At 65.7% G+C, this 55,529-nt stretch carries 59 protein-coding genes and 1 tRNA gene (2 of these 60 running past the window's edge); 30 read left to right on the top strand and 30 right to left on the bottom strand.

From position 1 onward, the window contains the following. Positions 1–880 carry the 5' portion of a cytochrome P450 gene (locus ACZY08_RS24125; RefSeq protein ID WP_463747022.1) on the bottom strand. It extends 329 nt beyond the left edge of the window, so the window shows 880 of its 1,209 coding nt (coding positions 1–880); the start codon lies at positions 878–880; its stop codon lies off the left edge, out of view. Next, positions 877–2,295 carry an adenylosuccinate lyase gene (gene purB, locus ACZY08_RS24130; RefSeq protein WP_463747021.1) on the bottom strand — a complete coding sequence of 473 codons (1,419 nt, stop codon included), beginning with the start codon at positions 2,293–2,295 and terminating at the stop codon, positions 877–879. Before purB ends, ACZY08_RS24125 begins: the two co-directional genes overlap by 4 nt. 50 nt (positions 2,296–2,345) lie before the next feature. Here purB and relZ point away from each other — a divergent pair, with 50 nt between their 5' ends. Further along, positions 2,346–4,073, top strand: a complete 1,728-nt coding sequence (relZ, locus tag ACZY08_RS24135) for a bifunctional ribonuclease/(p)ppGpp synthase (protein ID WP_463747020.1) — start codon at positions 2,346–2,348, stop codon at positions 4,071–4,073. Here the strand turns inward: relZ and ACZY08_RS24140 are convergent. Beyond that, positions 4,070–5,509: an APC family permease gene (locus ACZY08_RS24140; RefSeq protein ID WP_463747019.1), complete on the bottom strand. Its 1,440-nt coding sequence runs from the start codon at positions 5,507–5,509 to the stop codon at positions 4,070–4,072. The genes relZ and ACZY08_RS24140 overlap by 4 nt on opposite strands. Positions 5,510–5,519: 10 nt before the next feature. After that, positions 5,520–6,158 (bottom strand): TetR/AcrR family transcriptional regulator, encoded by a 639-nt coding sequence (locus ACZY08_RS24145; RefSeq protein ID WP_463747018.1) that lies wholly within the window; start codon positions 6,156–6,158, stop codon positions 5,520–5,522. Between the two features lie 125 nt (positions 6,159–6,283). On the opposite strand from ACZY08_RS24145, the gene ACZY08_RS24150 reads away from it, so the two are divergent. Next, on the top strand, positions 6,284–7,117 hold the full coding sequence (locus tag ACZY08_RS24150) for an alpha/beta hydrolase (RefSeq protein WP_463747230.1): 834 nt from the start codon (positions 6,284–6,286) through the stop codon (positions 7,115–7,117). 14 nt (positions 7,118–7,131) lie between these two features. On the opposite strand, the gene purD is transcribed toward ACZY08_RS24150, so the two are convergent. Beyond that, the gene (gene purD / locus ACZY08_RS24155) at positions 7,132–8,400 is read right to left on the bottom strand and encodes a phosphoribosylamine--glycine ligase (protein ID WP_463747017.1); all 1,269 of its coding nucleotides are present in this window, start codon (positions 8,398–8,400) and stop codon (positions 7,132–7,134) included. 102 nt (positions 8,401–8,502) lie between these two features. Between purD and ACZY08_RS24160 the strand changes: the two genes are divergently transcribed. Together ACZY08_RS24160 and ACZY08_RS24165 are read left to right on the top strand one after the other, a co-directional pair. Further along, entirely contained in the window at positions 8,503–9,738 is a 1,236-nt protein-coding gene (locus ACZY08_RS24160; protein ID WP_463747016.1) for a cytochrome P450, read from the top strand. 38 nt (positions 9,739–9,776) lie between these two features. Beyond that, positions 9,777–10,406 (top strand): TetR/AcrR family transcriptional regulator, encoded by a 630-nt coding sequence (locus ACZY08_RS24165; protein ID WP_463747015.1) that lies wholly within the window; start codon positions 9,777–9,779, stop codon positions 10,404–10,406. 14 nt (positions 10,407–10,420) lie between these two features. On the opposite strand, the gene ACZY08_RS24170 is transcribed toward ACZY08_RS24165, so the two are convergent. Next, positions 10,421–11,122, bottom strand: a complete 702-nt coding sequence (locus ACZY08_RS24170) for a M15 family metallopeptidase (RefSeq protein ID WP_463747014.1) — start codon at positions 11,120–11,122, stop codon at positions 10,421–10,423. A 118-nt stretch (positions 11,123–11,240) separates the two neighbouring features. On the opposite strand from ACZY08_RS24170, the gene ACZY08_RS24175 reads away from it, so the two are divergent. The 3 genes from ACZY08_RS24175 to ACZY08_RS24185 all read left to right on the top strand — a co-directional run bounded on the left by ACZY08_RS24175 (position 11,241) and on the right by ACZY08_RS24185 (position 13,695). Further along, the gene (locus tag ACZY08_RS24175) at positions 11,241–12,458 is read left to right on the top strand and encodes a DUF6973 domain-containing protein (RefSeq protein ID WP_463747013.1); all 1,218 of its coding nucleotides are present in this window, start codon (positions 11,241–11,243) and stop codon (positions 12,456–12,458) included. A gap of 101 nt (positions 12,459–12,559) precedes the next feature. Beyond that, the gene (locus ACZY08_RS24180) at positions 12,560–12,919 is read left to right on the top strand and encodes a hypothetical protein (RefSeq protein WP_463747012.1); all 360 of its coding nucleotides are present in this window, start codon (positions 12,560–12,562) and stop codon (positions 12,917–12,919) included. Positions 12,920–13,071: 152 nt separating this feature from the next. After that, positions 13,072–13,695: a sensor domain-containing protein gene (locus ACZY08_RS24185; RefSeq protein WP_463747011.1), complete on the top strand. Its 624-nt coding sequence runs from the start codon at positions 13,072–13,074 to the stop codon at positions 13,693–13,695. Between the two features lie 165 nt (positions 13,696–13,860). Here ACZY08_RS24185 and ACZY08_RS24190 read toward each other — a convergent pair whose 3' ends face one another. Genes ACZY08_RS24190 through ACZY08_RS24210 form a run of 5 tightly spaced genes read right to left on the bottom strand, consistent with a single transcriptional unit; the run spans position 13,861 to position 18,638 of the window. Continuing rightward, positions 13,861–15,087, bottom strand: a complete 1,227-nt coding sequence (locus ACZY08_RS24190; RefSeq protein WP_463747010.1) for a hypothetical protein — start codon at positions 15,085–15,087, stop codon at positions 13,861–13,863. Further along, on the bottom strand, positions 15,077–15,520 hold the full coding sequence (locus tag ACZY08_RS24195; protein ID WP_463747009.1) for a carboxymuconolactone decarboxylase family protein: 444 nt from the start codon (positions 15,518–15,520) through the stop codon (positions 15,077–15,079). Before ACZY08_RS24195 ends, ACZY08_RS24190 begins: the two co-directional genes overlap by 11 nt. Before the next feature lie 13 nt (positions 15,521–15,533). Continuing rightward, on the bottom strand, positions 15,534–16,397 hold the full coding sequence (locus tag ACZY08_RS24200; RefSeq protein ID WP_463747008.1) for an NAD(P)-dependent oxidoreductase: 864 nt from the start codon (positions 16,395–16,397) through the stop codon (positions 15,534–15,536). Further along, positions 16,394–17,158 carry an SDR family oxidoreductase gene (locus tag ACZY08_RS24205; protein WP_463747007.1) on the bottom strand — a complete coding sequence of 255 codons (765 nt, stop codon included), beginning with the start codon at positions 17,156–17,158 and terminating at the stop codon, positions 16,394–16,396. The genes ACZY08_RS24200 and ACZY08_RS24205 overlap by 4 nt, the downstream gene beginning before the upstream one ends. 10 nt (positions 17,159–17,168) lie before the next feature. Then, the gene (locus tag ACZY08_RS24210; protein ID WP_463747006.1) at positions 17,169–18,638 is read right to left on the bottom strand and encodes an aldehyde dehydrogenase; all 1,470 of its coding nucleotides are present in this window, start codon (positions 18,636–18,638) and stop codon (positions 17,169–17,171) included. Between the two features lie 188 nt (positions 18,639–18,826). Here ACZY08_RS24210 and ACZY08_RS24215 point away from each other — a divergent pair, with 188 nt between their 5' ends. From ACZY08_RS24215 to ACZY08_RS24255, 9 genes are all read left to right on the top strand, one after another. Further along, positions 18,827–19,438: a TetR family transcriptional regulator gene (locus ACZY08_RS24215; protein WP_463747005.1), complete on the top strand. Its 612-nt coding sequence runs from the start codon at positions 18,827–18,829 to the stop codon at positions 19,436–19,438. Beyond that, on the top strand, positions 19,435–20,637 hold the full coding sequence (locus tag ACZY08_RS24220; protein ID WP_463747004.1) for a cytochrome P450: 1,203 nt from the start codon (positions 19,435–19,437) through the stop codon (positions 20,635–20,637). Before ACZY08_RS24215 ends, ACZY08_RS24220 begins: the two co-directional genes overlap by 4 nt. Before the next feature lie 53 nt (positions 20,638–20,690). Further along, complete coding sequence (locus ACZY08_RS24225; protein WP_463747003.1) at positions 20,691–21,500, top strand: SDR family oxidoreductase; 810 nt, start codon at positions 20,691–20,693, stop codon at positions 21,498–21,500. A gap of 8 nt (positions 21,501–21,508) precedes the next feature. Further along, on the top strand, positions 21,509–22,876 hold the full coding sequence (locus tag ACZY08_RS24230; RefSeq protein ID WP_463747002.1) for a cytochrome P450: 1,368 nt from the start codon (positions 21,509–21,511) through the stop codon (positions 22,874–22,876). A gap of 1 nt (position 22,877) precedes the next feature. Continuing rightward, a complete protein-coding gene (locus ACZY08_RS24235) occupies positions 22,878–23,090 on the top strand; it encodes a ferredoxin (protein ID WP_463747001.1) in 213 nt (70 codons plus the stop codon). Further along, complete coding sequence (locus ACZY08_RS24240; RefSeq protein WP_463747000.1) at positions 23,087–23,635, top strand: nuclear transport factor 2-like protein; 549 nt, start codon at positions 23,087–23,089, stop codon at positions 23,633–23,635. Before ACZY08_RS24235 ends, ACZY08_RS24240 begins: the two co-directional genes overlap by 4 nt. 92 nt (positions 23,636–23,727) lie before the next feature. After that, on the top strand, positions 23,728–24,861 hold the full coding sequence (locus tag ACZY08_RS24245) for an NDMA-dependent alcohol dehydrogenase (protein ID WP_463746999.1): 1,134 nt from the start codon (positions 23,728–23,730) through the stop codon (positions 24,859–24,861). 89 nt (positions 24,862–24,950) lie between these two features. Beyond that, positions 24,951–25,379: a nuclear transport factor 2 family protein gene (locus ACZY08_RS24250; protein ID WP_463781856.1), complete on the top strand. Its 429-nt coding sequence runs from the start codon at positions 24,951–24,953 to the stop codon at positions 25,377–25,379. Between the two features lie 29 nt (positions 25,380–25,408). Continuing rightward, positions 25,409–26,236, top strand: a complete 828-nt coding sequence (locus ACZY08_RS24255) for an SDR family NAD(P)-dependent oxidoreductase (RefSeq protein WP_463747229.1) — start codon at positions 25,409–25,411, stop codon at positions 26,234–26,236. A 21-nt stretch (positions 26,237–26,257) separates the two neighbouring features. On the opposite strand, the gene ACZY08_RS24260 is transcribed toward ACZY08_RS24255, so the two are convergent. Beyond that, positions 26,258–27,235: an acyl-ACP desaturase gene (locus tag ACZY08_RS24260; RefSeq protein WP_463746997.1), complete on the bottom strand. Its 978-nt coding sequence runs from the start codon at positions 27,233–27,235 to the stop codon at positions 26,258–26,260. Positions 27,236–27,389: 154 nt separating this feature from the next. Here ACZY08_RS24260 and ACZY08_RS24265 point away from each other — a divergent pair, with 154 nt between their 5' ends. Continuing rightward, positions 27,390–27,806: an HIT family protein gene (locus ACZY08_RS24265; protein WP_463746996.1), complete on the top strand. Its 417-nt coding sequence runs from the start codon at positions 27,390–27,392 to the stop codon at positions 27,804–27,806. Here ACZY08_RS24265 and ACZY08_RS24270 read toward each other — a convergent pair. Continuing rightward, the gene (locus tag ACZY08_RS24270) at positions 27,766–29,199 is read right to left on the bottom strand and encodes a sensor histidine kinase (RefSeq protein ID WP_463746995.1); all 1,434 of its coding nucleotides are present in this window, start codon (positions 29,197–29,199) and stop codon (positions 27,766–27,768) included. The genes ACZY08_RS24265 and ACZY08_RS24270 overlap by 41 nt on opposite strands. Before the next feature lie 30 nt (positions 29,200–29,229). Then, positions 29,230–29,949, bottom strand: coding sequence for a response regulator transcription factor (locus ACZY08_RS24275; protein ID WP_064884923.1), 720 nt, complete (start codon positions 29,947–29,949; stop codon positions 29,230–29,232). A gap of 96 nt (positions 29,950–30,045) precedes the next feature. Here ACZY08_RS24275 and ACZY08_RS24280 point away from each other — a divergent pair, with 96 nt between their 5' ends. The 3 genes from ACZY08_RS24280 (at position 30,046) to ACZY08_RS24290 (ending at position 31,410) form a co-directional block, all read left to right on the top strand. Further along, positions 30,046–30,861 carry a hypothetical protein gene (locus tag ACZY08_RS24280; protein ID WP_463746994.1) on the top strand — a complete coding sequence of 272 codons (816 nt, stop codon included), beginning with the start codon at positions 30,046–30,048 and terminating at the stop codon, positions 30,859–30,861. 27 nt (positions 30,862–30,888) lie between these two features. Then, positions 30,889–30,963: transfer RNA gene (locus ACZY08_RS24285), tRNA-Thr, on the top strand. A 42-nt stretch (positions 30,964–31,005) separates the two neighbouring features. Then, positions 31,006–31,410: an HNH endonuclease gene (locus ACZY08_RS24290; RefSeq protein ID WP_463746993.1), complete on the top strand. Its 405-nt coding sequence runs from the start codon at positions 31,006–31,008 to the stop codon at positions 31,408–31,410. A gap of 230 nt (positions 31,411–31,640) precedes the next feature. Here the strand turns inward: ACZY08_RS24290 and ACZY08_RS24295 are convergent, their stop codons facing one another. From ACZY08_RS24295 to ACZY08_RS24305, 3 genes are all read right to left on the bottom strand, one after another. After that, a complete protein-coding gene (locus ACZY08_RS24295; protein ID WP_463746992.1) occupies positions 31,641–32,786 on the bottom strand; it encodes a glycoside hydrolase 5 family protein in 1,146 nt (381 codons plus the stop codon). 77 nt (positions 32,787–32,863) lie between these two features. Further along, the gene (locus ACZY08_RS24300) at positions 32,864–33,574 is read right to left on the bottom strand and encodes a cutinase family protein (protein WP_463746991.1); all 711 of its coding nucleotides are present in this window, start codon (positions 33,572–33,574) and stop codon (positions 32,864–32,866) included. Between the two features lie 100 nt (positions 33,575–33,674). Further along, the gene (locus ACZY08_RS24305; RefSeq protein ID WP_463746990.1) at positions 33,675–34,328 is read right to left on the bottom strand and encodes a M15 family metallopeptidase; all 654 of its coding nucleotides are present in this window, start codon (positions 34,326–34,328) and stop codon (positions 33,675–33,677) included. Positions 34,329–34,430: 102 nt separating this feature from the next. Here ACZY08_RS24305 and ACZY08_RS24310 point away from each other — a divergent pair, with 102 nt between their 5' ends. The 4 genes from ACZY08_RS24310 to ACZY08_RS24325 are packed head-to-tail and all read left to right on the top strand — an operon-like array spanning position 34,431 to position 38,935. Beyond that, positions 34,431–36,827, top strand: a complete 2,397-nt coding sequence (locus ACZY08_RS24310) for a xanthine dehydrogenase family protein molybdopterin-binding subunit (protein WP_463746989.1) — start codon at positions 34,431–34,433, stop codon at positions 36,825–36,827. Positions 36,828–36,829: 2 nt separating this feature from the next. Continuing rightward, positions 36,830–37,552 carry an SRPBCC family protein gene (locus ACZY08_RS24315; protein ID WP_463746988.1) on the top strand — a complete coding sequence of 241 codons (723 nt, stop codon included), beginning with the start codon at positions 36,830–36,832 and terminating at the stop codon, positions 37,550–37,552. Then, positions 37,549–38,436, top strand: coding sequence for an FAD binding domain-containing protein (locus tag ACZY08_RS24320; RefSeq protein ID WP_463746987.1), 888 nt, complete (start codon positions 37,549–37,551; stop codon positions 38,434–38,436). The genes ACZY08_RS24315 and ACZY08_RS24320 overlap by 4 nt, the downstream gene beginning before the upstream one ends. Then, on the top strand, positions 38,429–38,935 hold the full coding sequence (locus ACZY08_RS24325) for a (2Fe-2S)-binding protein (protein ID WP_463746986.1): 507 nt from the start codon (positions 38,429–38,431) through the stop codon (positions 38,933–38,935). The genes ACZY08_RS24320 and ACZY08_RS24325 overlap by 8 nt, the downstream gene beginning before the upstream one ends. On the opposite strand, the gene ACZY08_RS24330 is transcribed toward ACZY08_RS24325, so the two are convergent. Next, positions 38,913–39,347 (bottom strand): YdeI/OmpD-associated family protein, encoded by a 435-nt coding sequence (locus tag ACZY08_RS24330; RefSeq protein ID WP_463746985.1) that lies wholly within the window; start codon positions 39,345–39,347, stop codon positions 38,913–38,915. The two genes, ACZY08_RS24325 and ACZY08_RS24330, sit on opposite strands and share 23 nt — an antisense overlap. 41 nt (positions 39,348–39,388) lie before the next feature. Here ACZY08_RS24330 and ACZY08_RS24335 point away from each other — a divergent pair, with 41 nt between their 5' ends. Continuing rightward, positions 39,389–40,276, top strand: coding sequence for an NAD(P)-dependent oxidoreductase (locus ACZY08_RS24335; protein WP_463746984.1), 888 nt, complete (start codon positions 39,389–39,391; stop codon positions 40,274–40,276). A gap of 69 nt (positions 40,277–40,345) precedes the next feature. Here the strand turns inward: ACZY08_RS24335 and ACZY08_RS24340 are convergent, their stop codons facing one another. Then, a complete protein-coding gene (locus ACZY08_RS24340; RefSeq protein WP_463746983.1) occupies positions 40,346–41,179 on the bottom strand; it encodes an SDR family oxidoreductase in 834 nt (277 codons plus the stop codon). Positions 41,180–41,190: 11 nt separating this feature from the next. Continuing rightward, positions 41,191–42,099: an enoyl-CoA hydratase gene (locus ACZY08_RS24345; protein WP_463746982.1), complete on the bottom strand. Its 909-nt coding sequence runs from the start codon at positions 42,097–42,099 to the stop codon at positions 41,191–41,193. 268 nt (positions 42,100–42,367) lie between these two features. Between ACZY08_RS24345 and ACZY08_RS24350 the strand changes: the two genes are divergently transcribed. The 5 genes from ACZY08_RS24350 (at position 42,368) to ACZY08_RS24370 (ending at position 45,300) form a co-directional block, all read left to right on the top strand. Next, positions 42,368–42,751, top strand: coding sequence for an intersectin-EH binding protein Ibp1 (locus ACZY08_RS24350; RefSeq protein WP_463746981.1), 384 nt, complete (start codon positions 42,368–42,370; stop codon positions 42,749–42,751). A 56-nt stretch (positions 42,752–42,807) separates the two neighbouring features. Beyond that, the gene (locus ACZY08_RS24355; protein ID WP_463746980.1) at positions 42,808–43,140 is read left to right on the top strand and encodes a hypothetical protein; all 333 of its coding nucleotides are present in this window, start codon (positions 42,808–42,810) and stop codon (positions 43,138–43,140) included. A gap of 108 nt (positions 43,141–43,248) precedes the next feature. Then, the gene (locus tag ACZY08_RS24360; RefSeq protein ID WP_463746979.1) at positions 43,249–43,638 is read left to right on the top strand and encodes an intersectin-EH binding protein Ibp1; all 390 of its coding nucleotides are present in this window, start codon (positions 43,249–43,251) and stop codon (positions 43,636–43,638) included. Positions 43,639–43,683: 45 nt separating this feature from the next. Beyond that, complete coding sequence (locus ACZY08_RS24365) at positions 43,684–43,848, top strand: hypothetical protein (protein WP_454792276.1); 165 nt, start codon at positions 43,684–43,686, stop codon at positions 43,846–43,848. Next, on the top strand, positions 43,849–45,300 hold the full coding sequence (locus ACZY08_RS24370) for an alpha,alpha-trehalose-phosphate synthase (UDP-forming) (protein ID WP_463746978.1): 1,452 nt from the start codon (positions 43,849–43,851) through the stop codon (positions 45,298–45,300). Between the two features lie 77 nt (positions 45,301–45,377). Here the strand turns inward: ACZY08_RS24370 and ACZY08_RS24375 are convergent, their stop codons facing one another. The 10 genes from ACZY08_RS24375 to ACZY08_RS24420 all read right to left on the bottom strand — a co-directional run. Beyond that, positions 45,378–45,863, bottom strand: coding sequence for a mammalian cell entry protein (locus ACZY08_RS24375; protein ID WP_463746977.1), 486 nt, complete (start codon positions 45,861–45,863; stop codon positions 45,378–45,380). Next, positions 45,863–46,561 carry a mammalian cell entry protein gene (locus tag ACZY08_RS24380; protein ID WP_463746976.1) on the bottom strand — a complete coding sequence of 233 codons (699 nt, stop codon included), beginning with the start codon at positions 46,559–46,561 and terminating at the stop codon, positions 45,863–45,865. The genes ACZY08_RS24375 and ACZY08_RS24380 overlap by 1 nt, the downstream gene beginning before the upstream one ends. Continuing rightward, positions 46,561–48,249: an MCE family protein gene (locus tag ACZY08_RS24385; RefSeq protein ID WP_463746975.1), complete on the bottom strand. Its 1,689-nt coding sequence runs from the start codon at positions 48,247–48,249 to the stop codon at positions 46,561–46,563. The genes ACZY08_RS24380 and ACZY08_RS24385 overlap by 1 nt, the downstream gene beginning before the upstream one ends. Then, the gene (locus ACZY08_RS24390; protein WP_463747228.1) at positions 48,250–49,371 is read right to left on the bottom strand and encodes an MCE family protein; all 1,122 of its coding nucleotides are present in this window, start codon (positions 49,369–49,371) and stop codon (positions 48,250–48,252) included. Positions 49,372–49,442: 71 nt separating this feature from the next. Beyond that, positions 49,443–50,858 carry an MCE family protein gene (locus ACZY08_RS24395; RefSeq protein WP_463746974.1) on the bottom strand — a complete coding sequence of 472 codons (1,416 nt, stop codon included), beginning with the start codon at positions 50,856–50,858 and terminating at the stop codon, positions 49,443–49,445. After that, positions 50,855–51,913 carry an MCE family protein gene (locus tag ACZY08_RS24400; RefSeq protein ID WP_463746973.1) on the bottom strand — a complete coding sequence of 353 codons (1,059 nt, stop codon included), beginning with the start codon at positions 51,911–51,913 and terminating at the stop codon, positions 50,855–50,857. The genes ACZY08_RS24395 and ACZY08_RS24400 overlap by 4 nt, the downstream gene beginning before the upstream one ends. Continuing rightward, the gene (locus ACZY08_RS24405) at positions 51,906–52,955 is read right to left on the bottom strand and encodes an MCE family protein (protein WP_463746972.1); all 1,050 of its coding nucleotides are present in this window, start codon (positions 52,953–52,955) and stop codon (positions 51,906–51,908) included. The genes ACZY08_RS24400 and ACZY08_RS24405 overlap by 8 nt, the downstream gene beginning before the upstream one ends. Beyond that, a complete protein-coding gene (locus ACZY08_RS24410) occupies positions 52,955–54,157 on the bottom strand; it encodes an MCE family protein (protein WP_463746971.1) in 1,203 nt (400 codons plus the stop codon). Before ACZY08_RS24410 ends, ACZY08_RS24405 begins: the two co-directional genes overlap by 1 nt. 6 nt (positions 54,158–54,163) lie before the next feature. After that, positions 54,164–55,006, bottom strand: a complete 843-nt coding sequence (locus ACZY08_RS24415) for an ABC transporter permease (protein ID WP_135452328.1) — start codon at positions 55,004–55,006, stop codon at positions 54,164–54,166. Positions 55,007–55,034: 28 nt separating this feature from the next. Then, on the bottom strand, positions 55,035–55,529 hold the 3' portion of the coding sequence (locus ACZY08_RS24420) for an MlaE family ABC transporter permease (protein ID WP_166906603.1). The gene runs 270 nt beyond the window's last position; the window shows 495 of its 765 coding nt (coding positions 271–765); the start codon falls outside the window, past its right edge; it ends in the stop codon at positions 55,035–55,037.

Consider the following 55,529-nt stretch of genomic DNA (forward strand, 5'->3'; position numbering starts at 1 on the left):
GCTTGGACGGTGACGGCGAGGTCCAGCGCACCATCTCCTCGATGGCGGTGGGCAGTTCGCCGAGGTCCTCACGCAACAATGCCAGCTGCGAAGGGTTTTCGATCAATGCCAGCAGTCCGCCGGCCACCGCGTTGCGGGTGGTCTCGGCTCCGGCGCTGAACAGCAGGCTGAAGAAGAGGTACAGCTCGAGATCGCTCAGCTCGGCATCCGACGCGTTTGCCACCACCGAGAGCATGTCGTCGGTGGGCTCGGCACGTTTGGCGGCGATGAGTTCCTGGCCGTAGGTGTACATCCGCGAGCCTGCCTCTTCGGCAGTCAGCTGCGCCATGGCCGCCGAGCGCGAACCACCGAAGTCGAACTGCGGCTCGATCGCGTGGAACAGCCAATGCCGTTCGGATTCAGGCACTCCCAGCAGTATGCAGATCATCTGCATGGGCAGCTCCGCGGCCACGTCGACCAGGAAGTCGAACGGCGCTCCGGCCACTACCCCGTCCAGCAGCCGGCGCGTCCGCACCCGCAGGTCGTCTTCGACCCGCCGGATCATCCGTGGGGTGAGCCCGGAGCTGACCAGCCGCCGGATCTCGGAGTGCCGCGGATCGTCCATCATGTTGAGCACCTGCCCGGCGATGGACAGGTCCTGCAGCAGCGTGCCACCGTACGGCCGGGTGCCGCCGGTCACCGACGAGTAGGTCTCCGCATCGCGCAGCACCGCAAGGGTTTCGGCGTGTGTGGCCACCGACCAGAAGCCCTCACCGTCCGGGGTGTGTTCCGTCGGCGAGTGCCAGTACACCGGCGCTTCACGGCGGTGCACCGCGAACAACTCGTGCGGGAAACCGGCCGCGAAATTGTCCAGATCGGTGAGGTCGGCCGCCAACGTCACAAGATGGCGCCCGAGGTGTACTTGGCGGCCTCCGGGTAGCGGCTGACCAGCTCGTCGACGGCTGCGACGACGCCGTCGACCTGGGCGCCCGCGGCTCCGGTGAACGCCTGCTTGTCGGCCAGCGCGGCCTCCAGCGCCGCCCGGTCCAGCGGCAGTCGCGGATCGGCGGCCAGGCGGTCCAGCAGGTCGGGCTCCAGCCCGCGCTCACGCATGTCGAGCGCGACGGCCACGGCGTGTTCCTTGATCACCTCATGGGCGGTTTCGCGGCCCACGCCGGCACGCACCGCGGCGATCAGGATGCGGGTGGTGGCGAGGAACGGCAGGTAGCGGTCCAGCTCGCGCTGGATCACCGCCGGGTAGGCGCCGAACTCGTCGAGCACCGTCAGCAAGGTCTCGGTCTGCCCGTCGATGGCGAAGAATCCGTCGGGCAGCGCGACGCGGCGCACCACCGAGCAGAACACGTCGCCCTCGTTCCACTGCGCACCGGCCAGTTCGGCGGCCATCGAGGCGTAGCCACGCAGTACCACCTGCAGGCCGTTGACCCGCTCGCAGGACCGGGTGTTCATCTTGTGCGGCATGGCCGAGGAGCCGACCTGTCCGGGCGCGAAGCCCTCGGTCACCAGCTCGTGGCCGGCCATGAGCCGGATGGTGTGCGCCAGCGAGGACGGCCCGGCACCCACCTGCACCAGCGCCGAGAGCACATCGTGGTCCAGCGAACGCGGGTACACCTGTCCGACGCTGGTGAAAACGTCGGTGAAGCCCAGGAATTGGGCGACCCGCCGTTCCAGTTCGGCCAGCTTGGACGTGTCGCCGTCGAACAGGTCGAGCATGTCCTGGGCGGTGCCCATCGGGCCCTTGATGCCGCGCAGCGGGTAGCGGTCGATCAGCTCACGTAGCCGGGTCAACGCCAGCAAGGACTCTTCGGCCGCCGAGGCGAACCGCTTGCCAAGGGTGGTGGCCTGGGCGGCCACATTGTGCGACCGGCCCGCCATCACCACGTCGCGGTAGACGACTGAGCGTTCGGCCAGCCGGGCCACCACCGCGACGCCGTGGGCGAAAACCAGCTCCAACGAGCGGCGGATCTGCAGCTGCTCGACGTTCTCGGTGAGGTCGCGGCTCGTCATGCCCTTGTGCACGTGCTCGTGGCCGGCCAGCGCGTTGAACTCCTCGATGCGCGCCTTGACGTCGTGGCGGGTGACGCGCTCGCGGGCCGCGATCGAGGCGAGGTCGACGTTCTCCAGGACGCGCTCGTAGTCGTCGACGACGCCGTCGGGCACCGGAACACCCAGCTCGGCCTGCGCACGCAGCACGGCGAGCCAGAGTCGGCGCTCGGCGACGATCTTGGCCTCCGGCGACCAGATCGCGACCATTTCGTCGCTCGCGTAGCGGTTGGCGAGAACATTCGGGATCGTCACGAACACACAGCTTACGGCCCGGGCCGGGGTACCAATGAGACAGTGGACGGATGTACTTCGTCGGGCTCGACCTTGCGTGGGGCGAGAAGAATCAGACGGGTGTCGCTGTCATCGACTCCGGTGGGCGGGTCCTTCACGTGGGCGTGGCGCAGGACGACGACGACATCGGGGCGGCTATCGAGCCCTATGTCAGTGGCGACTGCCTGGTGGCCATCGATGCGCCGCTCATCGTCAAGAACCCGACGGGCCACCGGCCGTGCGAACGGGATCTCAACCGGGACTTCCAGCGGTTCGACGCCGGGGCGCGCCCGGCGTTCACCGAGCGGCCCGAGTTCAAGCATCCGCGCGGCGCGCGTATCGCCGCGGCGCTGGGGCTGGACATGGATCCGTCGTCGCCGTCGAACCGGCGCGCGATCGAGGTGTATCCGCATCCGGCGAGCGTGGTTCTGTTCGGGCTCGACAAGACCTTGAAGTACAAGCGCGGCGCGTTCGGGGACCGGCAGCATGAACTGCTCAGGTTGATGACGTTCATCGAGGAGCTCGACACCGCGACGCCGAGGCTGCGGGCCAACCGCAATGTCAGCTGGGTCGAACTGCGCAAGCGGATCGAGGCGGCCACCCGGCCGGGCCAGCTCGACCGTGACGAGGACCCGGTCGACGCCATGCTCTGCGCCTATATCGCGCTGTACTGGTACAGCCGGCCAGAGGACGTCACGATCTACGGCGACTTCGCCTCCGGCTACATCCTCACCCCGTCACTCCCCGCCGAAAGGCTGCCCCGTCAACGGCCGGCACCGGCACGCGAGGCGCCACCGTCAAGCGCAGTGGCCGAATATGCCGCCCGGCGACCGGATCTGGTGGCTGCCACCGAGCAGTACCTCAAGCTGGTCACCGGACTACTCGATGAGGCGGGCATCAACTATCTGAGCATCACGGCCCGCACCAAGAGTGTCGATTCGTTCGCCGCGAAGGCCAATCGTCGTGCGGCCGACGGCACGCGGATGTACACGGACCCTCTGGTCGAGATCACCGACCAGGTGGGGCTGCGCGTCATCACCTATCTGCGTGAGGACGTCGACGCCGTGGCCAACCTGCTGGCCGAGGAGATGCGGCTGCTCGACGACCAGGACATGGGTCTGCAGACCGCCCGCCAGGGCCGGTGGGGCTATGCGAGCCGGCATCTACTCTTCGGTGTCGAAGGCGAACAGTATCCGGCGTCCATCCAGGTGCGTACCGTGCTGCAGCACGCGTGGGCCGAGTTCGAGCATGACGTGCGGTACAAGGGTTCGATCCCGGCTGAGCACGTCAGCGAGCTGGACCGTCGATTCACATTGGCAGCCGGGCTTCTGGAACTGGCCGACCGCGAGTTCACCGAGATTCGGGAACGGCTGCGGCTGACCATGACGGAAGGGGAGGGGGAGGACGAGTCCCCGGAGTTCTCCAGGGATTCACGCATCGCCACCCCGGTGCTGGCCACCTATCTGGGCAACCGTTTCGCCGACGCCGGCTGGTCGCGAACCGACCACTACGCGTGGATCTCGGGGTTGCTGCTCGAACTCGGCATCACGTCATTGGAAGCGCTTACCGGCGTGCTGGATGCGGTGGACACGGACGAGATCAACCGGCTCATGGACTACCGATACCCACCCGGCGCAGTGCGTCGCCTCGATGACGCGTTGTTGGCCGTGTTCGATGACCGCTACCTCGGACTGGATGGCAATGCGCACCGGATCGCATTGCTGCAGAACCGTATTGCGAAGTTGCGCGCCGAGACCTAGGGAGCGTCACCGAAGTGGGTGGGGTCGGTGATGCCGGCCCCGCGAATGCCGAGTTGCCGGTTGATCACCATGGTGATGCCGAACAGTACGACTCCGGTGGCGACGAGTGCCAGGGCCAGGATGTACTGCTCCAACGGCCGTCCCGAGGTGGGCAGCACCAGATACAGCGAGGCCACAAAGCCGACGACGGGCAGTGCGGTCGGAGTCTTGAAGTGCCCGCCCTCTTTTCGGACATCTCGGCGCAGCACCAGCACCGCCACGTTGACCACCGAGAAGACCGCGAGCAGTAGCAGCGAGGTGGTGCCGCCGAGGATCGCGACGGTGTCCCCACTCGCGAACGCCGACACGTAGAAGATGAGTCCGAACGCGATGAGCGTGGTGAACATGATTGCCACCCAGGGCGTGTGGCGCTTCGGATGCACCACCCCGAGCATCGGCGGCAACACATGTTGACGGGCCATGCCGTAGAGCAACCGACTGGCCATCAGCATGTTGATCAACGCGGTGTTGGACACCGCGAACATCGAGATGATCGGCAGGATGTTTGCGAACGGAAGCCCAGGCGCGGCGGCTTCCATCACCTTCACCAGCGGGGACGAGTCCGCCTCGGCAAGGGTTCCGACCGGCACCAGTGCGACCGCAATGATGGCCACGACGATGTAGACCAGGCCGGCGATACCCAGACCGGTCAACAACACCTTCGGGAAGATCCGCACCGGGTCCTTGGTCTCCTCGGCCATGTTGACCGAGTCCTCGAAGCCGACCATCGCGAAGAACGCCAGCGACGTCGCAGCGGTAACCGCGATAAAGGCGTTCTTCTCACCGGAAGTGTCGAAGGCTACGACGCGGGAGAAGTCGACATCCACCCCGCTGACGATGGCCCACAGTCCGACCACGACCACGATCACCAGGCCGGTGATCTCGACGAACGTGAGGAAGACGTTGAGCTTGACGCTTTCACTGACGCCTCGGAGATTCACCGCGGCGATCAACGCCATGAACAGCAGCGCCAGCGCGACAGTTCCCAGTCGCTGCCAGCTGAAGATGTGGTCGAAGTTCACCTCGATCGCGTCGAAGAAGCTGATCGCGAAAAACCTCGAAGCTGTTGAGGCCGAGGTGATTCCGGAACACATGACGATGAAGGCCACCAGGAACGTGACGAACTGGAGCCCAAATGCCTTGTGCGCGTAAAGCGCTGCACCGGCCGCCTGCGGATATTTGGTGACCAGCTCGAGATAGCTGAATGCGGTGATGGTGGCGATCAGGAAGGCCGCGAGGAAGGGAACCCAGGCGGCACCGCCGACTTCCTTGGCGACCTGCCCGGTCAGCGCGTACACACCGGTGCCGAGGATGTCTCCGACGACGAACAGCAGTAGCAGCCCGGGACCCATCACCCGCTTGAGCTGTGGCTCCTCCGCGGTTGCGGGTTGCGACATTCCCCCTCCTTCAGCCGGTCAGACGCGTTCCCGCCTGCTCGTCGACGGGCGCAAGGACGTCGATCACATCGATCAACGTGGCGCGGGCGTTGACTCTGGCCCCTTCACCTTCGTCCACCAATGATGCAACCACGGCTCCGTCGACGGCGCACACCAGGGCGGTGACCAACTCGGCCCGCACCGAGCGGCCCGAGCGTTCCACCACCTCGAGCACGGCATCGGTGCGCTGTTGCAAGATGCGACGTTGGATATCGCGCAACCCGGGCTGTCGGGCGCATGCGATGTAGCGCTCGTAGCGCGAGATCAACTCCTCGCTTCCGGGCCGCTCCAAAGATTCGCCCAGCAACAAATCGACCAGGACGCCCGCGGTCGACTCGGCACCGCGGCGCCGTCGCGACAAATTGGCCACACCGTCCCTCAGTTGCTCGGCCTCCCGGGTTCCGATGTATTCGACAGCCTTCCCGATGAGGTCGTCGAGAGACGAGAAGTAGTACGTCGTGGAGGCCAGCGGGAGGCCGGCCCGGCGTGCCACGGCACGATGCCGGACGGCGTCGAATCCGCCTTCACAAAGCAACTCAGCGGCCGCCCTGACGAGGGCGTACCGCCGACGCTCCCCTTTAGGGGTGACCGCTGCCGTCACCTTCCACATGCTGCCAGCACGGTCCCGTCCACATCGGGCTTTCGGCCAATCATCAGGCTCTACTCAGGTTTTTCAGCGCGCCGGTAAGGCCGCGAGAATGCCACTGACCGATGCTCTTGTCGGGCGATGGCAAGATGGCCCGCATGCCCAATTTGAGCCGCCGCGCAATCTTGCGCCTCGGCGTCGGTGCGGCCGCCGGTGCCGCCGGCGCCTTCGCCCTCGCCTCCGCACCGGGTTCGGTGGCCAGCCCCGTCACAGCGCCCACGATGACAAGCGGCTCGTTCACCTCGGCCGCCCGCGGCGGGACGAACACCAACTGGGCCATCGCGCGCCCGCCCGGTCAAACCGGCAAACTCCGTCCGGTCATCGCCCTGCACGGCAAAGGTCAGGATGCCGCCGGTGTGATGGCCGGAGGCGTGGAGCAGGGCCTGGCGGAGGCCGTGGCAGCCGGGTTGCCGCCGTTCGCGGTGGTCGCCGTCGACGGCGGTGGAAGTTACTGGCACAAACGCGCATCCGGTGAGGATTCGGGCGCGATGGTGCTCGACGAGCTGATCCCGCTGCTCGGCGATCAGGGGCTCGACACCTCGCGAGTGGGATTCCTGGGCTGGTCGATGGGCGGCTACGGCGCGCTGCTGCTGGGTTCGCGTCTGGGACCTGCGCGTACCGCCGCGATCTGTGCGGTCAGCCCCGCGCTGTGGACCTCTTCGGGTGCCGCCGCTCCCGGCGCCTTCGACAGCGCGGCGGACTACGCCGCCAACACCGTCTGGGGCCAGCCCGCGCTGGGATCGATCCCGATCCGGATCGATTGCGGTAACAGTGATCCGTTCTATTCGGCCACCAAGCAGTTCATCTCCGAACTGCCCAATCCGCCGGCCGGTGGCTTCTCCCCCGGTGGGCACGACGGCAGCTTCTGGAGTTCGCAGCTGGCCGCCGAGATATCCTGGATGGCCCCGCTGCTGGTCGCCTGATCCTTCGGTGAGCGCTACAGGGTGATGTGCCCTTCGGCAGCGGCCAGACCGATGTCACTGCGGAAGTGACTGCCCGGCAAGCGAATCGACTTGGCGAGCGCGTACGCCGCGTCGCGAGCGGCAGGTAGGTCGGTACCGGTGCCGACGACCGAGAGCACCCGGCCACCCGAGGACACCACCTCGCCGTCTTCGCGGCGCGCGGTGCCGGCATGCAGCACACCGTCGGCTTCCGATCCGTGAATCACGTCGCCGACGCGCGCCCGCCCCGGGTAGTTCTCCGCGGCCACCACCACGGTTACGGCGTAGCCGGCGCGCCACTGCAGGTCGCCGAAGGAGGCGAGCTCGCCGGTGGCCGCGGCGTTCAGCAGTTGCCCGAGCGGCGAATCCAGCAGGGCCAGAACCGATTGCGTCTCCGGATCGCCGAAGCGGCAGTTGAACTCCACCACCGCCGGACCGTTCGAGGTGATCGCCAAGCCGGCGTAGAGCAGGCCCGAGAACGAGCTGCCCCGGGCAACCAGTTCGGCCGCAACAGGTTTGACGACCTCGTCGACGATCTGGGTTTTGATCGGGTCCGGCAGCCAGGGCAGCGGGGCGTAAGCCCCCATACCGCCGGTGTTGGGCCCGGTGTCTCCGTCGCCGACCCGCTTGAAGTCTTGGGCAGGCAGCAGCGGGACCACGCTGGCGCCGTCGACGACACAGAACAACGACACCTCGGGTCCGTCCAGGAACGACTCCAGCAGCACGGGGTGTCCGGAATCGAGCAGGCTGGCTGCATGCGCCCGGGCGGCGTCGCGATCGGCGGTGACCACCACGCCCTTACCGGCGGCTAGGCCGTCGTCCTTGACCACCCAGGCAGCCTGGCCGGCGGGCGGACCGAAGCGGTCCAGCGCAGCGTCCAGGTGGGCCGGGTTGTCGACGATCTCGCTGCTCGCCGTCGGCACCCCCGCCGCGGCCATGACGTCTTTGGCGAAGGCCTTGGAGCCCTCGATGCGGGCGGCGTCCTTGCTCGCGCCGAAGCAGGCGATTCCGGCGGCCCGCACGGCGTCGGCGACGCCGAGCACCAGCGGAACCTCGGGGCCGATCACCACCAGGTCGCTGTCGAGGCGTTGAGCCAACTTCACCACGGCCTCGCCGGAGGTGATGTCGACGTCGTACTGGTCGGCAATGGATTGGGTCCCGGCGTTGCCGGGAGCCACCGCCAACTCCTCCACCTGCGGGTCGCGGCGCAGGGCCAGCAGCAGGGCGTGTTCACGGGCACCGGATCCGATAACGAGGACGCGCACGGTCGTAGCGTAGCGGGAGACTTACGGGCATACACCTGATGCAGGAGTGTATGGTCGAAACCGAGGACTGTGCCCGCCGTCACACAAGGAGATGACCTCGGCATGACAACCATGAGCGCCTGCCCGTTCGGCGCCGGCTACGACTTCACCGATCCCGACGTCCTGCTCCGCGGAATCCCTGTCGAGGAGTTCGCCCAACTGCGCAAGACCGCCCCGGTGTGGTGGAACGAGCAGGGCGAATCGATCTTCAACGACGGCGGCTACTGGGTGGTCACCCGTCACGAGGACATCAAGACCATCTCGCGCGACGGCGGCGCCGTGTGGTCGACCAACGCCAAGGGTGCCGTCATGCGCCTTCCCGAAGGCGTGACCGCCGAACAGCTCGACCTCACCAAGGCGCTGCTGATCAACCACGACGCTCCCGAGCACACCCGGCTACGCAAGCTGGTGTCGCGACTGTTCACCCCGCGTTCGGTGGCAGCGCTGGAGGAGAAACTGGCCGTCGCCGCCCGCGACATCGTCGCCGCGGCGCGGGAACGAAACTCCGGCAATTTCGTCGACGACGTGGCGATGCCGCTGCCGCTGCTCGCCATCGCCGACCTGATCGGCGTCCCCGAGGCGGACCGGGAGAAGTTGTTCCACTGGAGCAACGCGATCATGAACACCGACGACCCGGATTTCGATGCCGATCCGACGATGGCCAACGCCGAACTGATGGGCTACGCGTACAACATGGCCGAGCAGCGGCGCCAGTGCCCGGCCGACGACATCGTCACGCGGCTCGTGCAGGCCGATGAAAGCGGCGAAGGCATCACGGAAGTGGAATTCGCGTTCTTTGTGATCCTGCTGGCCGTGGCCGGCAACGAGACCACCCGCAACGCCATGACGCACGGTATGAACGCATTCCTCGAAAACCCGGACCAGTGGGAACTTTTCAAGCGCGAACGCCCAGAGACCGCGGTCGACGAGATCATCCGCTGGGCCACCCCGGTGCACTGCTTCCAGCGCACCGCCCTGGTCGACACCCAGATCGGCGATGTCACCGTGAAAGCCGGACAGCGTGTCGGTCTGTTCTACAGCTCGGCCAACTACGACGAGGAAGTGTTCGAATCCCCGTTCCAGTTCAATATTCTGCGCAACCCGAACCCGCACCTGGCCTTCGGCGGCAACGGCGCGCATTTCTGCATCGGCGCGAACCTGGCGCGGATGGAGATCAAGCTGATGTTCAACGAGATCGCAGATCAGATTCCGGACATCACCAAACTGGCCGAGCCCCAACGTCTCCGGTCCGGATGGATCAACGGCGTCAAGGACCTGCAGGTCTCGTACCGCGGTTGACCGGCGGCTTGGCCGATCCGTTGTTCTAAGATTCGCCCATGCGAACGCACGGGTGGTCCGGCTCGGCGCCGGCCAGCGACGAGGAGGCCATTGCCCGCATCCTCGTCGCTGCCGGCAACGCCATCGATGAGCGCGGCGCCGACTTCTCCATCGCCGACGTGGCCCGCACCCTCGGTGTGACCCGGCAGACCGTGTACCGCTATTTCCCCAGCACCGATGCTTTGCTGGTGGCATCCGCGGTGCACGCGGCCAGCGACTTCCTGGACCGGGTGGCCGCCCACGTCAAAGGCACGACCGATCCGGTAGAGGCCGTCACCGAGTCCATCGCCGTCGCCCTGGAGTGGCTGCCCGAGGACAAGCACATCGGTTTGCTCGTGGCTCCCGGGCGCGCGAACGTGCACACCGAATCGGTGACCTCGGACGTGGCGGTCGACTTTGCCCGGGCCATGATGCGCATGCTCGATGTCGACTGGGCCGCGCTCGGCTACACCGACGCCGATCTCGATGAACTCGCCGAGCACCTCCTGCGGATCATCCAGTCCTTCGTCATCGATCCGGGCCGGCCTCCACGCACCGGCGAAGCGCTGCGCAGCTACCTGCGCAGGTGGGTCGGCCCCGGGGTGGTCGCCGGGAAGTTTGCGCCCGAGAGGCCGTCCGCCGGGATTTAGGCGGGTTCAGCACGTCAACGTCGTTCGAAATGCTGGTAGTCGATCGGGTCATGCCAATGCCCGCCCCACCGCCAGCCACGCTCGGCGAAGCTCCGCACCACCAAGTCACCGTCGCGGATCATCCCCTGATCGGTGCGGGAGCGGTCCAGATACGCCCGCGCAGTGACCGGCTGCAGGTCGCCGGAGGCTGAGATGTACGGGTTGATCAGGGGGTTGACGTCGACCGCACGGCCGTAGGCGTGCAACGACCACGATCCACTCGGCAACGGCCGGCAATTGAACGCCGAGGTGTTGTTGTCCTGCATGGACAGCTCGTCGTCGGCGCGTGGATAGTGGTCCACCGTGCGCATCTTCTCGATCGGGAATCGCGCCGAATACAGCTCCCCGAAGATCGCGATCACATCGCTGACCACACCGCGGTGCACCACCAGGTCACCCCGGTGAGAACGGCCGTCAAAACCGATGTACGACAGGGTGATTCGGCGCAGCTCGGTGGGCGGCACCGGGCATCCCGGTCGCCAGCTGGCACCCAGCGCGGCCTGGTCCACCGGTCGCACCCGCGCCGGTTGCTCCGCCACCGAGCCGGGCCGCGGAGTCTGCGGCGAGGAGGCGGCAGTTCCCGGCACCGAATGGGGCGTACTACCGGCACACGCCGCCGTGCACCCCGTGAACAGACTCACCACCAGGGCACATGCGCAGACCGTTGCGATGCCCACCCCGCGACTGTAGATCGCGGAACTGGCAAATCCGCCGGCAGCGCCCAGGCCTCGGCAAATTGGCGTCGGACCAGCCGTTTGCCGGGATTTAGACTGATTGCCTCGATAGGAGGCAGGTATGGGCGCACTCGACGCCTTCTACACGACGTGGTCGCAGGCGCGCACCACGTTCGGTGAGGGTGCCCCGACAACAGGCGACGCGTTCGACGGCAGCGCGCAGCTGCGCCAGATGCAATCCACGATCGAATCCGCAGCACCCGACGACCGCTGGCAGGGCACCGCCTCGCAGGCGTATGCCGCCAGGAACGCCGAACACGCCGCCGTCTATGGCAAACTCGCCGATCTGGATCAACGCATGGCTACCGAAGTCACTCGGGCAGCCGATGTGGTCACCGCTGGTCGGCAGAACCTCGCGCAGACCCAGAGTTGGGTTAGCAGCATGGATGCGTCGATCCCGCCGGGCAAGACCGGCGAGATCATGCGGGTGATCCTCGCCAGTAAGGGGATCGGCCAGATCAGCGACGTCGTCACGCAGTCCACGAGCGACATGAGCGAGATCGGTCGACGCATCGAGGAAATCCGGACGGAATACGATGCGGTCGCGGGCGAGAAGGCGGGCGCCGGTGCGCCAGGATTGCCCGAAGGTAATCCGCCTCCGGTCGATCCACTCGACGAGCTCAAGCGCAAGTACCAGGTCGACGAGGACCCTGATGGCGCGTTCGATTGGGAACCGGCATGGCCGCTGAGCCTCGGCACCGATCCTAAACACGTGACCGCCACCGAGGCACGGATGCTCGAGAAGCTCACTCCCGCAGCACTATGGGACCTCAATCAGACCAAAAAGGCCGCCGAAGCCGAGGCAAAGGAGCGGTTCCCACCGCCGAGAAACCCCGAAGACACCGCTGACAACCACACCGACGCTTTTCGGCATGCGTACTGGAACGCACTGATGACACAGCGATTCGGTGAAGAGTGGACCCGCGACTTCGCGACGGCACACGAACGGCTGCCCAACAACCCAGCCACCGCCGAGGCCATGGATCTGCACAACAACGAAATCGGACGGAACATCGCATCGGCCAATCCCGATGCCACGCCCGCACAGTTGGCAGACCTTGTCGAACAAGCCGTGAGACGCGGCGACACGGTCGTGGTCGCGCCCGACGGCGGAGGGGAAAAGCTCGCCTGGAGCGATACCGTCAAAGAAGGCGAAGCCGGTTACACGTCGAACTCGACAGTGCCCGGTCAGGCTCCGACTCCCACCGGTGCCGGGCCTGGCGGAATCTACGACCCCGGCGAGCCGGGGGGCTACGGAACATCAGCAGGAGGGTATTGATTGTGGCCGGATTATCAGCAGTACGCGTGGCTCTTTGCGTGTTGCTGCTGTGTTTCTCTCTCACCAGTTGCGACCTGGCTAGACAGGCGATGAGGCAGTCAATGGATGTCGACTACAACGACCCGAAGCTCAACGATGGCCTGGAAAGCCTTCTCCACGAGAAGAAGACAGGCCGCCTCCGCGACTTCACCAGCTGGGACTGGGACGAGGTGCATCTCTTCCACGAATACTCGGAACGTGACTTCATCGAGGAGACCGTCGGCGCACCGGTAATCAAGAATGACTTCTACGATTCCAAGGCCAGCCTGCTGATCTTCGAACTCAACGGAAAACCCGTGAAGGCCGCCGGAATCAGCGGCGATTACCTACGCGGTGAGAATTTCCGGGTGACCTGGCCGACCGACGTGATGCTGCGACCGGAGGGCGGCGGCTACCTGACGCTGACATTGCCTACCAGTTAGCAGCCATCCGATGAAGGCATCGAAGGAGCGGGAGTTGCGCCGCCGGTGGCGCAAGGTGCAGGGCCGAGCAACCAACCGCGCCTCAGTGGAGCAACGGGCATTTCCACGGCCCTGACCCCGAGCAATGTTGACCCGCCAAGGATGAGGCGCCTGTGATCCGTGCCAGCGCAGCGTTGTGTTGCATCACCTTGTTGTCGGCAGCGTGCGGGCACGGCGGTCCAACAGCGCCCACCGCCACTCCGAGCACGAAGGCGGTTGCCGCCGAGGTACTTTCCGTCGACGACGTCCGAAGCATCTCCGGTATCGCCGGATTCCACGACGTCCCGGAATTGGACGTCGCCACACCTTCGGCCATCCCGGACACACCCGCAGCATGTCGCGCGGTGTTCGACCCGCCCGCGGTTTTCGGCACCACCTGGAAAGCGTTCCGCTCCGTCGGTTACAGCGCCGATCTTGACGCTCCGGTACTTCCGATCATGGCAGATGTGCGCCAGGCAGTTGCCGTCTATCCAGACGCAACGACGGCGCAGGCGGCATTCGACCGGCTCACAACGGCGGTACCCGGCTGCACCTCGACGGGTACCGCCTACTACCGCCGCTCAGCGGAGGCGCCAGACCCAAACACCCTGCTGCTCAACAGCAGAGAAGCCGACGGAGCCCAGGACGCATATCGGCTCACTGGCACCATGCTGATCAACTCAAGTGCGCTCGGCCTACCCGACAGCGAGCGCGTCACGCTGGAAGTTCTCGACAGGCTCGAAGATGCACAGCATTAGCACGCCCGCGCCAACGGTAGCTGGGGTCACCGCGGATTACCTCCGGAGCGAGGATCACCGCGCGACATTCCCGGCCGACGTGATCGTGCGGCCTTGGGGTGACGGGTATCTAACGCTGACTGTTCCTGCCGGCTAGAAACCCGCACCCCGCCGCCAAACTTCGAATCACACCACCGTCAGTGGCAATGACTTCCGTGGCTCGAACACGAACTCCGCCCCACCGCTGAACTTCACCACCGCGACTTCACCGAATTCCTTTGCTGCGGTCTCGGTTTCAATCACCCTGGCGGTCCACTCCGCGTCCGATCCGAGAACCTCGACGGAAAGGTGCGGGTCGACGGCGGCGACGATGGCCTGCAGGGGACGCGTCTCGGCCGGCGAAACCAGGGCCACCCAGGAACCGTCCTCATGCGCCGGCGAGCGACGCACGGACACCGCGTCGGGACCGAACTCGGCATCGACGTAGGCGGCCGGGTTGAGCAACGGATGCAGTTCCAGCACGCGCACCGCACCTTCGATGCCGCCGGGCAGGCCCAGCGCCTTGTGGATACGCTCGGCACCGAGGCCCGCCACACCGATCAGCTGCTTGGTGCAGATGTCGGTGGCGAGCGCGGTGTCGGTACCGGCCCGCTTGCCCACCGCGAGGATGAACGACAGGTTCAGCAGGTGCATCTGCAGGCATACCTCGTCGGCCATCCGGACCAGCGCGGAATGCGAGAACGCCGCGAAATCGAAATCGGACACCAGCGGCCCCGAGTAGTCGGAAGCGCCCTCGTCGGATGGATCGATCGGGTCCAATTCTGTTCGCGCAGCCCGGGTCCGGCCGATCACATCGAGCGCCGGGATGTCATCGACCTCCGGGTATGACTCATCGATGATTACCGTCCAGGCGCAGTGCGGCTGCCGGTCGGCGGGTGCGCGGGGCGGCCGGTGGATCGGGCGCACCTGACATTTGCGGTTGGTGGCCAGCGCGGTGGCGTCGAAGGTCGGGTCCTCGATGTCGTGGCACATGCCGCGAACGTAGTCCTCGCCCATCGGCTCGACGTCGAGCAGCGCACCGCAATGATCGAGGTGGAATTCACCGTGCCAGCGATCGTGGACGGTGTAGCGGAAATCCATGAACTGCGGCGGGGCGCCGATGTCGAGTTGGAGACCCTTGAAGATGGTGATGACGTCGACGCCTTCGTAGCGCAACGCCTTCTGCATGCGTCGGGTGTAGATGGGGCTGGATGCCGCCCACTCCTCGATCGCGATCTGCAGCATCTCTTCGCGGCCGAAATTGCTGATGCACCAGGCCATCCCGGAGCGGTCGATCATCTGCCCCATGAGCAGCAGCTCGGGCACCAGCTTGACCAGCTCATCGTGGGTCAGCGAGGCATATCTACTTGTCATCGAGCTCGCTCCCGGTATTCATCTTGACTGCGGCGTTCACATTGGCGCGCCGGTCTTCGTCAAGGCCCTTCTCGGCGGCCTTGCGCCGCTTGGCCACCACCTTGGACACCGTTCCGTTGAGGCCGGAACCGAGCGGGAAACCGAGGTACTGGGTGAGGAAGATGGCGATGTCCTTGAGCTCTTCCTCGGTGAACTCGCCGTTGAACAGCGCGGCGTTGACCTGGATCTCGGCGAGGTCCTGCGAGCCGACGGCGGTCACTGCCGACAACGTCATCAGTCGCTTTTCACGCATCGACAGTCCGGGCTTGTTCCAGATGGTGCCGAACAGGTGGTCGACGGTGAGATCGAAGTATGGATCCCCTTCGATGTTCGGCATCTCCCAGCCGTAGACCTCGTTCATCTTGGCCAGGCCCTTGGCCCGCAACTCGTCCATTCTTCGATCCTCTCTAGCCGACTTCGCCGTGTGAAGCCGTGTGCGGCACACCGAGTCCGGCGGCCAGATCCCGCAGCGCGATCTCCGCCAGCGGGAGTTCGACGCCGGTGTCCTCGCCAAGCCCGAGCGCCAACCGCAGATCCTTCTCGGCAAGACCCCGCGTGTGGACGAACATGTCGTAGATCCAGTGATCCGACGCCAACGGTGACGTGTCGTCACGGACCATGATCGCGCCCGGCCCGCCGCTCTGGGCGTCGCTGTGTCGCACGACCCGGCCGAGCTTTTGCAGGTCGATCCCCGCCGCTTCGGCGAGCTTCTGCGCCTCGCATGCGGCGGCGAAGCCGATGAACGTCAACATGTTGCGGGCGATCTTCATCCGGGTACCCGCTCCGGGTTCCCCAGCGCGGACCACCATCGAGGCCCACTGCTTGAAAACGGGCTTGACCAAGTCGTACGCGTCGTCGTCTGCACCGACCATGACAGCCAGTTCACCCTTGTCCGCCGCGCCGGCCCCACCACTGACCGGGGCATCGACGATACGAATTCCTTTGGGCCGCAGCTGGTCTGCCAACTCTCCGGCCGTACCGGGCTCGATCGTGGAGTGGATGGCGATCACGGTGCCGGGCTTGGCGTGCGCGGCGAGTTCGGAAACCACGTCTCGCACTTGTGCGTCGGTCAGCACCGTGACGCTGATGACGTCGGCCTCGGCGACACCGGCGACGCTGTCCGCAGGGGTCGCCCCGAGCTCGACCAGCGGGGCCACGGCCTCGGCGCGCACGTCGAAGACGATGAGTCCGCCGGGCCAGTCGGCCAGTCGCTTGGCCATCGGTGCGCCCTGATTACCGAGGCCGATGTAGCCGAGTTTCAGCGGACTCATGAGCGGATGATCTGTCCGCCGTCGACGTTGAAGATCTGGCCGGTGATCCACTTGGCCTGGTCGCTCAACAGGAACAGGCACATGCCGACCAGGTCTTCAGGCTGCCCCATGCGGGACAACGGGATTCCCTTGACGATGTCGTCCACCATCTCCTTGGGCGTGGTGGTGCGGTTGGCCTCGGTGTCGATCGGGCCGGGCGCGATGGCATTGATGCGGATGTTCTGTCCGCCGAGCTCACGCGACAACTGCTGGGTGAGGCCGTTGATACCGACCTTGGCCAGGCCGTAGTAGTTGGCGTACAGCCAGGCCGCGGTCGAGGACTGGTTGACGATCGCCCCACCGCCACGCTTGGCCATCTTGCGGTACACGGCGCGGGTGCACACCAGCGCACCGTCGAGATTCACGCTCATGAACTTCTTGTAGTAGTCCCAGTCGACGGTGAGCAGGAAGTCGAGCTTCATGCCGCCGAAGATCGCGGCGTTGTTGACCAGGTGGTCGATCCCACCGAATTCCGAAAGCGTCTGCGCGGCCATGTCCTTGGCCGAGTCGATGTCGGAGACGTCGACGCGCACCGCCAGGGCGTTGCCGCCCTCGCCCTTGATCCCGTCGGCGACCTTCTGCGCACCCTCGATGTTGATGTCGGCCACCACGACCGCCGCGCCCTCGCGTGCCAGCGCCTCGGCGTAAGCCTGGCCGATGCCGCCGCCGGCCCCCGTGACGATGGACACCTTTTCTTTGAAATCCGAGTCGAACTTCGTCATTAGCTGCTCCTTACTGAGCCAGAGTCGCGATGGTTTTGATTTCGGTGTATTCCTCGAAGCCGGCCAGGCCCATCTCGCGGCCGACCCCGGACTGCTTGTAGCCGCCGAACGGGGCATCGGCCGAGTACCAGATGCCGCCGTTGACATTGACGGTGCCGACCCGCATGCGAGCAGCCACGGCCTGGGCTCGTTCGTCGTCGCCGGAGAACACCGTGCCGGACAGCCCGTACGGCGAATCGTTGGCGATGCGGACCGCGTCGTCGTCACCGTCGTGGGCGATCACGGTCAGCACTGGACCGAAGATCTCCTCACGAGACACCCGCGCGGTGTTGTCCAGGCCGGCGATCACGGTCGGCTCGATGAAAAACCCGGTGTCCAGGTCAGCCGGACGCCCACCGCCGCAGGCGAACCGGCCGCCTTCCTGCAGAGCCAGATCCAGGTAGGACTGCACCCGGTCGCGCTGGCGCGCCGAGATCAGCGGCCCGCACACCGTGCGCTTGCTGTTCGGATCGCCCGGCTTGATCCCACCCAACGTGGCCGCGGCGATCTCCACCGCCTCGTCGTAACGTGCGCGGGGTACCACCAGGCGCGTCGTGATCGCGCAGCCCTGACCGGCGTGCATGGCCACGGTGAAGGCCGACATCGAGCAGGCCCCGGCCAGGTCGGCGTCGTCGAGCACCAGGAATGCCGATTTGCCACCGAGCTCCAGGAACACCTTCTTGATGGTCAGCGCGGCGTCAGTCATCACTGCACGCCCGGTCGCAGTCGATCCGGTGAACGAAACCATGTCCACCCGAGGATCTTTGGACAGCAGCGCACCCACCGAGTGATCGCTCGAGGTGACGATGTTGATCACGCCGGCCGGGAAATCGGTCTGCTCGGCGATGATCTGGCCGATGGCCGCCGCCGCCCACGGAGTGTCAGGGGCCGGTTTGAGAATCAGGGTGTTACCTGCAGCCAGGGCCGGGCCGACCTTGGCCAGGTTGATCTGGTGCGGAAAGTTCCACGGGGTGATGGCACCGACGACACCAACGGCTTCGCGGGCGATCTTACGGTTGGTGGGGATGCCCTGCGGGGTGGCGTAGCCGAGATCGGTTGTCCACTCGTAGTTCTCGGCGGCATCAGCCGAAAAAGCCAGGTCGTCGATCGGGCCTTCCAGATGCGCGCCGGCGGTGAGCATGCGCGGGGCACCCACCTCTGCGATGGTGAGTTCCCGCAGTTCCTCGACATTTTCGCGCAATGCGTCACGCAGCTGACGCAGGCAGCGCACCCGCAGCGCGTGGTTCGTCGACCAGTCGGTGTCGTCAAATGCCCGACGCGCGGCGTTAATTGCATTGCCCATGTCCTCGGCGTTGGCGTCGGCAGCGACGCCGAGCACCTCCTCGGTGGCGGGATTGACGGTCTCGAATGCTCCGCCACCCCCGGCGACGAGTTTGCCGTCGATAAGCAGCTGACTCTGGCGATCGGCCAGTACCGGCATTGGTGAACTCCACTTCACGAATTCTGGACAACTGTCCGGCTGTCTCGTCTCGAACGATAGCCGCAGATAATGTCGAGCCGCAAGGGTGGGCCCCAGGCCTGCTCATCCGGCGTCAAAATGACCAGTTCATCGCAGCCTTTCCGGATCCACACTTGCTGAACCTCGACATCGTCGGATAACTTGGACATGTGTCCAGCGATGCCGTGTCCGCAGTCACAGAACCCGCTCCGGAGCCCGAGAAGGAATCGCCGCGCAACCGCCGGCAGGAAGAAACCTTCCGCAAGGTCCTGACCGCGGGAACCGAGATGCTGCGCGAATCGTCCTACGCCGACCTGACCGTGCGCGCAGTCGCCGCACGCGCCGGCGTCGCGCCCGCCACGGCCTACACGTACTTTTCGTCGAAGAACCACTTGATCGCCGAGATGTACCTGGACTTGGTCAGCCAGTGCCCTTACTTCACCGACGTGAACGACTCCATGACCACCCGCGTCGACCAGGCGCTCCGCGCACTGACCCTCGTCGTCGCCGACGAGCCCGAGGTCGCCGCCGCCTGCACCACGGCCCTGCTGGGCGGCGGCACCGATCCGGCGGTGCGCAAGGTGCGCGACCGGATCGGCGCCGAGATCCACAAACGCATCCGTTCGGCAGTCGGACCGGATGCCGATTCCCGCGTCGTCTCCGCCCTGGAGATGACGTTCTTCGGCGCGCTGGTCAATGCCGGCAGCGGCGCCTTCACCTACCGCCAGATCGCCGACCGGCTGACCTACGTCGTCGGGTTAATCCTGGGAGAAGACAAATGAGTTTGCAGGAAGTCGAGCCGATCCTCGACCCGTACGACTACGACTTTCACGAAGATCCGTACCCGTACTACCGCCGCTTGCGCGACGAGGCGCCTCTCTACCGGAACGACGAACGCAAGTTCTGGGCCCTGTCCCGGCACAAGGACGTCGTCGCCGGCTTCCGCAACAGCGTCGCACTGTCCAACAAGCACGGCGTCGCACTCGACCCGATCTCGCGCAACGACGAGGCGCACCGGGTGATGTCATTCCTGGCCCTCGACGATCCGGCCCACCTGCGGCTGCGCACCCTGGTGTCCAAGGGCTTCACCCCGCGACGCATCCGCGAACTTGAAGGCCGGGTCACCGAGATCGCGGTGCAGCATCTCGATGAGGCGCTGCAGAACAACGCCTTTGACTACGTCGACGACTTCGCGGGCAAGCTGCCGATGGATGTCATCTCCGAATTGATGGGTGTACCGCAGGAGGACCGGGTGCGCATCCGCGCGCTGGCCGACGGGGTCATGCACCGCGAGGACGGCCTCGCTGACGTTCCCGAATCGGCCATCGCCGCCTCGGGTGAGCTGCTGGTGTACTACGCCGACATGGTCAAGCAGCGCCGCAAGGCGGTCAGCGACGACCTGACCTCGGCGCTGGTGGAAGCTGAGATCGACGGCGACAAGCTCACCGACGACGAGATCATGGCGTTCCTGTTCCTGATGGTGGTCGCCGGTAACGAGACCACCACGAAATTGCTGGCCAATGCCGCATATTGGGGATTCAAGAACCCTGACCAGCTGGCCCCCGTATTCGAGAACCACGAGCTGATTTCCCCGTGGATTGAGGAGACGCTGCGCTACGACACCTCAAGCCAGATCCTGGCCCGCGCTGTCGTCGAGGACATGACGTTCTACGACACCACGGTTCCGGCCGGCGACGTGCTGGTGCTGCTGGCCGGTTCGGCCAACCGCGACGAGCGCGTCTTCGAAAACCCAGACCAGTACCAGATCGGCCGCGACATCGGTTCGAAGCTGGTGAGTTTCGGCAGCGGTGCCCACTTCTGCCTGGGCGCGCACCTGGCCCGCATGGAGGCCCGGGTGGCGCTGACCGAGTTGTTCAAGCGAATCCGCGGATACGAGGTCGACGAGGCCAACGCTGTCCGCGTCCACTCCAGTTCCGTACGAGGATTCGCGCATCTCCCAATTTCGGTGTCCCACCGATGAAGCCCAATTTCGGTGTCCCGCCCCAGAAACCCATCACAGTAAAGGCACGCTAAATGGCCCGTTTCGAACCCCATCCCGACCGCCGACCGGCCATCGTGGCGGGCGCGTCGTCCGGCATCGGCGCCGCCACGGCCACCGAACTGGCCGCACACGGCTTCCCGGTCGCTCTCGGCGCGCGCCGCGTCGAGAAATGCCAGGAGTTGGTCGATCAGATCAAAGCCGACGGTGGCGAGGCGATTGCACTGCCTCTCGACGTCACCGACGTCGATTCGGTGAAGTCGTTCGTGCACGGCGCCACCGAGGCGCTCGGGGACATCGAGCTGCTGGTGGCCGGTGCCGGCGACACGTTCTTCGGCCAGCTACACGAGATCAGTACCGACGATTTCGAGAATCAGATCCAGATTCACCTCATCGGGGCCAACCGCCTTGCCACTGCGGTGCTTCCGGGCATGGTCGAACGTCGACGCGGCGACATCATCTTCGTCGGCTCGGACGTGTCCCTGCGGCCGCGGCCGTACATGGGCGGCTACGGCGCAGCCAAAGCCGGCCTGCTGGGCATGGCCAAGACCCTGCAGATGGAACTGGAAGGTACCGGTGTGCGCGCCTCCGTTGTCCATCCCGGACCTACCAAGACCGCTATGGGCTGGAGTGCGCCGATGGACAAGGTCGGCGAGATGCTCGAGGACTGGGCCAAGTGGGGCCAGGCCCGGCACGACTACTTCCTGCGCGCAGCCGATCTCGCGCGGGCCATCACCTTCGTCGCGGAAACCCCGCGCGGCGGCTTCATCGCCGAACTGGAGATTCAGCCCGAAGCTCCGCTCGCCGATGTCAAGGATCGCCAGAAGCTGAAAGTGGAAGGCTGAGAAGGATAATGACAAGCTCAGAACTCAAGGAAGTTCAGCGCGTTTCGGGTGGTGAAGGCGAGGAACACGGCCACCTCGAAGAATTCCGCACCGATCCGATCGGCCTGATGCAGCGCATCCGTGACGAGTGTGGGGATGTCGGCTGGTTCCAGCTCGCCGACAAGCAGGTGCTGCTGCTGAGCGGAGCAGAGGCCAACGAATTTTTCTTCCGCTCCAGCGACAGCGAGCTCAACCAGGCCGAGGCCTACCCGTTCATGACCCCGATCTTCGGTGAGGGTGTGGTGTTCGACGCCGACCCGGAGCGTCGGGCCGAGATGCTGCACAACACGGCGCTGCGCGGTGAGCAGATGAAGGGCCACGCGGCGACCATCGAGAACGAGGTCAAGAAGATCATCGCCGACTGGGGCGACGAGGGCGAGATCGAGCTGCTCGATTTCTTCTCCGAGTTGACGATCTACACCTCGACGGCCTGCCTGATCGGGCTGAAGTTCCGAGAGCAGCTCGACCGCCGGTTCGCCGAGTATTACCACCAGTTGGAGCGCGGCACCGACCCGCTGTGCTACGTCGATCCGTACCTGGACATCGAGAGCTTCCGCATCCGCGACGAGTCGCGAGTCAAACTCGTTGCGCTGGTGCAGGAGATCATGGACGGCCGGATCGCCAACCCGCCCAAGGGCAAAGAGGATCGCGATCTACTCGACGTACTGGTGTCGATCAAGGACAAGGAAGGCAATCACCGGTTCTCTGCCAACGAGGTCACCGGCATGTTCATCTCGCTGATGTTCGCCGGGCACCACACCAGCTCGGGTACCTCGTCGTGGACGCTCATCGAACTGCTGCGCAACCCCGACGTGTACGCACAGGTGCAGCAGGAGCTCGACGAGCTCTACGCCGACGGCCAGGAGGTGAGTTTCCATGCGCTGCGCCAGATCCCGAAGCTGGACAACTCGCTCAAGGAAACTCTCCGACTGCATCCGCCACTCATCATCCTGATGCGCGTCGCGCAGGACGAGTTCGAGGTGGCCGGCCGCCCGATCCACAAGGGCCAGATGGTGGCGGCCTCCCCGGCGATCTCCAACCGCATCCCGGAGGACTTCCCCGATCCGGACGCCTTCGATCCTGCCCGTTATGAGAAGCCGCGCCAGGAAGATCTGATCAACCGGTGGACCTGGATCCCGTTCGGGGCGGGCAAGCACCGCTGCGTGGGAGCCGCGTTCGCCCAGATGCAGATCAAGGCGATCTTCTCGGTCCTGTTGCGCGAGTACGAGTTCGAGATGTCGCAGCCGTCGGAGAGCTACCAGAACGACCACTCCAAGATGGTCGTGCAGCTGGCCCAGCCGGCCAAGGTCCGCTACCGCAGGCGTATCAAGGCCTGAAATGGGTTGCTACCGCGTTGAGGTCGACGAGGATCTGTGCCAGGGCCACGCGATGTGCGAGCTCGAAGCTCCGGACGTGTTCCGGGTGCCCAAGCGCGGCACCGTCGAAATCCTCGATCACGAACCACCCGACGAGCTCCGCGATGCCGTCGAGATGGCCGTCGAAATGTGTCCTACCCAAGCACTATCAATCAAAGAGAGAGCCGAACAATGACTTCATCCTCCAAAAGAGAAGCCCTCGAAGCATGGTCGGATCGCTGGCTGAAGGCCAATCAGGAGGCCGAGAAGGCCGGTGATTGGAAGCCGCTGGCCGACTTCTACACCGAGGATGCCACCTACGGCTGGAACATCGGGCCCAAGGAAGACGTGATGTGCGTCGGTATAGATCAAATACGCGAGATCGCCTTAGGCATGGAGATGGAAGGCCTGGAGAACTGGGTCTACGAGTACCAGCGCGTGCTGATCGACGAGAAGCAGAACGAGATCGTGGGCTTCTGGAAGCAGATCGCCAACAAGAGCGACGGCAGCACGAGCGAGATCTACGGCATCGGCGGTAGCTGGTTCCGGCTCAACGATCAGCTGCTCATCGAATGGCAGCGCGATTTCTTCGACTTCGGCCACGTCGCCAAGGGATATATGAATCTCATCGAGTCCGGCGACCTCACCCCCACCATGCAGAAGCGCATCGAGCGTTCGCTGGCCGGCGAGAAACTGCCCGGCTACTACCCGCTCGGCGAGGCCCCGGTCAAAATCTGGTAGTTCCTTGCCAAGCAGTTGCTTGGGGGTGGGTGTGACCCACGCAACTAATGGCTCTAGTCTGTGGTCAACGGCTCTAGTGGAAGGCACACGCGATGAAGACCAAAGGCGCTCTCATCTGGGAGTTCAACCAACCTTGGACGATCGAGGAGATCGAGATCGGCGACCCCGTCAAGGACGAGGTCAAGATTCAGATGGAAGCCTCGGGCATGTGCCATTCGGACCACCACCTGGTGACCGGTGACATCCCGATGGCGGGTTTCCCGGTGCTCGGCGGCCACGAAGGCGCGGGCATCGTGACCGAGGTCGGGCCCGGCGTCGACCACATCCAGCCCGGCGACCACGTCGTGCTGTCGTTCATCCCGTCCTGTGGTGAATGTCCGGCCTGCCAGGAGGGCCTGCGCAACCTGTGCGACCTCGGGGCGCTGCTGCTGAGCGGTACGGCGGTCTCCGACGGCACCAATCGCATCCACGCCGTCAAGAACGGCCAGCCGGTCATCCCGATGACGCTGCTCGGCACGTTCAGCCCGTACATGGTGGTGCACAAGAGCTCGGTCGTGAAGATCGATCCGTCCATCCCGTTCGAGGTGGCCTGCCTCGTGGGTTGCGGTGTCACCACCGGTTACGGCTCGGCCGTCCGCAGCGGTGACGTCCGTCCCGGTGACGACGTCGTCATCGTCGGCGTCGGCGGTGTCGGCACCGGTGCGCTGCAGGGCGCCCTGGCGGCCGGTGCGCGCAACGTCTTCGCCGTCGACCCGGTCGAGTTCAAGCGCGACAACGCGCTCAAGTTCGGTGCCACCCATGCCTACCCGGACATCTTCTCCGCGATGGCCGGTGTCGCCGAGGTCACCCAGGGCCGGATGGCCCACAAGACGATCGTCACCGTCGGTGAGCTCAAGGGCGAAGACATCGACCACTACATGAACATCACCGCCAAGGGCGGCACCGTGGTGGCCACCGCAGTGGCGAACATGGCCGAAAGCGACGTCAAGCTCAACCTGTCGATGCTGACGCTGCTGCAGAAGCGCCTGCAGGGCACCATCTTCGGTGGCGGCAACCCGCACCACGACATCCCGCAGCTGCTGAGCATGTACAAGGCCGGCCGGCTGAACCTCGATGACATGGTCACGCGGCAGTACAAGCTCGAGCAGATCAACGACGGCTACGCCGACATGCTCGAGGGACGCAACATTCGCGGCGTCATCCGTTACACCGACGCAGACCGCTAAACCCAATCTCGCGCGAAATGGCATTCCAGCAGGCAAAGGTCGAGTGACCACCTGCTGGAATGCCATTTCGGCATCTACGGAGGAATTTCGTGACCGAAACACAAACCGAGACACCCGTTGTCGTCGCCTCGCGGTCGTCGTGGAAATGCGTGCAATCCGGTGACCGCGAAGGTTGGCTGGCGCTCATGGCCGACGACGTCGTGGTGGAGGACCCGATCGGCGAGGCCGTCACCAACCCCGACGGCACCGGCGTGCGTGGCAAGGAAGCCCTCGGCGCTTTCTACGACGCCAACATCGGTCCCAACGAGTTGACCGTCACCTGCGAAGAGACATTTCCGTCCAGCTCACCGAACGAGATCGCCTACATTCTGGTGCTGCGCACCAAGTTTCCCAACGGATTCACCGCCACCGTGCGCGGCGTCTTCACCTACAAGGTGAACGGCGAAGGTCTGATCACCAACCTGCGCGGCTACTGGAACATGGACGCCATGGTGTTCGCGCAGGAGGACGAGAGCTGACCGGCGGAGCACTCGCCGGCCGCGGCGCGATCGTGGTCGGTGGTACCCGCGGCATCGGTCTGGCGGTCGCCGAACTGTTGGCCGCCCAGGGTGCGGGCGTCGTGGTCAACGGCCGCGATCTGGAGGCTGCCACCGCCGCGGCCGATTCCATTTCCGGTGTCGCCCATGCCGGTTCACCTGCCGACCCCAATGTGGCCGACGCGCTCGTCGAGACCTGTGTGGCCGAGTTCGGTCGCGTCGACATACTCGTCAACTGTGCCGGTACGGCCGAACCGGCGGGGTCCTCGATCTTGAATGTGACCAGCGGCGAGTTCCGGAACCTGCTCGACGCGCACCTGGGCACGGTGTTCGAAACCTGCCGCGCGACAGCGCCGAAGATGGTGGCTCAAGGCGCCGGCGCCATCGTCAACACCAGTTCGTTTGCGTTCCTGGGCGACTACGGCGGCAGCGGCTATCCGGCGGGTAAGGGCGCAGTCAACGCGCTGACCCTGGCGATTGCCGCCGAACTCAAGGAACACGGCGTGCGGGCCAACGTGGTGTGCCCGGGCGCCCGTACCCGGCTGTCCACCGGTTCGGACTACGAGCAGCACATCGCCGATCTCAACCGGCGCGGCCTGCTCGACGACGTCAGCATGCAGGGCGCGCTGGACGCCGCGCCGCCTGAATACGTGGCCCCGACATACGCCTACCTGGTCAGCGACGCCGCACGGGACGTGACGGGCCGCATCTTCATCGCCGCGGGTGGGTTCATCGGCGAATTCGCCCGACCTGCACCGGGTTTCATCGGATACCGCGACCACCACAGCACACCGCCGTGGACCGTCGACGAACTGCACGAGTCCATCTCCGGCACATAGCCCGGGCCGGCACAGCCGGGTTCAGGATGCCGCGAGCTCTCGTTTGGCGGCCTCGCGGGCGAGCATGCGGTCACGCTGCTCCTCGAACTTGACCACCTTCGTCTGAAGGTCTTCCAGGAACGCCGCCAACTGATCGCGACGCGCCTCACCTGCGGCACTGAAATCGTTACGTTCGAAGATCCGCCACTTGCGCAGGTTCGGCATGACCACCTCTTCGAGGTGCTGGCGCAGATCGTAGATCCCGTGCTTGGCCATCAGCACACCGTTGCGGCGGAAGTCCGGCATTCCCTGACCCGGCATCCGGAAGTTCTCGACGACACAGCCGACGGCGTCCAGGGCCTGATCGGGCGAGAGTTCCAGGGCGGCCTCACACACGTTCCGGTAGAAGATCATGTGCAGGTTCTCGTCCGCGGCGATGCGCTGCAGGAGCCGGTCGGCGATCGGATCGTTGCAGACCTTTCCCGTGTTGCGGTGGCTGACCCGGGTGGCCAACTCCTGGAAGGTCACGTACGTGACCGACATCAGGAATTCGGAGTTGTGCATGGCGCGCTCTTCGTCGGTCGAAGTGAAGCCGTTGGTGACATGCTCCATGCGGGCCTGCTCGAGCGCGACGAGATCGACGCCGCGGGTGACCACCAGGTAATCCCGGATTGCGATGCCGTGCCGGTTCTCCTCGGCGGTCCAGCGGTTCACCCAGGCTCCCCAGGGTCCGTCCTGGGAGAAACTCCCGGCGGCCTCGCGGTGATACGACGGCAGGTTGTCCTCGGTGAGCAGGTTGGTGATCATCGCCGCCCGGGCCACGTCGCTGAGCTGCGACTGCTCAAGATCCCAGTCCTGACCGCCCGAGGCGGCGAAGTTGCGGCCCGAGTCCCACGGGATGTAATCGTGCGGATACCAGTCCTTGGTCGTGGCCAGGTGCCGGTTGAGGTTTTCCTCGGCTATCTGCTCGAGTTCAGCCTGCAAAACGGTATCTGCGAGCTCCTTTTGCACGAGTCCCATGAATCCCCCAAAATCTATGTGCGTCCACATCGGACCAGCTAAAATTCCCCACCCCGTTCAGCAAAGATAAAGCACGATCGGCCAGAACGGCGATTCCGCGGGCAGCGCCAAACGCTTCGACGGCTCGGCTCGGGCGCTCACTATGCTTCTCACCATGGCGTCCGTCTTCACGAAGATCATCAACGGAGAACTGCCCGGGCGGTTCGTCTACCAGGACGATGACATCGTCGCGTTCCTGACCATCGCGCCGATGACACAGGGTCACACGCTGGTGGTTCCCCGGGCCGAGATCGACAACTGGCAGGACGTCGAGCCGGCGGTGTTCGGCCGGGTGATGGAAGTCTCACAGCTGATCGGCAAGGCCGTCTGCCAGGCGTTCGGTGCACAACGTGCCGGGGTGATCATCGCCGGTCTTGAGGTGCCGCACCTGCATGTGCACGTTTTCCCGGCCTACAACCTAGCCGACTTCGGCTTCGCCCACGTCGACAACAACCCGTCGGCCGAATCCCTCGATGCCGCACAGGCCAAGATCAAAGCCGCGCTGGCAGATCTGCAATCCTCGGCAAGCTGACGGTGAACCGGCAGCCCTGGCCCGGCGCGGTGGTGACCTTGACGGTGCCGCCGTGGGCCAGCACCAGGGAATGCACGATCGACAGGCCCAGCCCGGTACCGCCGCTCGCGCGGGTGCGTGAGGTGTCGGCGCGGTAGAAGCGCTCGAACACGCGTCGCGCATCGTCGGAACTCATGCCGGGACCTTCGTCGCACACCTCGATCACGGCGTCGCCGCCATCGGTGCCGACCCGCACCGTGATCCCGGCGCTTTCCGGGGTGTGCTGGACTGCGTTTGCGACCAGGTTGCTCAGTACCTGACGCAGCCGAGCCTCGTCACCCAACACTTCCGGGGTGCCCGGGCCGTCGAACACCTCCATGCGCACCCGGCGGTTCGGCGCGATCGACTGCGTGTCGTGCACGGCATCGGTGGCGAGGGTCAACAGGTCGACCCGATGCTGATCGAGTGGACGCTGCGCATCGAGCCGAGCCAGTAGCAGCAGGTCCTCGACCAGCAGGCCCATCCGCCGGGATTCGCTCTCGATGCGACCCATGATCATCTCGACATCGCGTGCGGCGCCCTGCCGGTACAACTCGGCGAAACCACGGATCGTCGTCAGCGGGGTCCGCAACTCGTGGCTGGCATCGGTGATGAACCGGCGCATCCGGTCCTCGGAGGTCCGCGCCTGCTCCGCCGAAGCGTCCGAAGCCGCCACCGCCCGCTGGATCTGCGCGAGCATGCCGTTGAGCGCCAAGGACAGCCGCCCCACCTCGGTCCGCGGATCACGTTCGGGGACACGACGATCCAGTTGTCCCGCCGCGATGGCGGCGGCCGTTTGTTCCACCTCGACCAGAGGACGCAGGCTGCGGTGCACGACGGCGTAGCCGACGACGCCGAGCACCACCAGCACGACCGTGCCGATGCCGACCTGCGACCAGATCAACGCACGTACCGACGACTGGACGTCGGACAGGTCGATCGCGACGGTGGTGCGCTCACCGTTCGGGCCCTGCACGGTCACGGCCCGCCACTGCACATCGGACGGTCCGACGGATTCGACCGTCACCGGCACGGGACCGACATCGTTGTCGTCGGGCAGTTCCGGTTCGGCCTCGCGGTCGTTGATGGCGATCCAGGTTCGGCCGTCCTGGTCGACGCCGCGGACGTAGAAGTTCGACGGCGGGCGTGCCGGGTTCGGCCCTTCCAGGGGCGTGGAAGGCAGTTGGCGCGGTTCCTGAGCCCAACTCCCCGCGGCGTCGAGCAGTGTCTGATCGATGCGGCTGACCTCGGTGTGCCGCATGATCGAGGTCACCGCGACACCGGACGCGAGCAATCCACACGCCACCAGAACCAGCGCGACCGCCACCAACCCGACCCGCAACGGCACACCATGCCGCTCTACCCGGTCAAACACCTCAAAAGTATGCCGCCGACGGGCTCACTCTCAGCGTGGCTCGCGCAAAACGTAACCCACGCCGCGCAGGGTGTGCAGCAGACGCTTGTCGCCCGTATCGATCTTGCGGCGGAGGTAGGAGACATAGGACTCGACGACGTTCACGTCACCGCCGAAGTCGTAGCGCCAGACATGGTCGAGGATCTTGGGCTTCGACAGCACCGTGCCCGCATTGATGATGAAGTAACGCAGCAGCGTGAACTCGGTGGGCGACAGCGAAACGGGCTCGCCGGCTTTCCAGACCTCGTGCGTGTCCTCGTCGAGTTCGATGTCGGCGAAGGACAGCTTGGCACTACGGGGTTCCTCGACACCCCGGCCGGACCGGCGCAGGATCACCCGCAGCCTGGCCACCACCTCTTCGAGGCTGAACGGCTTGGTGACGTAGTCATCTCCGCCCAGCGTGAGGCCGGCGATCTTGTCCTGCAGGCTGTCGCGCGCCGTCAGGAACAGCGCGGGCGCGTCGATGCCGTCGGCGCGCAGCCGGCGCAGCAGCCCGAAGCCGTCCATGCCGGGCATCATCACGTCCAGGATCACGGCGTCGGGCCGGACTTCCCTGGCTTTGTCCAAGGCGGCCGCGCCGTTGGACGCGGTGTAGACCTCGAAACCCTGGAACTTCAGGCTGACGGACAGCAGCTCCACGATGTTGGCCTCGTCGTCGACGACGAGGACCCGGGCCTCCGGGACGCTCTCAGGTAATGCAGGCATGGCCATCCCCTGATGTTGGTGGTGCCTGTTGAACTCAACCTGCATGCACGCTGTGCACTTACTGTGAGTTTAACTGTGATCGGGGTAACTACACTGACGCCCATGAACCTCGCCAAGACGCTGGTCCAGGTTGCTACTGCGCCCGTGCGGATCGGACTGGCCGTGGCCGACGCCGGTCTCGGTATCGCCAACGAGACCCTCAACGCCGTGCAACGCGGCATCGGCGACGCGAACCCCCTCAACGGCAGGTCATCGATGGCCTCGCTGTTCGGCATCGATGATGCGGTGGAGCGGGCCAACCGCTTGGCGCGGCTGCTGGACGACGACGCGCCCCTGGGCCGGGCACTGGCACCCGAGGGCCCGATCAACCGTTTGCTACGGCCGGGCGGGATCGTCGACCAGCTGACCGCCGAGGGTGGCCTGATGGACCGGCTGACCGCAGACAACGGTGCCGTGGCGCGGGCGGTGGCCCCCGGCGGTCTCGTGGATCAGGTCACCACGGAGGGTGGCCTGCTGGACCGGTTGACCACCGCCGATGGCGCCGTGTCCCGGGTGATTGCGCCGGGCGGGCTGGCCGATCAGCTGCTGGCGAATGACGGCCTGTTCGAGCGGGTGCTACGTGAGGACGGCGTCGCCGATCGCCTGCTGGCCGAGGGCGGCCTGCTGGATACCCTGACCGATCCCGACGGCCCCCTGCTCAAGCTCGCCGATGTGGCCGACACCCTCAACCGGCTGGCACCCGGGCTCGAAGCTCTCGCGCCCACGATCGACGCGTTGCACGAAGCGGTCATCACGCTGAGCCAGGTCGTCAACCCGCTGAGCAACATCGCCGACCGCATCCCGCTGCCGCGCCGTTCCTCCCGGCGAACCTCGCCGCGGCCGGTGGTCTCGCAGCGCATTGTCGACGCCGACGACTGACCCGTTAAGCTAGGGCGCGTTCCACCCGCCTCCTTAGCTCAGTGGTAGAGCGTTCGCCTTGTAAGCGGAATGTCATCGGTTCAATCCCGATAGGAGGCTCCACGACTGCCGATTGTTGTCGGTGTATGCCAGTAGCTTCCGCGTATGAGGCTCTGTCGCAACTGCAGTTCGCCACTCTCGAAACGCAGCCAGAAGGTCTACTGCAGTAACGCATGTCAGGGATCAGCCCGTCAGAAGGCCAACACCAAACGTTGGCTCGAAACCGGGGAGGCGTACATCACTTCTCTTCACAGCCACTACATCCGGCTTTACCTCGCCGACGCCCAGTCGGGCTGCTGCGCGATCTGCGGCGCGGCCAGTACGTGGCAGGACCTACCCCTGACCTTGGTGATGGACCACATCGACGGAAACCCCACGAATAATCGGCGGGAAAACCTGAGGCTGGTCTGTCCGAACTGCGACTCCCAGCTGCCGACGTACAAGAGCCGCAACCGTGGTAATGGCCGCTATTTCCGCCGGCAGCGCTACGCCAACGGGCAGTCGTTCTGAGGGCAGTCGCATCGAAGGCAGAGTCGTTGCGTGCGTTCAAGTCTCGTCGGCGATGTGCTCGTGACTCTCGTGCAGTGCCGGGCCCTCGGGATCCTCACCGCGACGGTCGAACTCGTCCTGAATCTCCTCTTGCCCCTCGGTCACCTTGCGAGCGTCTTTCGGTATCGGCCGGCCACCGTCACGTTGATCCATAGCCTGTTGAGTCACCCGCATCGATCGCGCCTAAACGCCTACACCCGGGTCGTGAGCTTTCGGAACGCCTGGTATTCGCTTTCCTTATAAGGTCGGCCGTCGGGTTGCAGTAGATCGCTGAACCACACGTTCGGCACCTTGGCGTAGGGCTTGTCCCACGAATCCCACGGGAAGTATGTCTGGGTCTTGCCTGCCACGAGGCCCCAGCTGTAGGCGCCGACGTTGTGCCGCTTGGCAACCGGAAGCACACCTTCGATGGTGCTGCCCTGGTCTCGGGCCAGGTACTCGGTGCACAGGATCGGCCTACCCAACGGAGCGAGTTCGGCGATGCGAGCCTCGAATTCGGCAGGGCCGGCGTACGAATGGAAGGAGATGACGTCGGAGTTGTCGAGTTGGAAGTTGTCCATGTCGCTGCGGCTTCCGCGGTCCCAGCTGCCCTGCCACACCCCACTGGTCAACGGCTGCACGGCGTTGACCGAACGCGCCCAGGCGAAAACCTGAGGCAGCAGTCCGCCGACCGCGTCGATCTTGTCCTTGCGTTCGACCTTGCGATATTGCTTAGCGGGGTTGTCCGGCTCGTTCCACAGGTCCCAGCCCAGGACGCGGTTGTCATTGCGGAACTGGCTCATCACCCCGACCACGTAGTCACGCAGCACGGACCGGTAGCGCGGATCGTCGATGCGTTGTGCGCCGGGGCTCTGCACCCAGCCCGAGTTGTGCACCCCTGGCGTCGGCGCCCGTTGCGCACCGACCTGGGGGTGCGGATCCCAGCACGAGTCGAAGAACACGAACAACGGTTTGATGCCTTGACGCGCCGCGATCCCGACGAATTGGGCCAGCCTGCTTTGGAATCCGGCGCGGTCCTGCGCCCACAGCAGATCGTGCAGGAAAACCCGCACGGTGTTGAAACCGAGGAGGCGGCACGCTCCCAGTTCACTGTCGACGCGCCGCGCATCGTAGGTGCCGGGGGCAAACATCTCGATCTGATTGATCGCGTTCGAGGTAATGAAGTTGGTGCCGACCAACCAGCCCTGCGCCTGATACCACGCGTTGGCTCTCTCGACCGGCCACTGGCCTGGTGCGGCGGTCGCGCGCGGGATCAGAGGAAGAGGGGCCAATGCCTGAGGAAGAGCGGCCGCTGCTGCCAGTACCAGCGGGATCTTGAGGGCCGTTCGACGGTGCACTCAGTGAACATAGTGGCACCCAGCAAATATCCCGGGGTCACGTATCACATTGCAACCATTGAGGTTTCAGATTGTTATCAAGTCTGAAGCCGGCCAACCGTGAAATCCGCGGCCTGGCCCGGCATGCCGTTCAACACGTACGCGGTGTGGGCGAAGTTGGGTACGCCCGCGGGTGTGCCGTCGCAGATGGTGTCACCCGGCTCGCACAGTTCGATGGTCTTGTCCTTGTAACGCGGTCCGATCACCATCGCCGGTGCGCCGATGTCCCGCATGAACTCATCGGACGGCGTGCCCAACAGCACCACCGAGGCCACATGGTCGGCAACCTCGAGCGGCATGGGGTCGGGGATGAACTGCTTGTACTCGGTCGGGATTCCGTCCGGCACGGCGGCCGAGGTGACGAAACCCGCCACTACGGCGCCCTGGGAGTATCCGCCGAGCACCACCTTGGTCTTGGGGCAGTCCTTCGTAGTGGCCTTGATGTGGTTGGCCGCATCGCGGATGCCGTCGACGACCGTCCTGGCGAATTCGATTCGGTCGCCGAAGTTCCCGCTGGCCTGGTAGTTCACCGGGTAAACCTCAACGGAACGTTCACCGGCCCGCCCCCGTAACGCGTCGACGAACGATTGTCCCGGCCCACCGACGCCGGGCGGCTCGTAGGTGCCGCGGGCGAACACCACCTCGACGTCGGGGCACGGCGGCTGCGCCGACGCGGTGGGCATGGGGGCAATTGGTACGGCGCAAGCGGTAACCAGCATCGCACCTTGGATCAATTTGAGGACGTTCATTTGTCGACTCCACGCCTACCGGATCGTGACGAACGCTTTCGGTTACCCATGCTGACACATTGCAAACATCGACAACAGGGTCGGAGTAGAGGGACGAGAGTTATCCCAGCGGTACGTCCAGGTATGGCCGCGGGTCGGCTGCACCCGGACCGTCGAAATGCCACCACTCCCCCGGGTACACGGTCAGCCCGCCGGCTTTCATGGCCTCGCGCAGCCTCGCCCGGTTGGACTGGGCCGCGGGACTCACCCCGTCGGTGGCGTACGCCAGGCTGCGCGGCGTGAAGTCATCGAACCCGGTTCCCATGTCAGCCCCGGCGATCGTCACATCGACCGAGCGGCCGGCCTCGTGGCTGCGGGCGTAGGCGCTCGGCCGAGCCACCCAATTGGGGTTGGACACCACCTCGAACATCCTGACCTGAACCTCATGTGGCCGATAGCAGTCCCAGAAGGTCAGCCTGTCGGGCCGGAGGGCGGCCGCCGCGGCCACCAGCCCGGACGCCATCGACTCGTGCACCAGGCAGGGAGCGCCGGCCGGATAGAGCTGCTGACCGACGAAGTTGTCCGTGGTCGCGTACCGCAGGTCGATCACCGCGTCGGGCACCACGGAGCGCACGTCGACCAACCCGGCCTCGGCCGCCGGCCTGGCTGACGCCACCGGAGCCCCGGCCAGCGGGACCACACAGCCGGCGGCTGCCAGTACCAGGGACAGCAGTCGACAGACGGCGACGGAAATGACACTCTCTTCTTCAGGCATGTTGCTTTCCGATGTACGATAATCACACTCTTGAATTGGCCTCGAAGCCCCGACGGCCACTGAGTTATGCGCATAAGTAACCCGACGGATTGGAGCGATCCTATGGCGTCAGCCACACCCGAGACCGTCGCAACTCGTTATGCCGGCCGACGGGTCGAACGGGTGGAGGACACCCGGCTACTCACCGGGCGCGGTACGTACGTCGACGACATCACGCGACCCGGCATGCTGCACGCCTGCTTCGTCCGCAGCCCCTATGCACACGCGAAGTTCACCGAAATCGATGCCGCCGCAGCCCTGGCGCTGCACGGCGTGCACGCCGTGCTGACCGCCGCCGACCTCAACCCTGACGTCAAAGAGGCCTGGCACGCCGTCGCAGGCAAAGACATTCCGGATACTCCGCGCCCGCCGCTGGCCGAGGGCGAGGTGAAGTTCGTCGGCGATCCGGTGGCGCTCGTCATCGCCGAGAGCCGCTACATCGCCGAAGACGCCGTGGATCTGGTCGACGTCGACTACGAGCCGCTGCCCGCGATCGCCGACTTCCGCGGGGCCCTGACCTCCGATGTATCGGTCCACGAGGCCTACCCGGACAACAACGCCGGCGGCATGGCCGGCATGCCGCCAGATGAGGAAGTCTTCGGGGCCGCCGCACATGTTGTTAAAGAGCACATTTATCAGCAGATGCACGTGCCGGTACCGATCGAGTGCCGCGGCATGGTCACCGAATGGACGCAGTCGACGGGTGAGCTGACCATCTGGGCGTCCACCCAGACCCCGCACGAACTCCGCGCGTTCGCTGCCCGCCTGCTCGGTATCCCGGCCCAGCACGTGCGGGTCATCATGCGCGACACCGGCGGCGGGTTCGGCCAGAAGGTGGTCCCGATGCGCGAGGACATGTGCATCATGCTGGCCGCCCGCAAGATTGCCACTGCGACGTCGAACGCCCGATCAGGCACCGCGCTGAAGTGGATCGAGGACCGCCGCGAGAACCTGATGTCGGCCGGTCAGTCCCGCCATGTCGACGGCGACGTACGGATGGCCTTTGACGACGACGGCAACATCCTGGCCGCCGACATCGACTTCGTCCAGGACGTCGGCTCCTACCCCACCCCCTACCCGGTGCTGACCACCGCTGCCATCGGCATGTTCTTTCCCGGCCCGTACCGGGTGCCCAAGGCCAGCTTCAACTACAAGACGGTGTTCTCCAACACCGCGGGCCTGCACGCCTACCGCGGGCCGTGGCAGTACGAAACCCTCACCCGCGAAATACTTCTCGACATCGCCGCCCGCAAGATGGGCCTGGATCCGGTGGACTTGCGGCGCAAGAACCTGCTCCGCCGCGACGAGATGCCCTATTTCAACCCCAATGGCATGCCGTATGACCACGTCGCCCCGATCGAGACCTTCGAGCAGGCGGTGAAGATCCTCGACCACGAGGGCTTCCGTAAGGAACAGGCCGAGGCACTGGCCCAGGGCCGCTACCTCGGGCTGGGATTCTCGGCCTACATCGAGCCGACCGGCGCGGCCACCGGGCACCTGGCCAGCGAGGGCTGCACCATCCGGATGGAGCCGACCGGCAAGATCAACGTCTACGTGAATGGCGGATCCACCGGAAACAGCTTGGAAACCACCGTCATCCAGCTCACTGCCGACGCGCTGGGTGCCGATATCGAGGATGTCGCCACCATCCAGGGTGATACCGCGGTGACGCCCTACGGCGCCGGAACCCAGGGCAGCCGCAGCGCCCCGATGACGGCCGGCGCGGTCAACGAGGCCGGCACGATCCTGCGCAACCAACTGGTCGCGATGGCCGCCGCCAGGCTGGAGGTCGAGGAATCCGAGATCGAACTCGGCGGGTCGAAGGCGGTTGCACGCAACGATCCCGAAAAGAGTGTGAGCTTCGCCGATCTGGCCTACCGGGCGCACTACGAGCCGCAGATGCTGCCGCCGGGTATGTCGGCGAATCTGGAGGCCACCGCGCGCTACACCGCGCCGCCGACCGCCCCGATCCACTGGGCCAACGCGACCCACGCCTGCACCTGCGAGGTCGACGTGGTGACCGGTCACGTGACCCTCACCCGCTACATCGTCAGCGAGGACGTCGGTCCGATGATCAACCCCAACGTGGTCGAAGGCCAGATCGCCGGCGGCACCGTCCAAGGTATCGGCGGGGCCCTGCTGGAGAAGCTGTCTTACGACGACGCCGGAAACCCGCTGTCCTCAACGTTTGTCGACTATCTGCTGCCCACCGCCACCGAGGTTCCGGTGATCGAATACGGACACGTCGAGATCCCCGGTCCCGGCGTCGGCGGCTACAAGGGTGCGGGCGAGGGCGGCGCCATCGGTTCCACACCCGCGGTGATCAACGCCGTCAACGACGCCCTGGCCCCACTCGGTGTCACCCTGACCACACTGCCCGCCACCCCGGCAGCCATCGTCGAGGCCATCGAGCAGGCGCAGGAACCCCCGTTGCAGAAGCCATTAGGAAGGGATCACTGATCGTGGAGCTCAACAACGAATTCCGGGTCGCGGTACCGGCGGCGAAAACTTGGGAAGTGCTCACCGACGTCGAACGCGTCGCTCCGTGTCTGCCAGGGGCCACCCTGCTGAGTGTGGACGGCGACGACTTCACCGGTGCGGTCAAGGTCAAGGTCGGCCCGATCACGGTGTCCTACCAAGGAAATGCGACGTTCCAGGAGAAGGACGCCGCGGCGCAGCGCGTTGTTCTCAAGGCCAACGGCAAGGAGACCCGCGGCAACGGCACCGCCTCGGCCATCGTGACGGCCCAGCTGAAGGACGAAGGCGATGCCACGTTGGTCGTCGTCACCACAGATCTGGCCATCTCCGGCAAGGCCGCCCAGTTCGGCCGCGGCGTGCTGGCGGACGTGTCCGGCAGCCTGATCGACCAGTTCGCCCGCAGCCTGGAGGCGGAGTTGCTCGGCGCGGCATCACCGGCCGGTCAAAGCGGCTCGGCCGCTCAGGCAGCCCAAAGCGGCTCGGCCGCTGCGCAACAGGCAGCCCAAGAAGCCGCCCCGATCAACGCGTTGGCCTTGGCCAAGGTGATGGCGGTGCCGATGGCCAAACGCTTCGCGCCGGCCATCGGAGCCGTCGCCGCCGCGGGCCTGCTCGGGTTCCTGGCCGGCCGGGCCGGGCGCAACAGGCGTAAGAGCACCGGTCTGACGTCCGAGGATCTGCACGCCGCACTGCTCCGGTTGGTGGCATGAAGCCCGCCCCGTTCGCCTATCACCGGCCCGCTACGGTCACCGAGGCGGTCGCCATGCTCGGTGAGTTCGGCGAGGACGCCAAGATTCTGGCCGGCGGTCAGAGCCTGGTACCGATGCTGGCCATGCGCCTGACGCACTTCGAGAACCTGATCGACATCTCGCGAGTGGCCGAACTCAACGACATCGCCTTGCAGGGCAACGAGATCCGGATCGGTGCGGCGACCCCGCACGCGATGGTGGGCCTGGACGACGAGATCGCCGAGTCCGTCCCGCTGCTGACCATGGCCACGCCGCACATCGGCCACTTCCAGATCCGCAGCCGCGGCACCCTGGGAGGTGCGATCGCACATGCCGATCCGGCCGCCGAGTACGCGGCTGTCGCCCTCGCGCTCGACGCGACCGTCGAGGCCACCTCGTCACGCGGCACCCGCCAGATCCCCGCCACGGAGTTCTTCACCGGCCTGTGGGAAACGTCGCTGGCCGCCGACGAGATCCTGACCGCCGTGCGCTTCCCGGTGGCATCAGGACGCAGCGGATTCGGGATTGCCGAATTTGCCCGTCGCCACGGTGATTTCGCGATTGCCGGCGCCGTGGTCGGTTTCGAGCTCGACGAGGACGACCGGATCACCCACTGCGGCATCGGCCTGCTCGGGCTCGGCTCCACGCCACTGCGCGCCACCGGAGCCGAGTCTGCGGTGCTCGGCACCCCGATCGGCGGCGTCACCGCCGATGAGATCGGCCGCCTGGCAATGTCCGAACTCACCGACATCCCTTCCGACCTGCAGGGCTCGGCGTCCTACCGGGCGCGGGTCGGCGCCGCCATGGTGTCCAGAGCCTGGACCCAGGCAATCACGCACGCCACCGAGGAGGCTCTCAATGCATGAACTGCCGCTTGCGGTTTCGGTCAACGGGCGTGACTACCAGGATGTCGTGGAGCCACGCGTGACCCTGGCCGATTTCCTGCGGGACAACTGCGGCCTCACCGGCACCCACCTCGGCTGCGAGCACGGAGCGTGCGGTGCCTGCACAGTCCTGTTGGACGGCCAGGCAGTCCGGTCATGCCTGGTGTTCGCCGTTCAGGTGGACGGCCAGGAGGTGACGACGGTCGAGGGCATCGCCGGCCCGGACGGGGAGCTGTCGCCGGTACAGTCCGCCCTCAAGGAATGCCACGGCCTGCAGTGCGGCTTCTGTACGCCGGGATTCGTCACCTCGATCACCGCGTTGCTGCGCGACAATCCGAACCCCACCGACGGGGAGATCCGCGAGGGGCTCTCGGGGAACTTCTGCAGGTGCACCGGCTACCAGGGCATCGTCAACGCCGTGCACCGGGCCTGCGACCACGATGAGAACAGTGCCGACCTCAAGCCTCTAGCTCAGCAATGACTTTCGCGATGCGGCGGGAACGGGTATCAGCAGCTTTGGCTCCTTGAACCGCCGTGACGTGGGCTTTTTGTTTGCTGTAGGACAGGCGCTCCCACTTGGCGGCGGCCTCCGCTGATCCCGCCAGGGCGGCCCGCAGGTCATCGGGCACTTCCACGGTGCGCGGCTCGACGTCAACCGTCAGGTCCACGTCGATGGCATCACCACCGCTGATACCGGACTCGTTGCGCCGCTCGGCGCTGAACGGAATCAGGAACTTGCCGCCCATCGGCGCGATGGTCGAGCGGTACCGGTAGCCGTTAACGTCGACGACGACTGCTGGGCGTTTTCCTGCCCCCAGGGCGTCCACCACATGAACAGGCACCTCGATGCCGGTGTTGTTACCCATCTGGAGCATTTCCGTCGAGAACTTCATGATCCCTCCCGCTGCCCAACGTAGCCGGTACAAGTGGAGGGATGAAGATCGGTTTCATCGGACTGGGCAACATGGGCGCGGCCATGGCCGCCAACCTGATCAAGGCCGGACACGAGGTCACGGCATACAACAGATCACCCGGCAAGGTGACCGCGCTGACCACCCTGGGCGCGCACCCGGCAACCGAGGTGGCCGACGCGTGCCGTGGCGACGCGGTGGTCACGATGCTGGCCGACGACACCGCGGTGGAGGCAGTGACGTTCGGGGACAACGGCATCCTTGCGGAGCTGGCCCCCGGCGCCGTGCACGTATCGTCATCGACCATCAGCGTCGCCCTCGCCCAGCGGCTCACCGATGAACACGGTGGAGCCGGCCAGGGTTTCGTCGCCGCCCCGGTGTTCGGCAGGCCCGAGGCCGCTGCGGCAGCCAAGTTGTTCGTCGTGGCGGCCGGCGCCCCGGCAACTGTCGAGACGGTGTCGCCGATTTTTGATGCGATCGGGCAGCGCACATTCGTCCTCGGCCAAGACCCACACGCCGCGAACCTCGTCAAGATCAGCGGCAACTTCCTGATCGCCTCGGTGATCGAATCCCTCGGTGAGGCAATGGCTCTGGTGGGCAAGGCCGGCGTGGACAAACAGCAGTACCTGGAGTTGTTGACCTCGACGCTGTTCGACGCGCCGGTGTACCACACCTACGGCGGGTTGCTGGCCCGTGAGGAGTTCAGGCCGGCGGGTTTCGCCGCCCCACTCGGTCTCAAGGACGTCAAACTGGCGCTCAGTGCCGGTGAGGAACTGCAGGTGCCACTGCCCGTCGCCAGCCTGCTGCGCGACCGTTTCCTCACGCTGCTGGCCACCGGCGGCGGCGAACTCGACTGGTCGGCGGTCGGTGCGCTCAGCGCCTGGGAGGCCGGAGCCGCCGGACCGGCCTAGAAACGCGACAACGCTGAAGATTGCGGTCAGCTGGTGACTGCAATCTTCAGCGCAAGGTCAAACGCGAAACTACTCGGCGACGACTCCGCGCAGACCGTCGGCGCCGTACAGCGGTTCCAGCATTCCCGAGATGTCGGGGCCGCGGCGCAGAGCGTGACCGCCGTCGACCCCGATGGCCTGGCCGGTGATCCACCCGGCGGCGTCGCTGAGCAGGAACACCGCCAGGTTGGCGATGTCCTCGACCTCACCGAACCGCGGCATCGGTGTGCAGGCCTCGTAGTCGTCGCGAGCTGCGGGGAGTTCGAAGACCGGGCCGACCATCTCGGTGCGGGTCAAGCCTGGCCGGATGCTGTTGAACCGCACCGAGGACGGCCCCAGCTCGTCGGCGGCCAGTTTGAGCAGATGGTCGAACGCCGCCTTGCTCACGCCGTACGCACCGAACCACCGGTGGGTGTTGCTCGACGCGATCGAGGAGATGCCGACGAACGAGCCGCCGCCACCGCGGACCATCTCCCGGCCCGCGTGCTTGATCAGGTACATCGTGCCGTTGACGTTCAGATCGACCGTCTGGCGCCACAGTTCGGAGTCGATCTGGGTGATCGGACCGATGGTCAGCGATCCGCCGGCACTGTGCACCACACCGTGCAGCTGGCCATGCCAGGCAGCGGCGGCGTCGACGGCTCGGCGGACCTCGTCCTCGTTGGTAACGTCGGCAGGCTCGTAACGCACCGATCCGGGTCCCTGCGCACCGAGATCGTCAGCAGCCGCGCTCAGCTTGTCGGCATTGCGCCCCATCAACATTGCGTTACCGCCGGCGGCGACGATCGCAGCCGCGGCACCCTTTCCGATGCCGCTACCGCCACCGGTGACCAAATAGGTGCGATCCTTCAACGACAGTTCCATTTGCGTCATCCTTATGGTGTATCTCGTCGGGCCGGTTTCGGGGCACCCAGCGTCCGCCAGTCGGGAACATCGGGCGGCATACCCACCGGCCAACGGTTCTCATTGACCGACGCCCAATGCGCGTGCCCGAGTTCGTGGATGTGGAATGCATGGCGCAGCGCTTCGGTGAAGCCCATGGCGTCGCTGGCCGCGTTGACAGAATCCTTGACCAACAAGGCCGCCATCGTCGGCCGCTCGGCGATGCGCCTTGCGAATTCCAGTGTCTTGTCTTCGAGTTCGTCGCGCGCGAACACCTTGGACACCATGCCCAACCGGTACGCCTCATCGGCGTCGATCGAATCACCGGTCAGCAGCAGCTCTTTGGCCTTGCGTGCGCCGAACTCCCACGGGTGCGCGTAGTACTCGACTCCCGGCATCCCCATCCGCACTCCGACGACATCGCTGAACTTCGCGTCATCGGCGGCCACGATCAGGTCGCAGGCCCAGATCAGCATCAGGGCCGCCGAGATCGCGTTGCCCTGCACCTGCGCGATGGTGATCTTGCGCAGATCCCGCCAACGCCGGGTGTTCTCGAAGTAGAAGTGCCACTCCTGCAAGTAGGTCCGCTCGGTGACGCCGGCGGCGGTGGCACCGTGGGAACGGAACGTCGGGTGCTGGCTCGGGCCCGGCGCACGTTCGGCCAGGGCCTCTTCGGAACCGAGGTCATGGCCGGCCGAGAAGTTCTTGCCACGCGCGGCCAGGATCACCACGCGGACGGCATCATCGGCCTCGGCCCGGCCGAACGCCTCGTCGAGTTGCACCAACAGGGTCCGCGACTGGGCGTTCTGCGCACCCGGACGGTTCAGCCAAATCCTGGCGATGCGGCCGTCATCGAGTGTCTCGTATTCGACCTGACGTACTGCGTCATCGGGACCGGCCATATCGGACCACCTCTTAGTCAGGGTAAGTAAGTTACGGACTGCACATTACGTGTATCACGTAACCCGGCTCACACCGGGATCACAGCTATCACGCAGCAGCCTCACAGCACGCTGCTCGACACCGCCGCACCGGAATCCTTTTCACAGCGATTTACCCTTGTAGAGCGTAAAATACGAAAGGCAACAAGACTTCACGGACAACCGTGATCGGACCACCGCGGCCGGGTATTCAGCAAACCTTTTCAGGCCTTGAAGAGAAAGCACGACAATGGCTATCCACCCGTCCGGCATCCGTCGCTTCGCCGTCGCGGCCGGCATTGCCGCAGCCATCGCTGCGGCCCCGGCCCTCACGGTGCTGTCGGCGCCCACTCAGTCACTGGCCTCGTGCCCCAACGGGGAAACAGAGGACACCTTCACGAACGTGTGCGTCCCCGACATCGTGCCGAACTCGCCGGGCAATTTCAGCAGTGTCGCAGGCAACCCCAACCTGCCCGCCGTGAACGCACCCGGTGGCGGCGGCTCCATCCCCTGCACCGGCGCGAACTCCGGCGAGTGCATCGGCCTGGCCGAGGAACAGCAGTCCGAAGGGCCGCAACCGGTGCCCGAATCGACCGTCGGCAGCAGCCCGACGGTCCACGGTTCCATCGGCTGACTCAGCGCGACCGCAGTCACCGCACAGTAAACCCTCAGCAGTCCTAGACTGCGGAGGTGAAATCGGTCGTTGTACCCGCCGCACTCTCCGGCGTCGGCTGCGCGCTGTTCCTCCTGCTCGGCGCGCCGGCCGCCCAGGCAACCTGCACCTCCGGTGAGGAAGAGGACGTCTACACCACCACCTGCACGCCGTTCCTCGTGCCGAATTCGCCCTCCCCGTTCAGCGGTATCCCCGGCAATCCAGACCTGCCGGCGGTAGATCTGCCCGGCGGAGGCGGCGCCATCCCGTGCACCGGCCACAATGCCGGCGAGTGCATCGGCCTGGCCGAGGAAGACGAGTCCGAAGGACCGCGACCCATTCCGCGGTCCACCATCAGCGCCAGCCCCTAGCCCCCGACGGTTCCCAGCCACCTCATAGAACCAATGCAGAAGCTTCTCAGCTTCCTTAGAATCCCTGCAACGAAACAATCGAATAACTAGAGAAAGCGTGACGAGACGATGGCGACCTTCCCGATCTCGATGCAACGACTGATCTTTGCCGGCGGATTTGCAGTCGCTGCGGCCGCCGCCCCGGCGATCGCCGCGTTCTCCGTACCCGCGTCTTCCGGCCCGGCGATCGCCTGCCCGACGGGCGAAGAAGAAGACCTCTACACGAACATGTGTGTCCCGCACACCGTGCCGAACTCGCCGGGCAATTTCAGCAGCATCCCAGGCAACCCCAACCTGCCCGCCGTGAACGCACCCGGTGGCGGCGGCTCCATCCCCTGCACCGGCGCGAACTCCGGCGAGTGCATCGGCCTGGCCGAGGAACAGCAGTCCGAGGGGCCGCAACCGGTGCCCGAATCGACCGTCGGCAGCAGCCCGACGGTCCACGGTTCCATCGGCTGACAGCGTGCGGCGACCGGGGCTCTCCCGGTCGCCTACAGTTGTGTCATGCCTGCGAAAACTGATACCGCCGACATCGACGACGTCGAACCGCTCGCCGACAGCACCGCCCGCCAGGCGCGCCGTGTCGTGGCGACCTATGCCACCGACGCCGACGAGTGCCGCATGTTCCTCTCGATGCTCGGCATTGGACCGTCGAAAACCGAGGCCTGAGTGAGTCCGGATGACGGCCGGCAGGCCGTCTCCGGGCACTCTGACTTCGTCGTGGTGGCCAATCGCCTACCCATCGACATGGAGCGGCTACCGGACGGAAGCACCACCTTCAAGCGCAGCCCCGGCGGCCTGGTCACCGCGCTGGAGCCACTGCTGCGCAAACGGCGCGGCGCCTGGATCGGCTGGCCCGGCATTCCCGACAGCGACGAAGAGCCGATCCTCGACGACGACCTGCAGCTTTTTCCGGTCCGGTTGTCCGCAGAGGACGTGGCCAACTATTACGAGGGCTTCTCGAACGCCACACTCTGGCCGCTGTACCACGACCTCATCGTCAAGCCCGTGTACCACCGGAAATGGTGGGACAGCTACGTCGAGGTGAACCGGCGTTTCGCCGAGGCCACGGCCCGGGCCGCCGCACCCGGTGCCACCGTGTGGATACAGGACTATCAACTGCAGCTCGTCCCCAAGATGCTGCGCATGTTGCGTCCCGACGTGACCATCGGCTTCTTCCTGCACATCCCCTTCCCGCCGGTCGAACTGTTCATCCAGATGCCGTGGCGTACCGAGATCATCGAGGGGCTGCTCGGCGCCGACCTGGTCGGGTTCCACCTTCCCGGTGGCGCCCAAAACTTCCTGGTGCTGGCCCGGCGGTTGGTCGGGGCCAACACCACCCGCGCCTCGGTGGGCGTGCGGTCACGCTTCGGCGAAGTGTCCTACGGGTTCCGCACGGTCAAGGTCGGGGCCTTCCCCATCTCGATCGATTCGGCCGATCTGGACGCCAAGGCGCGTAACCGCAGCATCCGGCAGCGGGCCCGACAGATCCGCGCCGAACTCGGGAATCCGCGAAAGATCCTGCTCGGCGTCGACCGCCTGGACTACACCAAGGGCATCGACGTCCGTCTGCGTGCCTTCACCGAACTGCTCGAAGAGGACCGGATCAAGCGCGACGACACCGTGCTGGTCCAGCTGGCCACACCGAGCCGCGAACGGGTCGAGAGTTACATCGCGATGCGCGAGGACATCGAGCGCCAGGTCGGTCACATCAATGGTGAGTACGGCGAGGTCGGGCATCCATTGGTGCACTACCTACACCGGCCGGTGCCGCGTGACGAGCTCATCGCATTCTTCGTCGCCGCCGACGTCATGCTGGTCACCCCGCTCCGCGACGGGATGAACCTGGTCGCCAAGGAGTACGTAGCCTGCCGCAGCGACCTCGGTGGAGCCCTGGTGCTGTCGGAGTTCACCGGCGCGGCCGCCGAGCTGCGACAGGCCTATCTGACCAACCCGCACGATCTCGAGGGCGTCAAGGATGCGGTCGAGGCGGCGCTGAGCCAGAGCCCCGAGGAAGGCAAGAGGCGGATGCGCGCATTGCGTCGCCAAGTGCTGGCCCATGATGTGGACCGGTGGGCCCGCGCGTTTCTGGCCGCGCTCGGAAGCGCGAATTCAGCCTGAGCGCTGGGTCCGCGCGTTTCTGAGCGCTGGGTCCGCGCGTTTCTGAGCGCTGGGTCCGCGCGTTTCTGAGCGCCGGCTCAAATCGGCTTGATGGCGTTGATCAACCAGTTCCCACCGATCTTGCGGTAGTCGACGCGCAGTCGGCTGCCGTCATACAGCGGCTGGCGGGACTGGTCGGTCACGGTGCGATTCATGTACACCAGCACGGACCCGGAATCACGCTGCGCGGTCATCACACCGATGCCGACGACGCTGATCTGGACCACCAGCTGACGCTTGCGTGCCTCAGGGATCACCTTGGCGGTGGCATCCTGTTCGAACTGCTGCCGGAAGTCGGGGGCGAGCAGCGGATACGTCTCCATCAGGCTGCGCTCGACGGTCTGATAGTCGTAACCGAACACCTTCGGGATCTGCTCGGCCGCCAGCGTCGGAAGTTCAGCCCTGGTGGTCTCCTGGCCGCGCTGCGACACGCGGTTCCAATACAGCGAGCCACCTACCGCGGCCAACCCGACGAACGCCACCGTCAGCAGACCGATCAACAGGGAAGTGAGTTTAGAGCGCATCAGTTTCCACCGTCGGGGTACTTGAGGTCGTATCCGGTCATGTGCCCGTTGTCGTCCTCGTGCACGATCACCCGCAGTCGGTAGGGGCGGGTCGGCGAATTGACGCCGTCCACGTCGGTGACCGTGACGCGCACCGCCACGAGCACCGAGGCGTTCCCGGCGATCTCGTCGACCTTCTCCAGCGCCGCGCCGTTGATCACAGCCTCCGAGCTGGCCTTGGTGTCGCGGAACAATGCCTTGAGGTTGTCGGCGTTGCTCCCCTGGCTCATCATGTCGCGCAGCGGGCCGCTGGTGCCGTCGATGAAGCGGTTGACGCTCTCGTCGATCGTGTCCTGGGTGTAGCTGAACATGTTGATCACGGTCTGCTTCCCGGTATCGACGAAGCTCTCGTCGCGGGCCTGCACGGCGTCCACCGCATGCTGCTGATCGCGCATCACGTAGGCCAGCGCTCCCAACGCCACGGTCCCCAGGCCCAGCGTGAGGGCCGCCACCAGGGCCACCAGGGTGCGGTGGGGGCGCCGCCGGGGCGGCGCTTTGAGCGGTGCCGGCTGGGATGGCTTGGCCGCCGTCTTGGCCGAGGGCTCCACCACCACCGCGGTCTCGGTCACCTCGCCGGCGGACCCGGCCCGGGTGGGGCCGGCCGCCCTGGACGCGCGCCTACGCACCGGCCTCGTGTTCGAGGCGGTTTCTTCGATCATCAAGCCTGCCTTGGATCCAACATCAGGTCTACCCAGGTCTCCGCTGGTGCCAGTTTGTCGGCGCCGGCTGCGTATACGCCGGTGCCTCCCTCGGCGTCAGCGAAGACCCCACTGTGCTGATCGTAGGTGGCCGACGCGGGTGCACTGGCCAGAGGTGGTGCCTCGGCCGGCAACGGCGCATCTGGAGCGGGCGCCGGAGCCGGAGCTTCCGGAGCCCCGGGAGGCGTCCGGCCGTACGGCGGCACGATCTGATCCGGTGGCGCGAAGTACGGCCACGGCGGCGGCGGCGTTCCCGGCTTGTTCGGCGGCACCGGCAGCGGGAACGGCGCGTGCGGCGCGGGGCCGGGACCGGGCTCGGCTCCGGGTGGCAGCTGCACCACGGGCGGGCCCGGATCCGGATCCACCTGCGGCGGGATGTTCGGGAACTTGTTGGGCGGCAGGATGTTACGCCCGTCTTCGATCGGCGTGCCGTACGGAACCGGCGGACCGCGCCACGGGTTGCTGCCGATCGGCACAAAGCCCTTGGGATCACGGCACAGCTGGATGGTGGGTGCCCGCTTTCCGGGGAACTCCATGCACGGGTAGTTGCGTGCACCGCGCACCACTGCCGGATCATTCTGCGCGGTCTTGCAGTACAGATCGGGCGGGAGCTCCCGCAGGGTCTCGTCGGCCGGCGAGCGGATCTGGGTCGCCGGGATGAAGCCCGTGTTGCAGGGCGGCGGATCACCGAGGTCGATCTTGAAGTCCAGCTTGGCGCCCTCGTCGGCGGGCGCCCCGCCGGCAACGGTGCTCAGCGCTGCCATCAGCGCCGGGAAGATCACGAGCGCCTGTTCGATCGACTTGCTGTAGATCACCCCGATGCGGCCGAAGTTCGCCAGGTTGGCCGCCAGCACCGGGAACGTGGGCCGGATGCCGCTGAACGCTGTGTTGGCGGCCTCGGTGGCGCCCGGAACGGTCTTGAGGGTGGCGCGAAGCTGCGGATCAGCCTTGTTCACCTCACCGGTGAACCGGGCCAGTCCGTCGGCCAGAGAGCGGATGTTGTCGCCACTGCGCATCTGGGCTTCCAGGAACGGTCCGGCCTGGTCGATCAGCTGAGTGGTCTCACCGTAGTTGGCGTTGGCCTCGTCGATCAGCAGTCGTGAAGATTCGATCAGCCGGGCCAGTTCCGGCCCCGACCCGTTGAACGCCTTGAAAGTCTCACGCAGCAGATCCTGCAGCCGGCTGTTGCCGATGCTGCTGACCAGGGTGTCGGCTTCGTGAAGCATCCCGGCGATGTCCTGGCCGACCCGGGTGTTCTCCTGCTTGATGGTGGCGCCATTGCGGAGTTTGTCGGTCGATGGTGACTCCGGTGGGATCAGATCGATGTACTGCTCACCGACGGCCGAGACACTCTTGACCGTGGCGGTGACGTTGTCGGGAATCGCCGTGTTGCTGTTGAGCTGCATCTTGGCGACCACGCCATCGGTTGCCAAGCCCACCGAATCCACCCGCCCGACCGTGACGCCACGGTAGGTGACGTTGGCGTTCTGGTAGATCCCGCCACCGGCCAGGAAGTTGGCGTTGACGTGATAGGTGCCGATACCGACCGCAGCGGGCAGGTGCAGATAGAACAGCGAGATGGCACCCACAGTGAGCACCGTGACGACCCCGAAGATCATCAGCTGTATACGGGTGAGCCGGTCGATCATCTACGGCTTCTCCTCGTGCTGGGTGGCAGTTCCGGCCGGGATCTTGAACGGATCGGCAGCCTGACCGGACAGGTTGGCCATCGCCCCGGTCAGGAAGTCCGGCGGATTAATCACCTCACTGAGGTGCTTCATGTTGGGGTCGAAGCCCCCGGTGGTGAAGATCGACTCCCCGAACCGGCGCAGGGTCAGGTCGAAGGTGACGTACACGTTCAGGTAGTCGCCTCGCACCGCCTGGCGCAGGTACTTGTAGTGGAACGGGAAGGTCGGCAGGAACTCGAGGTCCTTGATGAAGTCGTCGGCGTTGTCGTTCAACGCCTTGATGACCGGATAGAGATCCTTGAGGTCGGCCGCAAAATCGTCCTTGGTCTGCGACAGGATCCGCGAGCCGACCTGGGCGAAGCTGCGCAGCGCGGTGAACGCGTCGACGATGTTGGACCGGTTGTCGTTGAGCACCTTGAGCGCACCGGGCAGCGTGTCGAGCGTGCGGCCCAGGCTGTCCTGGCTCCGGGCCAGGATCGACGCGAACCGGTTCAGCCCGTCGGCGGCCGCGACGATGTCGTTGGTCTGCTGGTCCAGCGACGCGGTCAGCTCGGCCAATCGCGGGATCAGATCGGCGAAGGTGCCGGCCCGCCCTGCGACGGCCGCGTAAGCCTCGTCGGTGATGTCCTGCAGCGCACCGAGATTGCCCTTGTTGACCACCATGCCCAGCGAGGAGAGCACTTCCTCGGTGGTCGGATAACGATCGCTCTGGGACAGCGAGATGTTGGAACCCTGACCCAGGCGCCCTTCGGCCGGTCGATCGACAGGTTCGGCCAACTCGATGTGCTGGGAGCCGAGCAACGAGGTCTGGGCAACGCGCGCAACGGCATTCGCCGGGAGCTTGACGTCACCGTTCAGCGACAGTTGCACCGCCGCGTAGAAGGTGCCGTCCGAGCGCTGGACCGCATCCACCCCCGACACGCTGCCGACGGTCACGTCGTCGACCATCACCGGTGAGTTCTGCGGCAGGGTCGCCACATCGGGCAGCTGCACGGTGATGGTGTAGGAACCGGACCCGTGCCCTTCGGTACCGGGCATGTTCAGCGAGTTGAGTCCGCCGAACTGGCAGCCGGCCAGCAGCATGGCGCCACTGCCGATCGCCAGTGTGCGACCGCCGATCCGGGATACCTTACCCCTCAATGCTTTACCCCTCATCATCCGCCGGCCCCAGCTTCAGCGGGCGCGGCTACAGGTCCGGGCGCGGGCGCATCTGCCGGCGCGGGTCCGGGTGCGGGCCCTACCCCGGTTCCGGCTGCCGGCGCGGGTGCATCCGGCGGCAGGATCAACGAGCTCAGCGTCGCGTCCGACGGGATCTGCGGCGGGGTGACGCCAGGCGCGTTCTGCCACTGCAGGTACGGCACCGGGGTCTCCGACTTCGCCTCGGTCGCCGGGGTGTCGTATTGAATCTGACCCTTGTAGGCGGTGATGGTGTTGACCGGATGGAACAGCACCGGCGGGTAGTTCATCGTGATGCGGCGCAGCACCGGCGCCATCCGTTGCCGGCAGATCTCGGCGCGCTTGTAGTTGTCCGGGTTCGCGCCGGTGTCGAAGTTTCCACCGCACAGGAACTGCACCGGGTTGGCGAAGTTGGGCAGCGACAGCAGACCACCGACAGTGCCCTGCGCCGGGTTGTAGATGTTGTAGAAGTTCGCCAGACCGTTGGGCGTGACGTGAAGGATCTGTTCGATGTCGTCACTGTGGTCGGTGAGAATCTGGGTGAAGTCGGCCAGCTTGCCCACCTGGGCGATCAGCGCATCATTGCTCTCGTTCAGGAAACCGCGAACGTCACCGAGTGCCTGATTCAGCGTGCCCAGGGTCTCGTCGAGGCCACTGGCGCTGTCCGCCAGCACCTGCGACACCGACGCCACATGATTGGTGAACTGCACGATCTGTTCGTTGCTGTTGGACAGCGCGTCGACGAGGATCTGCAGGTTCTTCACCGTGCCGAACAGATCGGTCCGCGAATCACCCAGACGGCCTGCGGTCTGGGACAACTCACGCAGCGCATTGCGGAACGAGTCGCCGTTGCCGTCGAACGTGGTCGCGGCCTGGTCGACGAACGCCGCGATCGGGCCCTGCACCGAGTTGGCCTGCGGTCCGAGTTGCGAACTGAGCTGGGTGAGTTGCTCCTTGACCTCGTCCCATTCGACGGGCACTCCGGTGCGGTCGAGTCCGATCGACGCGCCGTCGGCGATCACGTCGCCCTCTGTGTAGGCGGGGGTCAGCTGAATGAACCTGGCCGACACCAGGTTCGGCGACAGGATCAGCGCCTTGGCGTCGGCGGGCACCTTGACGCCGCGATCCAGGGTCATCTCGATCTTGACATCCGTCGGCCGCGGTTCGATGGAGTCGATCGTGCCCACCGGCACGCCGACGATCCGCACCTCGTCGCCGGGGTACAACCCGACGGCATTGGTGAAGTACGCGGTGAGCTTGGGGCCGGTGCGTGAAGGCCACACCTGGTACACGCCGACGGCGAGGACCGCCAGCAGTACTGCGGCCAGCGCAATGCGCAACCACCGGTTGCGGCCGGATGAGACCGAAATTTCTCGTGAAATTGGCACTGTCATGGCGATTTCGGCCTAACGATTACCCGTTCGGAGATGTAGCCACGCAGCATGTCGGCGAGGCTGTCGGGCAGTTTGCCCGGCTGGAAGTAGGTGTCGAGAAGTACCTCGGACATGGCCGCCGGCGGCAGTCCGTACAGGTTGATCTGGAACCCGGGGCCCGAGCCCACCACCTCGCCGAGCGCGGTGGCATACCCCGGCAGCCGCTTGAGCGCCTCACCGATGTGCTCGCGCCGCTCCAGCAGGTTGTCCATCACCAGATTGAGCTTCTCCAGCGCCGGCTTGAACTCCTTGCGGTTATCGGCGACGAATCCCGAAAGCTGTTTGGATACATCATCGATACCGGCGATCAGGTTGCTCAGCGCCTGCCTGCGCTCATCGAGCGCGGCGAACAGCTGATTGCCGTCGTTCAGCAGCTGGTTGACCTGCCCGGCCCGCTTGGCCAGGAGATCCGACACGCGCTTGGCGTGGGCCAGCAACCCCTCGAGGGCCTCATCCCGCTTGTTGATGGTGCGGGACAGGTTCGTGACGCCGTCCAGGGCACCGCGCAACTGTGGGGTGGCGTCGCGCAACGTGTCGGTGAGCGTCTGCAGCGCCTGCTCGAACTTCGGCTTGTCCAACTCGCTGACGTTCTGCCCGAGATCCTGCAGCGCAGTGTTCAGCGTGTACGGAGTCGTGGTGCGTCCCAATGGGATAACCGTCGACGTACCGAAGCCCTTCGGGGTCACCGAAAGCGACTTCTGGCCGAGCACCGTATCCGTCTTGATCGCCACCAGCGACTGGTCGCCGACCTTGATGTTCCGGTTCACGGTGAACTTGACCTTGGCGGCGTCGCCGGCCAGGGAGATCCCGGTGACCTTGCCGACCGTTATGCCCGAGATGTTGACGTCGTTGCCCGGCGAGATCCCACCGGCATCGCTGAAATAGGCCTCGAACTGCTTGCCCTGCGGGAAGAACGGCAGGCCGGTATAGCCGAACGACACCAGGACCAGACACGCCACCACGAAGATGCCGAGGATCCCGGTACGCACGGGATTCGACTCACGCGAACTAGTCATTCTTCGGCGCACACCTCCCCTTAGACGGGTCCGGCGGGCCGCCGAACGGAATCAGGATGTCGCTGCCCGCAGGTCCATTGACCTTCAAGCGGACCGAGCAGTAGAAGATGTTGAAGAACGAGCCGTAGGCACCGAGTGCGTTGAGCCGCAGGTAGTTCTCCGCCAACGGCTCGATGACCTTGTTGACATCGCCCTTGCGTTCGTCGAGGCGCTGCGCCAGCGGGCGGGCATTCTCGATGACTCCCTGCAACGGGCGGCGGGACTTCTCCAGCATGTCGGTCAGGTCGTTCTCGGCCGAGGCCAGCGGTTCGATCGCGCCGGCGATCGGATCACGGCCCTCGGATAGGCCGGTGATCAGCTTCTGCAGCTCGTCGACGCTGGTATCGAACTGAGTGCCCTTCTCGTCCACCGTGCTGAGCACAGTGTTGAGGTTGGTGATCACGTCACCGATGAGTTGATCGCGGGCGGCCAGGTTCTGGGTGAAGGCGCTGGTGCTGGTCAACATGTTCGCCAACGCGCCGCCCTGGCCCTGCAGCATCTCGATCACCGCGTTGGAGATCTCGTTGACCTTCGCGCCGTCCAGGCCCTTGAGCACCGGCCGTAATCCGCCCAACAGCGCATCGAGGTCGAGGGCCGGCTGGGTGTTCAGTGCCGGGATGGTCGCGCCGGGCGCCAGCTTGCGCAGTTCCCCCGGGCCCGAGGTGATCTCCAGGAAACGGTCGCCGACGAGGTTCAGGTAGCGGACCTTGGCCTGGCTCGATGTGTAGAGCTGGTACCGCTTGTTGACGTCGAAGGCGACATCGACAGTGTTGTCGGGGTTCAGCTTGACGTCGTTGACCTTGCCCACCGGAACCCCGGCGATGCGGACGTCCTGCCCGGCCTTCAGCCGCGACGCCTCGCTGAACGTGGCGTGGTAGCTGTGGGCCGAGGCAAAGCGGAACTCGCCGAAGACCACCACCAGCATGGCTGCCACCAACAGCATCGCAACGGTGAAGATGCCGACCTTGAGCATGGTCCGATCAGTGCCTGCGCCGGACGTCATCAGAATCGGTCCCTTTCTGCGAACGCACCGTTGAACAGGAACTGCAGCGTCGCGGGCGCGTCGAACTGCACTTCGGTGTTCGGCTGGAACGGGATGTACGCATTGTCGGTGACCACGAACGGGGCGTGGTACCAGCTGCCGCCGAATTGCTTGGTGGGTATGTCGGGAAGGCCGCGGCAGTTCGGCCCGCCGGAGGCGTTCACCATCGGCAGGCTCTCCGGATAGGTGTACGCCGGGGATCCCGGAAGGAAGTTGGAGTTGACGTACAGGCCGGGCCGGATACCGCCGATGATCGGGGCGAACCGGTCGACGCCGATGGACACACCGCGCAGGAGACAGCCGATTTCCGGCGAGTAATCGCCGGCGACCTTCAGCGGTGCCCGCAACCGCTGGATCGCCGCGATGTAGTCGTCAGCCGCCGGCTCCAGGGTGGCGGTGCCGTTGTTGGCCAGCCCGGTGGCCGCCAGCAGCGTGGCATTGAGGTTGGTCTTCTCGTCGACGATCGTCTTGTTCAGCGCCGGAACGTTGTCGACGATCCGGGCCAGGTCCGGACCGGCGTCGCCGTAGATGTTGGCCACCACCGCGGCCTTGGCAAAGTCCTCCTGCAGGGTCGGCAACTTCGGGTTCAGTTGCTGCAGGTAGGAATTCAGGCCCGACAAGGCCGCGCCCGCATCGTCGCCATGGCCGCGCAGACCCTCGCCGAGGGCCGTCAGCGTGGCGTTCAGGCTGACCGGGTCGATCTTGTTGAGCACATCCGACAGCGTCTGGAAAAGGGTGTTGACCTCCAGTTGCACGTCCTTGGCGGCCACTGTGCTGCCCGGCCGCAGCGAGCCCTGCGGCTGCTCCGGTGCCAGGAACTCCACCGACTTGGCGCCGAAGATCGTGTTGCCGGCGATCCGCACGGTGGCGTTGGACGGGATGTAGCGCATCTCGCCGCGCTTGATCGACAGCGTCAGCTTCGCTTCGTGACCGGCGTATTCGATGTCGGCGACCTTGCCGATCTGGATGCCGCGGTACTTCACCTTGGCATCGCGCTCCATCACCAGGCCGGCTCGCGGTGCGGTCAGGCTGACGGTGTCGGTCGGCGTGAACGCTGCTGTGTACGACAGATAGGTGAACACCACGGCGACGGCCACGATCGTCGCCAGGATCGCCGCAGCGATCCTCACATGCCTGCGGTGCTTGGAGGTTGCGTCTGACATCGCCGCCTACCCGGAGAGGTTGAAGTTGCCGGACGCGCCGTAGACGGCCAGGGAGATGAACAGGGTGATGGTGACGACGACGATCAGCGAGGTGCGCACGGCCTGGCCGACCGCGATACCGACGCCGACGGGGCCGCCGGAGGCGTTGTAGCCGTAATAGGTGTGCACCAGCATCACCGCGATGGCCATCACGATCGCCTGGAGGAAGGACCACAACAGGTCGCTTGGTATCAGGAAGGTGTTGAAGTAGTGGTCGTAGAGGCCGGCCGACTGCCCGTTGATGAACACGGTGGTGAACCGCGCGGCGAAGAAGGCGGCCAGCACCGACAGCGAGTACAGCGGAACGATCGCGATCAGCCCGGCCAGCAGCCGGGTGGAGACCAGATAGGACACCGCGTGGACGGCCATCGCTTCGACGGCGTCGATCTCCTCGGCCACCCGCATCGCGCCCAGCTGAGCGGTGGCGCCCGCGCCGATCGTGGCGGCCAGGGCAATACCGGCGATCACCGGTGCCACGATGCGCACGTTGAGGAATGCCGAGAGGAAGCCGGTCAGGGCCTCGATACCGATGTTGCCCAGCGACGAATAACCCTGAACCGCAATGACGCCGCCCGAGGCCAGGGTGAGGAAGGCCGCGACACCGACGGTGCCACCGATCATCACCAGGGCGCCTGCGCCCATGGTCATCTCGGCTACCAGGCGGATGGTCTCCTTGCGGTAGCGGTTGACCGCGTTGGGCAGGTACCGCATCGTCTCGCCGTAGAACAGTGCCTGTTCGCCGATGTTGTCGACGGTCTTGGGCACACTGCGGAACAGCCGCCGGAAGCGGAGGGTGGCGTCATAACTCATGGTTGTCTCTTCTTCGCGCAAGCGCTCATCAACGGACCAGCACTCTCACGCCGATAGCCGTCATGATCACGTTGATGACGAACAGGCAGATGAAGGCGTAGACCACCGTTTCGTTCACTGCGTTACCGACACCCTTCGGGCCTCCTTTGACGGTCAACCCGCGGTAGCAGCCGACCAGGCCGGCCACCACGCCGAACAGCAGAGCCTTGATCTCGGCCAGCACGAGCTCGCCGAGCCCGGTCAGCACGGTCAGGCCGTTGATGAAGGCGCCGGGGTTCACCCCCTGGAGAAATACCGAGAACGCGTAGCCGCCGGCGATGCCGATCGCACACACCAGACCGTTGAGCAGCAGCGCGACGAACATCGACGCCAGCACGCGCGGCACCACCAGGCGCTGGATCGGGTCGATGCCCAGCACCCGCATCGCGTCGATCTCCTCGCGAATGGTGCGGGCGCCGAGGTCGGCACAGATCGCTGTGGCGCCGGCACCGGCGACCACGAGCACAGTCACCACCGGGCCCAA

This window comes from Mycobacterium sp. IDUB_9 (assembly GCF_055419505.1).

Bases quoted from the DNA above. Each gene is read 5' to 3' on its own strand.
- relZ (WP_463747020.1), top strand. From the start codon at position 2,346: ATGTACTTCGTCGGGCTCGACCTTGCGTGGGGCGAGAAGAATCAGACG.
- ACZY08_RS24140 (WP_463747019.1), bottom strand. From the start codon at position 5,509: ATGTCGCAACCCGCAACCGCGGAGGAGCCACAGCTCAAGCGGGTGATG.
- ACZY08_RS24145 (WP_463747018.1), bottom strand. From the start codon at position 6,158: ATGTGGAAGGTGACGGCAGCGGTCACCCCTAAAGGGGAGCGTCGGCGG.
- ACZY08_RS24150 (WP_463747230.1), top strand. From the start codon at position 6,284: ATGGCCCGCATGCCCAATTTGAGCCGCCGCGCAATCTTGCGCCTCGGC.
- ACZY08_RS24160 (WP_463747016.1), top strand. From the start codon at position 8,503: ATGACAACCATGAGCGCCTGCCCGTTCGGCGCCGGCTACGACTTCACC.
- ACZY08_RS24165 (WP_463747015.1), top strand. From the start codon at position 9,777: ATGCGAACGCACGGGTGGTCCGGCTCGGCGCCGGCCAGCGACGAGGAG.
- ACZY08_RS24175 (WP_463747013.1), top strand. From the start codon at position 11,241: ATGGGCGCACTCGACGCCTTCTACACGACGTGGTCGCAGGCGCGCACC.
- ACZY08_RS24180 (WP_463747012.1), top strand. From the start codon at position 12,560: ATGGATGTCGACTACAACGACCCGAAGCTCAACGATGGCCTGGAAAGC.
- ACZY08_RS24190 (WP_463747010.1), bottom strand. From the start codon at position 15,087: ATGACAAGTAGATATGCCTCGCTGACCCACGATGAGCTGGTCAAGCTG.
- ACZY08_RS24195 (WP_463747009.1), bottom strand. From the start codon at position 15,520: ATGGACGAGTTGCGGGCCAAGGGCCTGGCCAAGATGAACGAGGTCTAC.
- ACZY08_RS24200 (WP_463747008.1), bottom strand. From the start codon at position 16,397: ATGAGTCCGCTGAAACTCGGCTACATCGGCCTCGGTAATCAGGGCGCA.
- ACZY08_RS24205 (WP_463747007.1), bottom strand. From the start codon at position 17,158: ATGACGAAGTTCGACTCGGATTTCAAAGAAAAGGTGTCCATCGTCACG.
- ACZY08_RS24210 (WP_463747006.1), bottom strand. From the start codon at position 18,638: ATGCCGGTACTGGCCGATCGCCAGAGTCAGCTGCTTATCGACGGCAAA.
- ACZY08_RS24220 (WP_463747004.1), top strand. From the start codon at position 19,435: ATGAGTTTGCAGGAAGTCGAGCCGATCCTCGACCCGTACGACTACGAC.
- ACZY08_RS24225 (WP_463747003.1), top strand. From the start codon at position 20,691: ATGGCCCGTTTCGAACCCCATCCCGACCGCCGACCGGCCATCGTGGCG.
- ACZY08_RS24230 (WP_463747002.1), top strand. From the start codon at position 21,509: ATGACAAGCTCAGAACTCAAGGAAGTTCAGCGCGTTTCGGGTGGTGAA.
- ACZY08_RS24235 (WP_463747001.1), top strand. From the start codon at position 22,878: ATGGGTTGCTACCGCGTTGAGGTCGACGAGGATCTGTGCCAGGGCCAC.
- ACZY08_RS24240 (WP_463747000.1), top strand. From the start codon at position 23,087: ATGACTTCATCCTCCAAAAGAGAAGCCCTCGAAGCATGGTCGGATCGC.
- ACZY08_RS24245 (WP_463746999.1), top strand. From the start codon at position 23,728: ATGAAGACCAAAGGCGCTCTCATCTGGGAGTTCAACCAACCTTGGACG.
- ACZY08_RS24260 (WP_463746997.1), bottom strand. From the start codon at position 27,235: ATGGGACTCGTGCAAAAGGAGCTCGCAGATACCGTTTTGCAGGCTGAA.
- ACZY08_RS24265 (WP_463746996.1), top strand. From the start codon at position 27,390: ATGGCGTCCGTCTTCACGAAGATCATCAACGGAGAACTGCCCGGGCGG.
- ACZY08_RS24275 (WP_064884923.1), bottom strand. From the start codon at position 29,949: ATGGCCATGCCTGCATTACCTGAGAGCGTCCCGGAGGCCCGGGTCCTC.
- ACZY08_RS24280 (WP_463746994.1), top strand. From the start codon at position 30,046: ATGAACCTCGCCAAGACGCTGGTCCAGGTTGCTACTGCGCCCGTGCGG.
- ACZY08_RS24290 (WP_463746993.1), top strand. From the start codon at position 31,006: ATGAGGCTCTGTCGCAACTGCAGTTCGCCACTCTCGAAACGCAGCCAG.
- ACZY08_RS24300 (WP_463746991.1), bottom strand. From the start codon at position 33,574: ATGAACGTCCTCAAATTGATCCAAGGTGCGATGCTGGTTACCGCTTGC.
- ACZY08_RS24305 (WP_463746990.1), bottom strand. From the start codon at position 34,328: ATGCCTGAAGAAGAGAGTGTCATTTCCGTCGCCGTCTGTCGACTGCTG.
- ACZY08_RS24310 (WP_463746989.1), top strand. From the start codon at position 34,431: ATGGCGTCAGCCACACCCGAGACCGTCGCAACTCGTTATGCCGGCCGA.
- ACZY08_RS24320 (WP_463746987.1), top strand. From the start codon at position 37,549: ATGAAGCCCGCCCCGTTCGCCTATCACCGGCCCGCTACGGTCACCGAG.
- ACZY08_RS24325 (WP_463746986.1), top strand. From the start codon at position 38,429: ATGCATGAACTGCCGCTTGCGGTTTCGGTCAACGGGCGTGACTACCAG.
- ACZY08_RS24330 (WP_463746985.1), bottom strand. From the start codon at position 39,347: ATGAAGTTCTCGACGGAAATGCTCCAGATGGGTAACAACACCGGCATC.
- ACZY08_RS24335 (WP_463746984.1), top strand. From the start codon at position 39,389: ATGAAGATCGGTTTCATCGGACTGGGCAACATGGGCGCGGCCATGGCC.
- ACZY08_RS24340 (WP_463746983.1), bottom strand. From the start codon at position 41,179: ATGGAACTGTCGTTGAAGGATCGCACCTATTTGGTCACCGGTGGCGGT.
- ACZY08_RS24345 (WP_463746982.1), bottom strand. From the start codon at position 42,099: ATGGCCGGTCCCGATGACGCAGTACGTCAGGTCGAATACGAGACACTC.
- ACZY08_RS24350 (WP_463746981.1), top strand. From the start codon at position 42,368: ATGGCTATCCACCCGTCCGGCATCCGTCGCTTCGCCGTCGCGGCCGGC.
- ACZY08_RS24360 (WP_463746979.1), top strand. From the start codon at position 43,249: ATGGCGACCTTCCCGATCTCGATGCAACGACTGATCTTTGCCGGCGGA.
- ACZY08_RS24365 (WP_454792276.1), top strand. From the start codon at position 43,684: ATGCCTGCGAAAACTGATACCGCCGACATCGACGACGTCGAACCGCTC.
- ACZY08_RS24375 (WP_463746977.1), bottom strand. From the start codon at position 45,863: ATGCGCTCTAAACTCACTTCCCTGTTGATCGGTCTGCTGACGGTGGCG.
- ACZY08_RS24380 (WP_463746976.1), bottom strand. From the start codon at position 46,561: ATGATCGAAGAAACCGCCTCGAACACGAGGCCGGTGCGTAGGCGCGCG.
- ACZY08_RS24385 (WP_463746975.1), bottom strand. From the start codon at position 48,249: ATGATCGACCGGCTCACCCGTATACAGCTGATGATCTTCGGGGTCGTC.
- ACZY08_RS24390 (WP_463747228.1), bottom strand. From the start codon at position 49,371: ATGCTGCTGGCCGGCTGCCAGTTCGGCGGACTCAACTCGCTGAACATG.
- ACZY08_RS24395 (WP_463746974.1), bottom strand. From the start codon at position 50,858: ATGACAGTGCCAATTTCACGAGAAATTTCGGTCTCATCCGGCCGCAAC.
- ACZY08_RS24400 (WP_463746973.1), bottom strand. From the start codon at position 51,913: ATGACTAGTTCGCGTGAGTCGAATCCCGTGCGTACCGGGATCCTCGGC.
- ACZY08_RS24405 (WP_463746972.1), bottom strand. From the start codon at position 52,955: ATGACGTCCGGCGCAGGCACTGATCGGACCATGCTCAAGGTCGGCATC.
- ACZY08_RS24410 (WP_463746971.1), bottom strand. From the start codon at position 54,157: ATGTCAGACGCAACCTCCAAGCACCGCAGGCATGTGAGGATCGCTGCG.
- ACZY08_RS24415 (WP_135452328.1), bottom strand. From the start codon at position 55,006: ATGAGTTATGACGCCACCCTCCGCTTCCGGCGGCTGTTCCGCAGTGTG.